This is a genomic window from Psychrobacillus sp. Z16_25, assembly GCF_056856695.1.
Genome location: NZ_JBXEOV010000017.1, coordinates 1 through 52698 on the forward strand (window position 1 = coordinate 1; position 52698 = coordinate 52698).

The window sequence follows — 52698 nt, forward strand, 5'->3', positions numbered from 1 at the left end:
ATCAACTGTCCCTAAAAGCCCGATTGGTTCAACTAATGATTGGTGGGGATGAAAGAAAACCCCACCAATCAAAGTTTCACTTTATCCCGCATTAAGGGACAGTAAGACTCCCACTTCAAGATGGCAAAAGAAACGAGACAGCTAAATGGGAGATCAACTGTCCCTAAAAGCCTGATTGGTTCAACTAATGATTGGTGGGGGATGAAAGAAAACCCCCACCAATCAAAGTTTCACTTTATTTATTAAGTTTGACTTGGTGTATACGTATGTATACAATTATAAGAAGATTACTATATTAATAAGGATGGAGTGAAAGATATATGTTCGTTCAAATGCGTAAATGGGTTGTAACAGAAGGAAATGCAGATAAAATAATTGAGCGCTTTAAAAAGAAGTCTGGTGATGGTCCATCCTTACTTGAACAACGAGAAGGCTTTGTGGGTCGTGAAATTCTTGTGAAGAATGTCCGCCGTGGAGAAGAAGAGGTTATCATGATGGTGCGATGGGAGTCTGAGGAAGCATGGAAGGCTTGGGAAAAGAGCCCAGAGCATATCGCTGGCCACAAGAACAAAATTAAAGAGCACGGTGGAAAACCACCTCAACCAGAATATGTTATTTCTGTGGAAAGTGGCAAATACACAGTAGTAGAATAAGCAAGTATATAAAAGATAGAGGCCGGGATAAATAAAATGAGAAGCAGTTATGATTCTATATTACGATTAGAATTATAACTGCTTTCTTTTTTTGAACCTCAGGTTCTTCGCTACGTCGGACGCTTTCCCGGAGGCCAACAGGATGTTGGTCAGGAAAACGTTGTCACACGACGTGACGTTCTTAGTTTTCCCTCCACTAGGCAAGACAGCACCCAACGCTTACGCGTACGGCTGTGCTGTCTTGCCTACCACCCTGCTCCCGCAGGAGTCGCCGACGCTGCTCTGAACCAATAGAGTTACTTACTAAAAATAAAGTTTTGATTAACAATTCCCAAAAGGATATAGTTCATTAAGAAGGGCTAGGGTTATATCCCGACCTCTTTTCCTTTTTTATAGGGCTTCTACCTATTCGAATTTAGTACTAGTATTACAATAGTGATTTTGTATATGCTAGTGGAAGAGGTGACTAATATGTCCAACAAGTATTATTCCATAGGGGAAATGGCCAGGTTGATGAACGTTTCGATTCAAACACTACGTTATTATGATCAAATCAATTTGTTCAAACCAATATATAAGGATCCGGTAACCAATTACCGTTATTATGATGAATCTCAATTTTACTATTTGGATTTAATAAAGGCACTCAAATATGTAGGGACACCATTAGAAACGATTAAGCAAATGCAGCATTCTTCGCTGGAAGAATTGGTAGAGTTCCTATCAGAGCAAGAAAAAGCCATTGAATCTGGCATTCAACGACTTCAAGAAGTCCAATACACACTTCTAAAAACAAAAAAACAGATGGAGGAGCAGCTTGCTATATCCGTTTTTGATGAGGTTTATATAAAGGAAGAGGAGGAGGCTCGATTACTTTATATTCAAGTAGAAAATGCAACTCCAGATTTTATTCCGAACGAATATTACAGTGAGCTGATGAAAACGATAGAGAATGAAAATAGTTTGACGACAGGTAGGTATGGGAGTACATTTTCCTTTCAATCATATAACTCTATAAAAGAAATTTCTTATGAACGCATATTTACCCCCATTTTAACCAATCGCTATCTACAGCATTTGTCAGATGATATGGGAGTGTTGAAATACCAGTCAGGACGTTATGTATGTATTTCTTTTATCTTTTCGGTAGATGCTTATTTAGAACAGTTTCAGAAATTGTATACGTATATACAAGAGCAACAATTAACAGTAGAACCAGAAGTATATGAGTTTTTTATGCCAATGCATTATTCTCCACGTCATGAAAATCAGTACATAATTGAACTAAAGGTAAAAATAAAAAGCTAATTAAGTTGACCCTATAGTTACTATAGGGTTTATCTTGTTAAAGGAGATGATTCCGTAATCATCATGGAAAGAATGGAGCAAACACGATGCAAAAAATAAAAGAAAATCTTACATTATCTATATTGTTAGGAAACTTATTTATAGCCTTTTTGGGTATAGGGCTTGTGATACCTATATTGCCAACGATTATGAACGAATTAAATATAAATGGGAAGGTTGTTGGTTATTTAACGGCTTCCTTTGCGTTGGCACAGCTGATTGTTTCCCCATTTGCGGGAAAAGCGGCTGACCGGTATGGTCGGAAAATAATGATTGTGCTTGGATTGTTTATCTTTGCTTTCTCGGAGTTTTTATTTGGAATTGGAAAAACAATTGAAGTTTTATTTATCTCCCGTATATTAGGAGGTATTAGTGGGGCATTTATTATGCCTGCTGTTACTGCCTTTATTGCTGATATTACGACGCATCGTACTAGACCAAAGGCACTTGGCTATATGTCAGCAGCTATTAGTACAGGATTTATTATCGGACCAGGAATTGGTGGTTTTCTGGCAGAAATAGGAACAAGGGTACCATTTTACTCTGCGGCAGTACTTGGAACAGTAGCAGCAGTGCTGTCCATTATATTATTAAAGGAACCAACTCGTCAGATACAAGAAGAGCATATAGGTTTACCAAAAACAAAAGGAATCAGGAAAATATTTATTCCTATATTCTTGATTGCCTTTATCGTCATATTCATTTCCTCGTTTGGACTTGCTGCATTTGAATCATTCTTTAGCTTATATGTAGATCATAAGTTTGCTTTTACCCCTTCTGATATTGCTATCGCCATTACTGGAGGTGCAATCGTTGGGGCAATTGCACAGGTCCTTCTATTTGACCGATTAACGCAAAGGCTTGGAGAAATAGTATTGATTCGTTATTCTCTTCTCCTTTCGGCTATTTTAGTTTTTATGCTAACGGTTGTAAATTCATATTGGACCGTATTACTAGTAACTTTTGTTGTCTTTGTAGGATTTGATTTAATTCGTCCTGCTGCTACAAATTATTTATCTAAAATAGCTGGGAATGATCAGGGCTTTGTTGGGGGGATGAACTCGATGTTTACCTCTCTTGCAAATGTAATCGGCCCGGTTTTAGGTGGAGTATTGTTTGATGTGGATATTGACTATCCTTATTACTTTGCTGCTATTACGTTGGTTCTTTGCTTGGTGGTAGCGTTATTTTGGAAGATGCCAAAGAATTTGGCATAAGCGCTTGTTTGGGAAGCACCTGATTCTCTGCAAACCTTTATCCTTTATATGGTAATATAGAGGGGGACGGTGAAGGGAGAGAGCTTCAATGAGTGTGAACGGATTATTATTTGGAGCGGTTGGAGGAATTCTTACGTTTATTGTTGCGGGAGAAGCTACACCGCTTATAGTGACAAATGTGCTGTTAGGTTTCATTGCAGGAAAGTTAACTGATAAAAAATAGCCGGGGACAAAACAATAGAACAGCACTTGCGATTTTATATTTTTGATGAAATCGTAAGTGCTTTCTTACTTTTAAAATGTGTGGTTCTTCACAGCGTCGGATGCTTTCCGCGGGCACGGCTCGAGCCTGTAGTCTCTCCCTCGTGCGTTCCCGCAGGAGTCACCGGCGCTGTTCCGAACCATTGGTGCTAACTTCTAATAAATAAATCTTGATAAGAATCTTGTAAAAAGAATGTATAACAAATCAGAAAAAAAATGTTTTGTACCATTCTCTTTCATTTAAGAATTCAGTTCTGTCCCTGCCTCATTTTGCCTCTTGGCTGTCAGAGCAGAACAGGAGCTAGTTATTTATCTCTTAGCTCCAGCGTGCGATGTAAGAATACAGAAAAGTGCTCGCGGCTTACTGGTCTATTTGGCATGAAGTTGCCGTTATCTCCAGTAGTAATCCCGTGTGATGCAAGAATTTGGATATATTCATAGGAACCGTGAGTTGAGCCAACGTCCTTCCACTCAGGAGCATCTCCTTCTAGCTTTAAATCAAATGCTTTTACTAAAATTTTCGCTAGCTGTGCGCGAGTTAAATTTTGTGAGAGATTCATCTTGCCATTGCTACCATCCACGACTCCGGCTTCATAAAACGACTGGATTAGCAGATAATCGGTACTAAAATGCTTTACATCTTGAAAGGAAACCATCTCTCGTATTTTAGACAATGGTAATTCATCATATCGAGAAAGCATGGTGAATACCTGTCTACGTGTGATGGCCTCTGTCGGTAAAAACGTACCGTCAGTATAACCATTAATAATGCCTTTTGTGGATAGGCTCATGATTTCTTCATAATAGCGGTGGTGAGAAGGAATATCCTTATAGGTGACTTCCGTGAACATCACTTGATAATTTACTTCATCTGTCTTAGCGTGTAATGTACTTGGTTCGAACAAGTAGTTACCCGGCTGCAAGAAAACAGTAACGGTTAGTAATCCTTTTTGTTCATCGTAAGTAATACGATTGTAGACTTGTTCTTCATTCCCATCTTTGTCTATGGAGAATAATATCCCCGACATCAACTGTGGAGAGTCTGTATAAACAGTAATTTTTATCTTTTGTTCCCGCTCTAAGCTAAAGAAGTATTCATCATTGCGAGATAAAAAGCCTCTTATTTCCTGCCCCTCTAGAAGTGATGTTCCGAAAATGCTATTTTTAAAGGTTTCAGGATGCGTGATTTCCTCTGTCTGTATAGTGAATTCATAATACGGATTGTAGGACATAGTACTACGGCTGACCTTGGCATAATAATTCCCAGGTAGCAGCATTTCTATATCATTCTTAGACCATGTTTGAGAGGTCATGGTAGATAAATAGATTCTGCCCTCTTCATCAAAGACCTCTACATATAAACGACCATTGAGGTCGGGATATGAGTTAGGCATAAAAGCATCTGTGGCAAGTGTCACCTTGCTTGGCTTGTCAATTGTAAACGAATAAAAGTCCTCAGAATCAGAGGCACTTCCAATATTTTTAACCTTTTCGTTAAGCGTAAGTGGGTTTGCTTGAGCTCTTGAATCATTTGGTTCTAAATCGATAGATGATTTCAATGGTAAGATAGAGTAGATGGCATTATACGCTTCTTCATCGGGACCATCCAGACGAATATAGTATGTACCAGCTCGTAGCTGGAGCTGTTCCGTCGTTTGATTTATATTTCCATCTTTTCCGTAGTTCGCAAGGATACAATGGTGCGACCATGGGTTGAACCATTATCCTCTATAATCGATAGTAATATTTCGCCTTTGGCTGGGTCATCAAAGGTGAAGTTGACATACGAATCCTTTTCTAATTGAATGCGATAGTAGTTGTATGAATAGTCGGGTACTTTCTCCAAGCGAGTTTCCGGGGACCAAACCGGTGCCTCTTTCATAAAATTCTCAAAATATGTTGCTTGTGCACTCGTATTGCAACCTAAAAGGAGCATGAGGGCAAATGTACTTACTGCTAGCCATTTCTTCAATTGACAATCCCTCCAAATAAACACATGAATTTTATTATAACTGGGACAACTTCATTACTAAATCTATCCTTCTCCCTGTTTAATTGGGGAGAACTGCCTTTTTTGAAATAAACAGAAAAATGAACCTTTTTCGGTTGTTTGACGTATAAGAGGAAGGATATTCTAAAGGGAAGTGGTGGTTATATGAACGATGTAGGGGAATTGACACCTTACAGTTTTGGAGAATCTTTTATTCAAGAAAAGTTTGCATCTATCTACTCGCAAGCTACGCAAGAATTTCAAGCGTTGATAACCTTAGATCAATTTGAGCAAATGGCAAAGGAATTTAATAAAGGCGTAAAAGGATATAGGCTAGAAATGAGTACGACTGTGCAACATTTAACACAATTTGTTTGGCTAGATACCAAGCGTAAAAAGGGGATAGCAGTCTCTTTTGACGATCAAGATGTGATACATAGCATTTATTTGAGACCATTTGTGAGCTTTCCAAAAAGCGATAAAGCCTATACGAAGAATACTTACCAAATGCCTGTTGCAGAAGGTTGGCTTGTTTTTTGGGGAGGCACGAACGAATTTATTAACTACCATTACATCTATGAGCAGCAAAGGTACGCTTACGACTTGGTGCTACAAGAGGATTGGCAATCCTTTAAGGGGACGGGAGAGCAAAATGAAGACTACTATGCCTTTGGAAAGGATATTGTCGCTCCTCTGGAAGGAAGGGTAGTAAAGGTTCAGGATGGGGTAGAGGATAATGTTCCTGGAGTGATGAATGAGGCAATCCCTGAGGGGAACTGCGTGGTTATTGAACATAAGCATGAAGAATATTCGATGCTAGCACATATGAAGAAGGGCTCCATTTTAGTGAAAGAAGGAGATATGGTGCTGCAGGGACAAGTAATTGGGCAGTGTGGGAACTCAGGTAATTCCTCCGAGGCCCATTTACATTTCCAAGTGACAGACTCGCTCGATTTCTATTCTGGTAGATCCATTAGAATCCGTTTGAAGGGGAATGAGCCGATCCAAGGAGAGACTGTATCTCACACACGTAGTCAAAAAGAGGATGATAAATTTGATCGAATTGATACGGCATTCACCCTAGGGGATATTTTTGTTAGTATAGGTCGATTATTCGCTCAGTTTTTTAAATAAAATATGAACCACCTACTTAGCTTAAGTGGGTGGTTATTTTTGTGATTAAAATTTAATGAGAAACACTTTTGATTCTTTAATAGGATAAAACATAAGTGCTCTCTATTTTTTGAGACTGAGGTTCTCCGCTGCGTCGGGCGCTTTCCACGGGCCAACAGGATGTTGGTCAGGAAAACATTGTCACACGATGTGACGTTCCTAGTTTTCCATCCTTAAAATGAGCCATAGCCGAACGCTGTCGCGTGCCGTTGCTATGTCTCACCTGTCTCCCTACCCCTGTAGGAGTCGCCGACGCTACTACGAACCAATAGAGCTTCTTACTATACATAAACTTTCATCAATAAATTTCAAAAAGGAAATATTCCATTAAAGAATAGGTTTTGACTCTTATCCTTACTGTGCAAAAATATTTGAAAATTTACACTTGCCAAGTTTCTTGGTTTTGTGTATATTGCGTATATAGTATATATACACTAATAACAAAAAGAGGTTTTTGCATGCAAATAATTATTTCGAATAACTCAAAAGAGCCGATTTACGAGCAGATAACCAACCAGGTGAAAAAGCTAATCCTAACTGGTGAATTGCAGGAGGGAGAATCACTTCCATCCATGCGTCAGCTTGCAAAGGACTTAAATATTAGTCTCATTACCACAAAACGTGCTTATGAGGAGCTCGAAAAAAATGGTTTTATCTATTCTGTTGTTGGGAAGGGCTCCTTTGTTTCCGAACAAAACATGGAAATGATGAAGGAAAGAAAAATGAAGGTCATGGAGGAAACGCTATTACATGCCATTCACAATAGTAAAGAGCTGGGGATGAGTCTGGAAGAGCTAAAGGAATTACTGACCTTACTCTATGAGGAGGATGAATAATGGAGAATGTAATTGAATGTCAAAACGTTCGTAAAACATTTAAGGGGTTTGAACTAAAGGATTTATCTTTAACGGTAAAAAAGGGGTATGTAAACGGCTTTATTGGAGGAAATGGAGCAGGTAAATCGACGACTATTAAACTGATTATGAATCTGTTGAAGCCGGATAGTGGGTCTGTTTCTGTTTTTGGTCTGAACTACAAGGAACATGAGAAGGAGATTAAGGAACGAATCGGCTTTGTCTATGACGATAATATTTACTACGATAATCTTACCTTACAAGAAATGAAGAGAATTATAAGCATGTCCTATAGAAACTGGGATGAAAAAGTTTTTAAGCATTATGTGGAATACTTTGAGTTACCACTGAAAAAAGCAATCAAGCACTTCTCAAAGGGAATGAAAATGAAGGTATCTCTCGCTTTTGCATTATCTCATCATGCTGAACTAATCATTATGGATGAACCAACATCGGGTCTTGATCCCATTTTTCGAAGAGAGCTGTTAGATATTTTACATGAGTTAATGCAGGATGAGAATAAAACCATTTTCTTCTCCACTCATATTACGACAGACTTAGATCGCATTGCGGACTATATTACTTTCATTCATGACGGAAAGCTTATTTTTACAAAGGAGTTTTATAAAATAGAAGAAGAGTATGCGATAGTAAAGGGGACGCTTGATTTATTAGATCGGGAAGTGGAACGTGAATTTATTGCAGTTAAGAAGACCAATAGTGGATTTGAAGCATTAACCAATAATAAAAACCACGTAGCTGGCATATTTGGTGAAACGGTAGTGATCGAAAAGCCATCGCTCGAGGATATTATGTATTATACCAAACAAGGGGGACTTTCTTATGCTTAGACTCTTGTGGAAAGATATCTTAACACAAAAAAGGACTTTCCTGATCCTTATTGCTATTCTAGTTGCCTTTTTACTTCTAAACGATGGTATTTCGTTTATGTGGCTAGGAATTTGGTTCAGTATTGTCGTTGCCATGAATACGTTTAGTATAGATGAGAAAGCCAGCATTCAAACTTTACTCAACTCCTTACCTTATACAAGGAGGGAAATTGTCAGTTCGAAATATATTGGTGCTTTGGTCTTTACCGTATTCTCTGTATGCTTCATCTATGTAGGTGACTATTTAATTAATGGGAGCAAAGAGTTATTTGTATGGAAGGAAATGCTGCTGATAGTAGGAATCGTTTTACTTGCTGTTTCATTTATGTTTCCTTTTTCATTTAAATTTAAATCCCAGTATCTGTTAATCGGAGTAATGGTTTTATTTGTAGTCTATATGGTTTTTGCGAATATCTTTGCCCTTAATGATAAAATAAGGGAGTTTGTTGGACATGTCCTAGCTCTTTCCGATACACAATTATTTCTTTATGCTTCGGGTATCATTTTAGTTATCTACTTTGTATCTTGGTTGCTTTCTATACGTATTTATATGAGAAAGGCATTTTAAATCATTGGCACTCCTTTGTGGGGTGTTTTTTTATTTGTTACAAATATTGGTTATGGAACGTCTACTATTTTATAAAGGGGGTTAGCTTCGATGAGGAAGTTCCTTATAGGATTGATGATAGTCGTTTGTGTGGCGTGGATATTTATCTATGAACCATTTCGCGGAGAACCTCCTACACCAAAGGTAACTGTTGGAGAAGAGAAAATTCCTACAACGAAAGGCTCCTATTGCTGGGATGGAATCTTGATTGTTAGATGTGCAGATATGGCATTCACAGGAACAATTGATATGGCTAGAAACCATGAACCGACAACTGTATCACCAGGAGCGAACATAGAAATACAATTTTCTAGAGAGCCAATTGATGGCCTGATTGAAGTGGAGAAATGGATAGGTGAGAAAACTCACGAAGCTGTAGAACTAAAGGATGACATGATAAAAGCACCTTCCGAGGAAGGTGTCTACGTTTATCGTATAATGGCCGATTGGAAGCGAGGCGACGGGGAAGATGTGTTTTCTATTAAGGTGAAATAGTGGCTAGGAATATTCTGTAAGTAGATCATTTTCCGATTCATAAAAGCCTAAGGATGTTGCCCCTTCTGTGAAAAAATTCATTCTTGAGAACGCAGAATCATTTGAACGTCAAAACCAGCCCCGTTAGATGGAAAGGGGCTGGTTTATAGCTGCTGCTCTTTTTACATTTTCCTTCAGGTACCCAGGGAGCTCTGGGTGGGCAAGTATCTCGGAAGTGGTCATCCAGATTACATCATCGACCTCGTCTACGGCTTTTGCATACGGTTCACCCGATTGATACTGACAAAGGAATACGATATCAATTACATGGATACCAGAATCAGTTATAAAGGAGGAGCTGTTCACATATTGTAGCTCTGCTACCTCTATTCCAACTTCTTCAAAAATTTCTCTATGTAATGTTCTTTCTAGAATATCAGAAGAGAACCCTTCAAGCTCACATTTTCCTCCTACCAGGGATAGTCCGCCACCAGCGTGCTCTTCCTTTTCGCTCCTGCGAATCAATAGCCACTTGCCTGTCTTATAAATAGCACCTTCTACATTTACCACAAACATACGAATCACCCTATCTAAATTTTATCTCTCTATTATATAATAAAAATATGAAAAATTAGAAAATATTAGTCGGGAGGTATGGTGTGAAAGGGAAAAAATGTGCATTACTTTTTATTGGGCTGGTACTCTCCGGCTGCGGTAAATCGGTCGCTGTCTCGCATAGTCATGCCACAGCATTTACTGAAAATGAAGAAGATATAGTTGATAAGCACGGTGAAGTAGCCAACTTTGAAAGAATGGAAGAATTTTTATCAAATATCGAATGGCAATCGGAGGATCATATTCGAATTGTACACTATACAGTAGAGGGAGACCCTATTATACAAGAGGTAGATTTTAATGGGGAAATATATACTTATGTATATGACAATACACATGACAATTTTGGCTCTCCAAATGTGACGACAAGCACCTGTACAGAGCTAGAAACAAAAGAAGAATCGGGAGTGACTAATTATGTGCTGCTTGGATGTGATTTAGAATATGATCCATTGCTATTAAATATCCCAGATTAAAATGGAAGGTGATTTACATGATGAATAAAGCAATAAATGGTGGACTTCACTGGAAGCTACGAATACCGCTGATCTTATTTATTTTTGGCGTTACCGCTGGGCTTTATCAGTCTTTTCCAGGCTTATTTTTGTTTGAGAATAGTTTCTTCATAAGCGTCCAATATATTGGGGTCAATGCTTTACTTATTTGGTTCCTTGAGGTGACAGAGATAAACGAAAAGCGCGTACACTTTTCTATCGGGCTTCTATTCATTCTCGCAGCGTTTTTCATCGATTTTCTGCTTGTTTAAACATGTACAAAAGCCTCCTTCAAACAAAGGAAGCTTTTTTTATGGAAAGCCTAGTCACGCAAGCTCTTTTCCTCTAACAATTCAATAATCCTATCTAATTTTTTCTCCAAATTCGCCTCGCTAATGCTTTCAGCTCGACGATAGCTTGTATTGATTAATATTTTTCGAATAAATAAAGTGAAGGACACCACTGTTAATAAACCCACTATAAATATAACTAGAAAAAATACTTCGGCCATTTAACTACTCCTCCTCATATTATATAAATTTTACTATTTATTAATAATGGTTCCAACATGTTTCCTTTCTGCTTTATTAGTCAATCTATATAGAGAGAGGTTTTAGAAGGAGAGATAACATGGCTCATAGTCACGACCATACCCATGGTTCCAATAAAAGAGTGTTACTTGTTTCCTTTACTATTATCACGTCGTTTATGCTCGTAGAGGCAATCGGAGGGTTTCTTACAAATGGCCTGGCACTTCTTTCAGATGCAGGGCATATGCTTAGTGATTCCATTTCTTTATTGATTGCGCTGCTTGCGTTTAAGCTTGGTGAGAGGTCAGCAAGTGCTAGTAAGACCTATGGCTATAGAAGGTTCGAAATACTGGCAGCTGCTTTGAATGGTATCACCCTTCTTGCAATTGCCGTTTTTATTTTTTACGAAGCAATCAAGCGCTTTGCCAATCCTCCTGAGGTCGCTACTACAGGAATGCTAATCATTAGTATTGTCGGCTTACTAGTGAACGTGTTGGTGGCTTGGATTATGATGAGGGGCGGAGATACGGAAGATAATCTAAACATGAGAGGTGCCTTTCTTCATGTATTAAGCGACATGCTTGGTTCGGTAGGAGCGATAACGGCTGCACTACTCATTATTTTCTTTGGCTGGGGCTGGGCGGATCCGTTAGCTAGCGTAGTAGTGGCGGTGCTTGTTTTAAGAAGTGGCTTTAACGTGACAAAGGATTCATTACATGTACTCATGGAAGGTACTCCCAGTAATATAAATCTAAAGGAGATTGTACACGCAATAGAAGGAGCGGAAGGAGTTATTTCCGTTCATGACTTACACGTTTGGACTATCACGAGTGGATTGAATGCACTATCTTGTCATGCCGTAGTAAGCGGAAGGATGACCATTGAAGAAGGCGAGCGAATCCTCCAGGGGATAGAACATACTTTAGCCCATAAAGGCATTCATCATATGACGATTCAGCTTGAAACCGAGAGCCATCCGCATGAGAATTCTTTGCTTTGTAAGCAGAAAAATGAAGTATCACATCATCATGAAAGGCATTCCTAAATGGGGATGCCCTTTTCTTGGTAAACGATTTTTACGACATTATCGCTCAAGTTTACGACATAGCTAGTGATTTTTACGACATTTGCTCTTCTTTTTACAACATCTTCAGAGTGGCAAAGCGTTATTACGACATTTACGCTTAAAATTACGACATAACGGTTAATTTTTACGACATCTAATCTGGTTTTTACGACATTCTCCCAAAGTATAATTAGTCAACTGCACTCCTAAATAGAACTTTAACTGATTCAACTAATTCTGATTGCGTTTCCTTCTTCTTAAAAGTAATTCTTCTATTGCTCCCGTTCCAAATAACACCCCGATGATGATGGCTATACACCCCAAAATCTGAAACAATGTAATTTGTTCTTTTAATATTAGTGTAGTGCCTATTATTCCGAAAATGGTATTAAAGTTCCCAAATATAGCTGTTTCTGCAGCTCCGATTTGAGAAATAGCGAAATTATAAATCATGTGACCGATGGCGGTTGCTAATAATGCAGAACCAAACAGTAGGGCATACATCTCAAACGGTGCATCTAAAAATTCAAGGAAATTCATTGGCTCTATCACTAACCCCATGAACAACAAGACAAAGGAGCCAAATAAAAGCATATAGCCTGTTAACAGCATGCTGTCAAAGTTTTGGGAAACCTTACGAATCACTAGAAAGCTTAAGGCTTGTGTCGTAATAGAAATGAAGACCATGAGATCACCAGAAGAAAATGAGGTGTTGACGTTCCCACCATTCATTACAGCCATTGTAACGCCAAAGGTCCCTAATAGAAACCCAAAGAACGAGAGTGGATTAAACCGGTTGAACCCAAAGACTAAAGCCAAAATAGCAGTAATAAGTGGACTAAAGCCTAGAATTACACCACCATTAATAGCACTCGTTTTCGATAGGCCGATGGATAATAACCAGTGATGGAGCACTACTCCCAGGAGACTTGCCAATCCAATCCATTTCCACTCTGACCCTTTAGGAAGTCTTAAACGATGAAAAAAGCCTAAAATGATGAGCACGCTAATACCGGCCAAGAAAATTCGAATACCTGTCATAGGAAGGGGGCTGAAATAAGTAACGAGCAATTTTAAGGCCACTAAGTTTAGCCCCCAAAACATCATAACCATTAGCAGCAAACTATAAATCCTAATTTTAGTCATACGATACCTCTTTTTTAGGTTGTTGTATTGCAAAGGCTTCGGTTAATTCGTAGAATATTCATTATATAAAAAGTACTCTAAAATTATAGTGTATACAAGAAAAAGAGATTGAGAGGATATTTTATGGTAGAGAGTATTGTGTTAAGACCTATTAAGATAGATGACTTTACAAAAGTGCTAAAGTGGAGCATGAATGAAGAATTTTGTTTGTTAAATGAATGGGAGTTAAATCGGGAAGAGAGAGAGCTTTACGAATGGTGGAAAAAATGCTGCGATATACAACATTCATCCTCCTTCCGTCGAATGGGGATAGAGGTTGCGGGACGACTGATTGGATATGCAGATATAGCGGAGATAAAAGGTAACACTGCAGAGGTCGGTATTGCAATAGGGGATAGCACGCTTTGGGGGAAGGGCATCGGTACAAGAGTACTAAAAAAGCTAATGCAATACGGAAAAGAGGCATTAGCGATCGAGGAATTTTACGCAGAAACCAAAACATCTAATCTTCGATCTAGAAAGATGTTAGAGAAGTTAGGGTTTTCTCAAACCGATATTAAGGAAGATATTTATTATTTTAAAATAATTTATACCGATGAGTAATTACTGATGAATACTTCTTATTTATAAAGAAGCATTTTTTTATTTTATCAATATAAAACAAATAAACAGGTATCAAAAGAATGTGTCCAAATTGTGAAGTAAGGAAAATGAGTAGTAAAATAATGCTTACATCCGTAAAAGTTATTTTGATATACTAAACAAACCGATTGGTATGTGGGGGTGTACTACGGAAACGGATACTACGTTAGTAAATATAAATAGTAACGAGTCTTCTTCCCATCTATGGATGATGAAAGAAAATGATAATAAGCATTAAGGGAGTTTTAAATAAGTGAATAAAACAATTAAGACAGGACCTATAATGGCTGCTCTTCTAGTTGCAGGCTTTGTAGGTTTATTTAGTGAAACGGCTTTAAATATTGCGTTAGCAGAACTAAGCAATATTTTTAGTGTCGATCCAACAACGGTTCAATGGCTTGCAACAGGTTATTTCTTAACACTCGGCATTTTAGTGCCTGTTACAGGAATATTGATGCAAAAGTTTACAACGCGCCAAATGTTTATGGCGTCTTTATTTTTCTCTATTATCGGAACAGTTTTAGCAGCTGTAGCACCATCGTTCGCAATACTCTTGACTGCTCGAGTAATTCAAGCGGCAGGTTTAGCAATTATCCTTCCATTAACGCAAAATGTTATCTTCACAATCTTCCCCCCAAACAAACGTGGGGGAGCTATGGGTATAATGGGGTTGGTTATCCTAGCAGGGCCAGCATTTGGGCCAACTTTAGCGGGGATGATTCTAGATACACTATCATGGCATTGGATTTTCTGGGTAACCATTCCGTTCCTACTATTCTCTCTAATATTCGGATATATTTACATACCGAATGTAAATGAAATACGTAACGTATCAATAGATGTCTTTTCTGTTATCTTGTCTACTATTGGCTTTGGTGGCGTCGTGTACGGAGTAAGTGTAGGCGGAGAATTCGGTTGGACAAGCGGCACTGTGCTTGGCTGTATTATTGTAGGTATTCTCGCGTTAATTTTGTTTGCATTCCGTCAAACAAAGATGGAAAATCCTATGTTAAATTTAAAAGCATTCAAGTACCCGTTATTCGTGCTTGGTTTGGTCATGAATATGATCACCTTCTTGAACATGTTATCTATGCTTGTTGTGTTACCGATGTATATGCAGATGGCACTTATCGTATCAGCGTTTGTGACAGGGCTAATCATGCTGCCAGGTAGCTTGTTGAACTGTATATTTGCGCCTATTATCGGAAAAATGTTCGATAAGTACGGACCGCGGGCAGTGATAACTCCTGGAACAATCCTAGTTGTAATCGGTTATGCCTTGTATGCAATGTATGGCACTGATACAGCTCTATGGATCATGGTTGTTACTCATATCATTATGATGCTTGGTATAGGGATGGTTTTAGCATCTGTCCAAACAAATACATTGAATGCACTTCCAAGACAACTCTATCCCGATGGTATTGCGATTACACAAACGTCTCAACAGGTATCTGGAGCGATTGGTATCGCGGTGATGATTTCCATCTTCTCTGCTAAACAAAATAGTTATCTCAATGATGTGGCAAATGATCTTCCTGCTTCAGCAGCGAGTGGATCATCTCTCGTATTCACAATAAGCTTGGTTTTAGCTGTCATCAATGTGATTTTATCTTTATTTATGAAAAAGCCTCAACAATAAGCAAGAGACGATTGTCATTTGGCAATCGTCTTTTTTTGATGGAGAGAAAATAAAATATAATTGGATATTTATGTTAAAATAAATGGTAGATAAAGTGGATTGTTTTTTTCGAAGAAGCTCGGTAAAAAGCAATTCGCACAAAATTATGCACTTGACTAGTCATCGCTCGAAACTGTGGTGTTATCGATCGGAAATGAGGTGTTATCTATCGATAAAGTGTGTGTATTAATCGATAATCTCTATCTATCAATCGATAAATACTTTCAAGAAAGCAATCGAGCGAAACGAGGGAGTCATCGATCGGAACCGAGGTGTCATCGATCGATAAAGCGAGTGAATCAATTGATAATCCATGTCTATCAATCGATAAAGTTTTTATGAGCAAGGTATCGCTCGAACCAGCGGTGTTATTGCTCGGTAAATTCTATCAAGATGGATAAGGAGCTAGCTATGTTAAATGTTATAGAAATTTTGATTGGGATCACGGTTGTGACATTGGTATCCTATTCATTGATAAATACAAAATACTCCCAGTCATAAATATAGAAATAGCGGAGTTTTTTTCGTTATTTGGTTATTTGGTTATTCGTTTATAAAAGATAATCCTAAAAATAAAGGTACAGATGTATCCTTGCTGTTTACAACTGGCTCTATATTTATAACGACGATTGCTAAAATTTTTTTAATGAATGGAGGTGATAAGAGTGGAATTTATCGCTGGCGCTGCAATTTTAATAGTATTGGTAATTAGCACTAACACTATAGAAAAATCTTTAAAGAAAATGGAAAGGCAGAATGAAGAAATAATAAAAATTTTAGAGGATATTAAAAATAAGTAAAATTTCTTTTGGGGTAAGGGGGATTTAATGAACACAAGAGTGATGGCATATTTACATATTGCAAGCTTCAATGATTTTCCGGTTCATAAGGTCACAGAGCTACTTGGTATACAACCAACTGAGACAAGAATTAAAGGGCAATTAGGTAATAACCAGTTCCCGCACCGTTATACAAGCTGGAAATATAGCTCTGGCTATCAGGAAACTTTAGAGGTCGATAAGGTTCTTATGGAAGTGCTAGAACCCTTTGAAAATAAAGTACAAGAAATCCTTGCAGTAAAAGAAAAATATCAAGTGGATACAGTTATTCAATTGGTTATAGAAATATATAATGGTCGAACTCCTGGTTTAGTAATTGATCCAAGAGTGAGTAAATTTGGTGGAGATATTGATTTATATGCTTTTCCGTACGTAGAGCCTGACGAGCCTGAAATAATCGAAGGATATTTTGAAAAGTAAAAGCAGCCTCTTGGAAGGCTGCTTGTCAAAAGTGGAAATCGTCTTCTGTGATAATGATATCTTTGGGGTCGTATGGCTCGATATGAACAAACGCGATAGCATGGTTGTTCATTTTCTGGACATTTTGTTCGATCATTTCAGCGATATCATGCGAGCGGCGAACACTTAGGTTAGGGTTTACAGCAATCGTAATATCGATGAGCATTAAGCTGCCATGCTGTCTCCCTTTAATTTCGCGAATTTCACGAACTTGGGGGATTGTTTTTATTTCTTTATTGACCTTGTTTAATACCTCTATATCAAATCCGTCGGTCAATAAATAGACAGCTTCCTTAAAGATTTCAATAGCTGTTTTTATAATAAGAATCCCAATAACAAATGCTGTAATTGTATCGATTATGGGGAAACCAAAGATAGACGCTGTAATTCCGATTGCAGTTCCTATACTGACAAGTGCATCGGAGCGGTTGTCATAAGCAGCAGCCTTAACAGCTGTACTTTTAATCTCTTCAGCAAGCTTTAAGTTATACTTATAAACTGCAAACATTACAATTGCACTAAATAATGCAATAAAGATGGTTAGCACGCTAGGATCCTCAGTTGTTCTGTTAAACAAGTTTTTCCCTGCTGAAATCAATACTTCTATCCCCACATAAATCATGACAAAGGAAGCGATGAGAGAGGCAATGGTTTCTGCTCGGAGATGTCCATACTGATGGTTATGATCGGGAGGACGTTGAGATATACGTAATCCAATCAACACAGCAACAGATGCGATGATATCGGTGGTGTTGTTCAAGCCATCTGCTAATAGGGCTTGGGAACCGCCAAAGTAACCAACTGTTAGTTTTAAGGCACTCAGAAAAATATAAGCTCCAATAGATAGGTAGGCTCCTTTTTCCCCGGCTCGTAAGTTTGTATATAGCTCCAAAATGTTTCCTCCTACCAAAAGTCCTCTAAACATGAAAGAGGCTACACTACCTGGAAGTAGTGTAACCTCTTTATATTCAATTTAAGCGTCTGTTAAGTATAGCATAAATTTAATTTAAAGAGGAATGAGATTCTATTTAAATTAACTATTCAGTAAATAGTAGTATAATTTTGTAAAGGAAAAGAAAAGGGGTGACGACCATACTAAAGCAAGCGAGTCGTTCAGAAGCTGTGGATGCAGCATCACTAGCATTACTGCTATGGCCAAGCCATACGCTAGAAGAATTTAAAGAAGAGATGGAGCAATTAATAGATTCAACTGGATCGGCCGTTTTTCTAGTATATGCTGGTGAGGAGGCAATTGGCTTTGCACAATGTCAATTACGACGGGATTATGTAGAAGGAACGGATACAAGCCCGGTTGGTTATTTAGAAGGACTGTATGTAAAGGAGAGCTACCGCAAGCAAGGCTATGCAAAGTTATTGATAGCGCATGCTGAACAATGGGCTAGAAATAAGGGATGTCAGGAATTCGCAAGTGATTGTGAGCTAGCTAATGAAGAAAGCTTAGCAATGCACCTTCGCTTAGGCTTTACCGAGGCAAATCGAATCATCTGCTTTACCAAAAAGCTCTAGTGGAGAGTTAATGGAAGTAGCATGGCAGATTGATTTTTTGGTTTTGAAGTGGGAGAACCGAGATGGAAAAGTTCATTAATCAACATTTAGCTTTAGAAGTAAACGCTAATTGGTTCGGAACAGCATCGGTGACTCCTGCGGGAACAGCGCGAGGGAGAGTTAAGGAAGGAAAACTAAAAGCGTCATATCATGTGACAACGTTTTCCTGACCAACATCCTGTTGGCCCGCGGAAAGCGTCCGACGCAGCGGAGAATCCTGAGGTTTAAAAAAAGAAAGCACCTATGATTCATTATCATAAGTGCTTCTCATTCAATTTGTGTCCCACTCGCTTTTCTTCACCGTTAGTATTAAAAGAAATAGCTAATAAGCAAGCCGATGGATAAGAAGAATCCAAAGAAGGTGTTTGTGAGTGCTGTGCTTTTCATTGCTAACCCTGTTACAGGGGGATTGTTTTCCCCTTTTTGAAAGTTTTTGATAGCAGCTACTGGCTTAGGAAGGCTCAGTAGAACTACAAGAGACCAAAATGGAATCTGTCCAAGCATAACGAGGATCACAATCCAGGCATAGGCAAAGATAAATGCCCCGGCTAGTCCGAGGATCGCATTTTTACGTCCAAGAAGAATCGGCAGGGTTTTACGCCCTCCTTTAATGTCCTCCTCGATATCTCGAATATTATTAGACATATTGATTGCCCCCACTAAAACAGTCATTGGAACTGCAAGTAAGATACTAGAAGGACTGATTTCTCCAGTCTGAATGAAGTAAGCAATTAGAACAAAAGCAGCTCCCATTGCAACTCCAGAGAACAGCTCTCCAAATGGAGTATAGGCAATTGGTAGAGGACCTCCTGTATATAGAAACCCGATTGCCATCCCTATAAAACCTACTAATATAAGCCACCAGCTAGTAGATGCACAGATATAAAGACCGATGATAGCTGCTACTACATAGAGCAGGAGAGCAACTGTTAGAAAGTTTTTAGGCTTTAAGCCATGACGAACAATTCCTCCCCCAATCCCTACGGACTCTACTGTATCTAAACCACGCTTGAAATCGTAGTATTCATTAAATAGATTTGTCGCAATTTGTAAGCAAAGACATGCTAAAAGCATTGCGATAAACATTACCCAATTAAGCTCCACATCAAATAATGCGATGACAGTCCCTAAAATAACCGGTACAAACGTTGCCGTTAATGTATGGGGACGAGTCATTTTCCACATCAGCTGTGCAGAAGTTAGTTCTTCTTTTTCCCGTACCATCTTTCATTTCCTCTCTATATAATGCTTTTTTTTGACTTAAATTCTCTACCAAACAAGTATAATTCTATCGGCATAGTAAAACAACTCCTCGCTTGGCCGATTGTCTCAAGATTAAGAGAATAGGGAAGTATTCATTAATTCTCCTTTGAACCTCTTTCTCTCTTATTCGTCTATTATTTGGAGAGAGGTGGGTTGAAATGAAAAAACTATTAGCCCTATTACTTATCACCTTTGTCCTTGTCGCTTGTAATAAGGAAGACTCTTCAGCGAAGCTTGAAATTATCAACGATTCTTCTGTTCCTCTTCAATCGATCATCCTTCATTATTATGAAGATGGACGACCGCTATCTACAGGAGGGGCTATGAATGCTGACCAATCCTTAATGGAAAAAGGAGATTCCTTTGTATTTGAGATCCTTCCTGACAGTGACCCGACTGACAAGCAAATTACTGTAGAGGTCATGGCTGAAAGAAAAGGGGAAGCTAGCATTTCGCTAGGGACTATTGATATTTCTGGTTATGAAAAAGGGGAGCGAATTACTTATAGGATTGTAGGGGATTCTTTCCAAAATTTAGAGGTTACGAAAGATAAATAGCAAACAGGCGGCTGAAATTGTATCTTCAGCCGCCCTTTTCTGTATAGAATGCAATCTTATCTTTTATTCCCAACAGGAATTTTCGCCTTTCGATAGCTATCCCATACTTCAACTGCGTAAGTCACAATAGTAGAGATAATGATAATCGCCCAGATAACGTTAAGCGAGGTAGAGATAGATTGGGATGAGAGTTCCATTACATCTGCAAGGTATGGGACAAGCTCGCTATTCAATAGATCTGGAGTGCCGGCAATAAAGAGTAGTACAACCGTGCTAATTAGATGAATTGCTGTATTCATCCAGAAAAGGGTCATGGTCCACTTTCCAACTCTCCATTTGTAGATAAGGAAAGCAAGCTCTATCAAGATAATAAAAGTAATAGCCGGCAAATAGGATAGGAGAGTTTCCTGGTTAAATATTGGCTGGGCAAACGTGAGACCTTGACCTTCTACTGAATGATAAATTCCAATGATTTTGTCTGCATAAAAGTAAGCTAGAGTAAAAATGGCTAACCAAGCTATGGTGAAGAAAATCTCAAATTTCGTTATCATTTTCTTTGGTGGAATGATGACGATGTCTTTTAAACTTTCAGGGCTCCAAGTAGTACCGATGGCTGTTAAGTTCTCCTTATCATGCGCTGTTCGATCAATGACGAAGAATACTGCAGTTATCCAAAAGAAAGTGTGGATTAAGGCTAGGATGATATCCACTACTGTATCGCCTAATGCAGAGAGGATGCTCATCAGCACGTCGCTTCCTTGGAAGGCAAATACTGCTTCGATAATATTGATAATGGTAACAACCATGATTACAATAGGATTTACTATTTTTAGAATGTGGATATAGGGATCATATACATGAGGACCAATTAAATACATTGGCTTGCCACGGTAGCTTGCTGCTAATGTGGCAGGGTTACCTAGCTTTCCTAGTGCTCCTTTTATTTCTTCCTCTGATGGATTCTCCGAAAGCATATCTTCAATTGATGATCTAAGCTCCAAACCAATATCTTCTCGATTTTTTTGTGGTAGCCGCCTGGTTACCTCATACACGTAAGTATCAACTAGGTTCATCGTGTTCCTCTCCTTTTAGTAACGACTTTAACTCAAGTGTCATTTTGCTCCATTCCTCTTTTAGTTGCTCAAAGACTTCTTTGCCATTTTCGCTTAATACATAATATTTTCTAGGTCTGCTCTCTGTTATATCCCAGCTGCTCGTCACGAGTTCTTGTTTTTCTAGCCGCCTCAAAAGTGGGTATAAGGTGCTTTGTTCCATTACTACTCCTGCTTCCTCGAGTCTTTGTACTAATGAGTATCCATACTGCGGGGTATCCAGTTGGCTTAAAACAGCTAGTGTCAGCGTTCCTCTACGTAGCTCGGTCTTATATGATTCGAGCGAAGATGTCATTTGGTCATCACCTCTTTTTTCTATGCTGTATATCATACACTATTTGTATTAGGATGATACCATGTTTGTCACAATAATGGGATTTTTTATAAAAATATAAATTTAATTAGGAAAACCAAAAATAATCCGTAAAAGAAAGAGGATTTTATGCTCTCACTTTTACGATTTTTAGCGTAAGAATATTTCGTTAAATGTTCATTTGTTATATTCAATATAAATTTTTAGAATAAAAGAGAGGAAAGCGTCAAACAAGATATAACCTTGGAATGTCTCAATAGGAGGGAATAGAAAATGGGTAGATTACAAGATAAAGTGGCAATCATTACAGGAAGTGGAGCAGGTATCGGAAAAGCTATTGCTACTGCATATGCGGAAGAAGGAGCGAAAGTTGTTATTGCCGACTTCAATGAGGAGGCTTTAAAGTCAACGGTAGATGAATTAAAGACCGCTGGACATACAGCTTTAGGAATTAAGGTGAATGTTTCAAATGAAGTAGATGTTCAACATATGGTTTCTGCTGCTATTTCGGAGTTTGGTCGTGTAGATATACTGGTCAACAATGCCGGTGTAGGTGATAACATGCAGGCTGCCGCTAATGTACAAGATGAAGTGTGGAATCGCGTGATGAATATTAATGTTACTGGTGTTATGCGTTGTATTCGTGCGATCTTACCTCACTTTGAACAAAATGGAGCAGGAACTATTGTAAATATGGCATCTCTTGCAGGGGTAATGGGTGGCCGTGGCGGTCTGACTTATACGGCTGCAAAGCATGCTGTAGTGGGAATGACGAAAAATGTTGCTTCTCATTATGGCCCGCTTGGTATTCGCTCTAATGCAATAGCTCCAGGTCAAATACAAACTGGCTTTACTGCTTCTATGGATAATATCGATCAATTTGGTATGCAACAGGCGATCCGTGGTGTATCTCTCATGCCGAGAGCGGGACAAGTATCCGATGTGTCTAATATAGCGGTTTTCCTAGCATCCGAGGAATCTAGCTTAATCAACGGTATCGTGGTAACGGCGGATGCAGGCTGGAGCGCATACTAAATCTTTACGGAAATAGATTACATAATAGATGGAAACGTTCCTTGATAGAACGTTTCCATTTTTCCGTTGTTATTTCTTTTGCATAAAAATTGCCCATAAGAAATCTTCTCCAAAAAGCTCCTGAGAAGAAGTCTTTTTCATCTTACGAAATTGTAGGATTTCAAAATCTCTTTCAAATATCCTTCTTAATCGTTTCTCTGTGTATCCAATACCCCGCTTCAAGCTCTGATCCTTGTATATTTCCTTATCTGATGTAGGTAGAGCTCCTTCAGGAGTAAAGCAGACAAGTCCGAATCGACCATCCTTTTTTAGAGTCCTCTTCAAAATTTCTACATAGGAAATTCTTCTATGAGGAGTCAGATGATGAAACAAACCACTATCGTAAATGAAATTATACTTTTCTGGCTCTAACTCTATATCAAAAAGAGAGGCGCATTGAAAGTTAATGGTTGCTTCATTCTCCCGAGCACGCTCCATTGCCCACTTGATAGCATTCTGCGACAAATCAATGGCATCCACCTCACAACCCTGCTTAGCCATGTAAATCGCATTTCTACCGGGTCCACAACCTAATTCGAGCGCATTTGAAGGCTTAAATCCCTTGTTAAAGTAACCGACTAGATTCTCATCTGGTCCTTCGTTTTTAAAAAATGGAATATCCTTTTCACGGTCATTATAAAAGTCCTCCCAAAATTTCTTTGGCTCTCTAAAAACCTCGTCTAATACTGTAAATAAATCTTGAACCTGTAATATTTCCTTATCCAACATTCCATCCCCCTATCTGTTTATATTTTACAAGAGAGAGGGCTAATCGTTGTTACACAGTCGTTAAAAGGAGTTTACATATTTAAATAGAAAGAGGACACGATTGCTGATGATTTCCTCTGTACATTCAAAAATTGACCTTTCATACTAGTTAATTCCTCTGGAAATAGGTAAGTCTGCAATATTAGATAAGAAGCGTAAAATGGAAAATTTCAAGGTTTAAAAGGATACAATTTTCCATAATCGAATTCGTTCTGTAACAATTGAAATATATTTGTAATATTTAACGTGCTAGAAGGAAACTGTATATATTTGGAGAACAATATAGCTATCAATGTCTGTGAAAAGAGAGATGATCATGAACCAATCTGAAATGACGATAATATTACAGAATTATTTTATTCAACCTAAAGAGATAACCTTTATTAGAAATGAGGAAAGAATTCTAGCGAGAATAGAAGATATAAATAGTGTTACCTACTATATAAAAGGCGAGAAGGGAAGAAGAGAGTATGTAGAAAAATGTTGTGAGTATGCGGAATATCTAAGAAAAGAAGATTTTCCAACTGTCTTCTATCAAAAAGGCAAAGAAGACTCCTATACTTATTTATACAACTCTAAAATTTTCACATTGGAAAAAGCGATGAAAGGGATGGATGTTGAGATACTTACGGATAAACATCTTAAATCAATTGCCCTATTGCTTGGGGAACAGCACCATTTATCTATAAAATCTAACATACATATTAACCAGGCTACCTCTTGGAGTCTTTTCGGCGGGAATGCTACGGATGAGATTGGTGACTATGATGAAAATGAATTGTCGTTTTGGCAGATGAGAGAGGCTTGTCAGCAAGAATCTTTATTTCCACGAATTGAAGAGTTTTATAGCCAGAGGAGAGCAAGATTAAAGAAGGAGTGGGCTACCTTACCAGGTGGCCCAGTGCAAGGAGATTTTTGTTATTATAATATGATTTTTTCAGATTCTTCTCTGACTGGATGCTACGATTACAATTTAGCTGGAGATGAAGTATACATAAACGAGCTGGTCGCAGTAGCAATCTATCATTGCTGTCATGTTCCCTATGTGGGAGAAAAATCCGAAATCGAGCGTTTTTGGTCCTTCATTCGCTATTATGAGCAGGGACGTAGCTTAGAAAAAGCTGAGAGAGACGTCATCGGTGATTTGTTTGCAATAATTCGTGCTTTCCGTTACGACAGGGTAGAAGAAGGATTAGCACTTAAGGGGGAACAGAGGACACGGTTTTTAGAGGAAACGCTTGAAATTCTGGAATCAAATATTATATTGCCTTCTATATAGGCAATAAAGGGTTCATTTAGTGAGGCTGTTACAAATCCAGCTCCTTATTGATAAGTTCTATTCTTTTTGGAGTATAATTAAAATTTATTTTTAGTAAGTAACTCGATTGGTTCGGAGCAGGGTGGTAGGTTAGCCAGCACAGCCATGCACGTTAGCGATGAGTGCGGGCTTACCGGGGGGAAAACTAAGAACGTCACGTCGTGTGACAACGTTTTCCTGACCAACATCCTGTTGGCCTCCACTCCAAGCGTCCGACGATGCGGAGAACCTGAGTCTCAAAAAACAAGAAAACACTTACGACTCTATAGAATCATAAGTGCCTCTCATTAAATTTGTACCAGTCTCTATAAATTAATTTTTTATGTCGCATCTATCATCTGTGCAAATGCCGGACTCTGCAGATGGTTGAAGCTGTTCAAGTGGGGAAGGACGGTTTTCCTCTTCCCATACTTTTTCAAGCGATTTGACGAAGGTATCTAGTGGTTGTGCTCCCGAAATAGCATATTTTCTATTTAATACGAAGAAAGGGACTCCTTGAATGCCAAGCTGCTGTGCCTCTTGCTGATCCATTAGCACCTCATCCAAGAAAGCATCACTTTGTAAGACTTCTTTTGATTGGCTTCTGTCTAACCCTACCTCTTCTGCTAAATCTAATAACACTTCCCTGTCACCTAAATATTTTGATTCAGTGAAATGAGCACTTAGCAGTTTTTCAGTTAAAGTGGCAGCTTTCTCTTGTGTCTCAGCAAATTTAACTAGTCTATGGGCATCTCTTGTGTTTGTTTGCTTCATATTATCAAAATTATACCCTAATCCAACCGTGGCAGCGTTAGCAATCATTTGTTTATTCATTGCTTGTGCTTGTTCAACGGACACATTCATTTTCTTTGCTAGCATCTCATCAAGTGAAATATTCGGGTCACTTGGTAGATGAGGCTGCAATTCGAACGCTTTAAAGGAAACCTCTACTTGATCCTTATGCTCGAATCCTTCTAGTGCCTGCTCTAGTCTTCTTTTGCCGATATAACAAAAGGGGCAAATGTAATCAGACCAAACTTCAATTTTCATACATAGTCACCTTCCTTACGTTTCATTTCGTATTTTTCCAGACGTTTTAACTATATCATAAGTTTTCCAATTCGATTCTTCATAAGCTTGTGGAACTTTAAATGAGTAGATTAAAAAGTAATGCAAATTAGCTTTTTATTGTTGAGATAATTTGGGTTGTTAAGTCAATTGTTGAAGGTTTCTTTCCTTGTTATGCAGAATACAGTAAGAAAGACATAAGGAAAAATTTGATGAAGGGAGAAGGGGGGATAAAAGATGAACATAGAATACATATTATCGGAGCTTGGATATTCCGGTAATTTTTCATACACAGAAATACCAGGCGGAAAAGATAGTACGGTGTTTAAATTTGTAAACGATGATGGGGAAATACTGGCTTTACGAATCATCTCTAGTGACCGATTGCATCAATTCAAGCGAGAGAAAAAGCTTATGGAGCTTGCTAGAGAAAAAGGGATTCCAACACCAAGGGTCTATTCTGTAAAAGCGGTAGGAGAATATGCCGCAATGGTTATGGATTGGGTTCCTGGAAAGACAGTGTTAAGTGCATTACAGGAAAATCCAGCGTGCGCTTCTGTTTTGGGGTTTAATTTTGGAAGGATGCAGGCTCTTATTAATCAAATAACGCTTCCAGATGAATGGCGAGAGGAAAATTGGCTAACTCCTGTTGTAGAAGAGGAGGAAATTTTGAAAGCTGTATCTCCTTCTGGAGATCAACTTCTTCACTTGGATTATCATCCCCTTAATGTGATGACGGACGGAGTAAATATCGTTGGAATTATTGATTGGATGAATGCGGCAAGAGGAGATTATAGATTCGATTTTTCTAGAACATATTCAATATTAGAGTTAGAGGGATTAAAGGTTTTCCAAGATGATATAGAGGTGCTTCAGACTTTCCGAAAAGGCTGGCGGGAAGGATATGAAAGCATCCTGGGCACAATGGAAAATATGTCGATATTCCATGCATGGGCGGGGAAAAGGATGCAAAGGGATATGGCTAATAGAATTCTTCCTAACGATTACATACGTATTGAACAATGGATACAAAGCTGGCTTCATTAGCTAAGAAAACCTTCTTCTTTCACGCAGTTTAACCCGGTCTTATAAGGGAAAACTCTATATAAAGAAAGGAGAGGTTTTTTTATGAGCAAAACTGTTGCGGAGGTCATATTAGACCAGCTATCTCTTTATGGTGTTAAAAGAGTGTACGGGGTGACGGGAGATACGATTATTGGTTTGCTGGATGCAATGGCAAAGCAAGACGAAATTGAATTTATACCAGTGAAACATGAGTCAGTGGCAGCTTTCATGGCATCTGCAGAGGCGAAATTGACTGGAAAACTTGCGGTATGCACCGCTACCATGGGGCCAGGTGCTACGAACTTATTAAATGGTCTGGGAGATGCCTATTCCGACAGAGCACCTGTACTTGTCATCACTGGGCAAGCTGCAACCGATAAAATAGGAACTGATTATCAGCAGTACGTGGATCAACAAGCCTTATTTCAACCTTTTGTTGAGTTTTCTACCAATTTGGCCAGCCCTAATGCTATTGGAGAGCTGCTAAGAAAGGCAGCATTGACCTCTATGGAGCAAAGAGGCGTTACTCATATTTCCGTTCCTAAGGATTTATTTCAACAAGAAACCACTTCAAAGGCAAAGCCATATCCAACTATGTTAAAGGGTGTTGGATCGTTTGGAAAAGAGGATATGCAAGAGGTTATTGCTGTGATGAATAAGGCGAAAAAACCAATAATCCTAGCTGGTGCTGGAGCAGAAGGTGCAACAGAGGCTATAGATAAGCTTTCCAAGAAGTGGGGAGCAGGCATCCTATTCAGCTTTGGAGGAAAAGGTATTTTTAAAGCTTCTACCGAGCATTTATTGCAAGGTATCGGGGAGGGAGGTAACCCTCATGCGAAGGAATTATTTCGGGAAGCAGATGTAGTGCTTGTTGCAGGAGCTACCTGGTGGCCAGATGGATATGTGCCGGAAAATGCCGATATTATATTAATAGACTTGCATTTAGAAAATGCAAACAAGCGCATCCCAGCGGATATTGGCATAAAAGGAGACACACAGGAGGTTATCCCGCTTTTATTGGAAGGAATATCAGGAAATCAAGAGAGCTATGACTGGGTTACCCAGATAAAAGCGGTAAAATCAAAGTGGGCCATTCAAAACGAGCAAGAAGGAAAAATAGGTGGCTCACCAGTTCATCCTTCGAGAATCGCTAGAGCTCTAGAAAATACAGTAGCAGATGATGCAATCCTAGCTATTGATACAGGGGATGTAACCGTTTGGATGAACAGAAACTTCCGTCAAACCAATCAAAAGGTACTGGTATCTGGCTACTGGCGTTCCATGGGGTTTGGATTGCCTGCAGCTTTAGCAGCCAAGTTGGCGGCTCCTGAAAAACAAGTGGTGGCTGTCGTGGGAGATGGAGGTCTTCAGATGACCTTGGCCGATTTAACTACTGCGACACAGCTCAATTTGGATATTACGGTAGTTGTATTCAACAATCGTGCGCTTCAAATGGAAAGTGATAAAATTCAGGCTGCAGGGGTAAAGGAATTAGGAACACAGCTTATAAATCCTGATTTTGTGAAAGTAGCGGAGGCTTGTGGCTGGAAAGGCTACCGAATTACAGAGGATAGAGGGATGGAAAAAATATTGGAGGAAGCATTAGAGTGCCAAGGTCCAACACTTGTGGATATTGATACGGAACAAGCCTTTTTCCCAGAAACCGAATAAACAAAAAATCCACATCCGCTTGTGAAGGATGTGGTTTTTTGTTTAAAACATTGGAAACACATAGGATATCAGGAACCAAAGAAGCCCGAAGAAAATAATTAGGTACGCTGCATACTTGATAAAAGTAGCACCAACCAGACCATTATCTGTATGCTCCTCGCGCCGAACTTCTACTTTTCTTTCTTCCTCCATGGCTTTTGCTCCTCTCGTCTTCCATTTATTCTAAATTAGGGTAGGTAGGTTATAGATTTAATACCCTGGGAGAGTTGAAATAAACATATAGAACAAAGAAAAAGGGTGCGGATACCTAAATATGTCTATATAACGTAGAAAATGAATACTCACCATTTAATTTCAAAGGCTCTGTGACGGTCAGCCAGTAAAAGCAATATCCATATCCAGTTGGCTAGTATATTTCTCTCATATTTCCTTTCCATCTAAGAGTACTTCTATATTAAAATGGAGAGGATGAATTGGAGGGATAAAACATGACAGTTACATTACCGAATTGTCCAAAATGTGGATCAGAATATACGTATGAGGACGGATTCATGCTCGTTTGTCCAGAGTGTGCGCATGAATGGTCACCGAATGAGGAGCAGGAAGTTGATGAAGATATCCTTGTGGTGAAGGATGCAAACGGTAATCTTCTACAAGATGGTGATACTGTTTCTATTATTAAAGATCTTAAGGTAAAAGGAAGCTCTTCTGTTCTAAAAATAGGGACAAGAGTGAAAGGAATTCGCTTAGTTGACGGAGACCACAATATTGATTGTAAAATCGATGGATTTGGAGCTATGAAGCTTAAATCGGAATTTGTGAAAAAAATCTAATAGAAAAAAGCAGAAGCTGGTTCTGGATGCTTCTGCTTTTTTCATTCATAAGTCTGAAATTATATATAATCCTCCTTGAGACTGAGCCGTAAAATCCCATCTCACTCTATAGTAGTGGTAAGGGAGGGAATATTGTGAAGATTAAACAAGTAGAGCTATACATAAGTCGTTATAATGAAACGGTTTATTTTTACGAGCATGTTCTTGGATTCCGCTTAAAACTTTGGACAGAAGAGATGGCCGATTTTCAAATTGGTGACAGTATTTTAAGGCTGATAAAGGATAAGGAAGAAAATCACTACTACTATCATTTTGCTTTTAACATTCCTGCAAATAAATTTAAGGAAGCAAAGAAATGGCTGAAGGAGAAGGTGATTTTACTTACAGAGGATGGAGAGGATGAAATAGAGTTTGACGGTAGAACGCAAGCGACCTCTTGTTACTTTGAGGATCCTTCAGGAAATATTGTTGAGCTCATTGCTCGTAAAGAGGTGGCTCCCAACTCAGATAAGCAGGAATTTACAGTGAAAAATATCCTCTCTATCAGTGAAATCAGCTTTTCCACAGAGAACATAGGAGCAGCCTATAAGCAAATGCAAGCGTTGGGCCTCGCGGTTAGTAATGATAATGATGTCCATCTGCACACATATCTAAATTTTGTGGGAGATCGGGAGGATAATGCTTTTATTTTACTTGGGCCCGTAGGGAGACGATGGTTGTTCTCGGAGAAGCGAGCTATAGCCTCCCCGGTAGTTATCGAGACAAATTACGGTAAGCTTTTTCATAAATGAAAAACACCTCTCTGCAATTAAATCAGAGAGGTGTTTTTTCTTGTTTATCCTTTTGGGAGAAAAACTTTTTCCCCTTTGCTAAACTTTCAAAAGCATCTGTATTAATCATGGTTCTTCCAAGGGTAAGTAATGTGATGAACATGACCCCTGTACCCACAGTTAGATAAATCATCGTAAATACCTTGCCGAAATCAGTTACAGGAGATAAGTTTGTTTCCACACCTGTCGGGATGAGGCTAACCACACAAAAATAAATGGCATCTAGTACCTCCCAGCCCTCTTTCTTTGTGTAGAAGAGAGTTCCCGAAAGGATAATAAAAAACAGCGTTGTAAATAACGAAAGGAAAATAGGCTCCTTAAAGGCCTTGAAAAACGCTTCGATAAAACGTTTTACGGTCAAAATAAAAGAAAGCATGCTGTTTCCACCTTACTATAAATGTTGCTCAAAACAGTATAACAAAGTGGGATGTGAAAAACAGTTACAAATTTTCAAACAAACGGATTATAAAAGCTTCGGTTTATTTTAGAAAAAGTCATCCTGATTTTGATAAAATCTTTGTAGTTACTTTTTGTATGTTTATTTCTGAATGAATACCAGTAATCACATCGTATGTTTCTGCAAAAGAGCGCTGATTTAGTGCAATACCGATATTATCCAATGAATTGATGTAGAGTAGTGGTTCGCCTATATCAGCTGCAGCGAAGGAACGACCATACGTTACATTTCCTTCGAACACGGCATGACCGTTATTTTGAATGGAAACATAGAAGCTATCTCCGTATTCAACCCCAAGCTCTTTGAATTGTAATCGACCTATATTCGTCCAAAGATTACCAAAGGGATGGTCAATAACATCGATAACCCCTTGTACGGTCCCATCCTCAATAAAGGATTCCTTTAAAGGTAACTCCACGATTGTATTGGTTGATGAAGCAGGCCCCACTTGGTTATAGTCAATGACTCCCGATGCCAGGCGAGCACCAGTATAGGCGAATATATCTCGGCCATGAAAAGTGTGAGATTCCCCTGAATTCGGAAGGCGATTAACCGATTCATCAATTACTCGAACCTCCTTAATTCCGATAAATCTTTTCACATGAGTAAGCGTTCCATTGTCCGGAGTCACGATATACTGATCCTTCGCTGTTTTCACCACGACACTTCTTCTGTCTGATCCAACGCCTGGATCTACGATTGAAACAAACACTGTATTTTCTGGCCAATAATTAATTGTTTGCCATAATCGATACGAGGCCTCCCAAATATCAAAGGTAGGAATTTGATGAGTTAAATCAAAAATAGGCAGTCCACGTTCCACTGTATTAGCTACCCCATGCATCGCGCTAACCGCTCCATCACTTATTCCAAAATCTGACTGAAACACTAACAATCCTTTTGACATATCAAACACTCCTAAGCTGTTTTTATTTTCAATTGAGGAGAATCAGCATGTAAAAAATCCCGCCCTCCTCAATCATTCATCATTGATTGAAAAGGACGAGATATATCTCGTGTTACCACCTTTTTTCACTGCTTACTCACATAAGCAGCCTCAGCAAGTGTAGAATTTCTGACATGAATTCTAGACTCGTGGTATGGATAACGGGTACCAAATCCCGCGTCCGCCTAAGGTGCACTTGCACGTTCGATGGAGTGCTCAGAGGCCATTGTTCAAATGGAGTATTTTCTGCTTCTTTTCAGCTGCCGAAGCTCTCTTGAAGAAATTCAACCATTTTACTTTTTCTCTTCATCGCATTAACTTATTATAGAGAATTTACACTCAATTCAGAACACTGTCAATACATTTTAATGAATTTTTCATCAATTAGAACCTTACTATATTTATTTATGCTTAATTGTGAAAGCAATTGCTCGGAAAAAGGGAGCTACTGCTCGAAACAGGCGCAGTACTGCGCGGAAAAGAGGAGCTATCGTTCGGTAATGTGTATCTATCGCGCGGTTAATATTTGGAGAGGCAGCTATTGCTCGAAAAAAGGGAGTTACTGCTCGAAAGAGGGGTAGTACTGCGCGGAAAAGAGGAGCTATCGCTCGGTAATGAGTACCTATCGCGCGGTTGATTTTTGGAGAGAAAGATATCGAGCGATGGCCTGTGCCTATCGCTCGATACTTTGGATTGCTCCTACAAATGAAGGGCTTCCCATTCCTCACGTAGAATACCCATTCTTATAGAATCATAGTAATGACCGTTGTAATAACGGACTTTTCTTATTCTTGCTTCTTGGGTCATTCCAAGCTTTTCGCCAACGCGAATCATACGCTCGTTACCAGACCAGGTTGTATATCCTACTCGAACCAGAGGCAGCGTTTGGAATAAATGATTCATCCAAAGTTTTAAGGTCCTTGTCCCCAAGCCATTTCCCCAGCTCGGTGCTTCGTGAAAGACGATGCCCATTTCTAGCCAATTAGAAGGCTCATGCTCCCAATAATAAGAGACGATGCCACATACAATGCCGCTTACTTCGATTGCCCAGAAGCTTTCACTATTTACATAGCAATCTGCTTTTTCCATAAACGTTTCATATGGAACTTGCTTATACTCATAGTAAGGTGCATCCCATTTTTTCCATTCAGGAGACTCTTCCTTGTGAATGAGCTCCCAAAGTCTTGGAAGATCCTCAGTCTTTACTTGGCGTATAATTAGTTCTTTGTCTTGATACAAGTTATTTTCCTCTTTTCAGTCGTTTAGTTTTTCATTTATTGATTGAAAAGAGCTGCTGTTTGCAGAGATTACTTTTCAATCACCTTTGTTTTGTTTTTCATCTGTAGACACTTCCTTTCTAAAATATTAGCTTTATTATAAAGTATTATTGGAAATATTCGCAAAAATTTTAAGAAAAACTACTTCTTTCTTATATAGTTTATGAGAAAATAAAATAATCTGAATCCTCTTGGTGGACGTAGGAATAAAGTAAAAGTGTAAGGGGGCAAGAACCATGAAGAAAACCACCATTTATTTGATAAGACATTGTAAGGCAGAGGGGCAAGAGCCTGATGCAGCGCTTACGGAACAAGGTAAGCAGGATGCAAAAGAACTTGTTCAAATGCTTAGTGATACAAAGGTAGATCATATCCTTGCTAGTCCCTATAAGAGAGCGGTCGATACCATTAGGCCGTTAGCGGAGAAGTTGAACCTTGAAATACAGAGGATAGAAGGACTAAAGGAGCGAGTGCTGAGTGATCAGCCGATGGATGATTGGTTGGTAAAACTAGAGCAAAGCTTCACAGACAAGGATTTAGCGTTTGAAGGTGGAGAGTCGAGTAGAGAAGCTCTATCGAGGATTTTGAATGTTATTGAGGAGATGGTGAATAACGAAGAAATGAACCAAGTTGTCCTAGTTTCTCATGGGAATCTGCTGTCATTATTAATTAATCATTACAATTCGGCATTTGGATTTCAGGAGTGGGCGAAAATGAGGAATCCTGATTTCTTTATTTTAGAATTGGAGGGGAATAATGCTCGAATTACTCATCATCGTGAAGTAAATAAAAATCCTGTCCTCTAAATTGGACAGGATTTTTGCTTACGACTCTTTTGTGTTTGAAGGAATTCGAACGTTATTTAATCTTTCTTGTTCTTGCTCAGCGATTATTTCATTATCCTCCGCGTTGTCACGAGTAACCTTTTGGGTCAGGATAGCACCTACTGCTACTAAAATCATCACCGCAATATAATATCCCTTTTCGTTTAGCTGTAGATTGTCTGCATTATACAGACCGATACTGAACATCAAAACCCCTGCGAAAAACGTAAAGTAAGCTAGCACTGTGAAAGCCATCGTATTACGACGTCTATATCTCTTCAATCGAGTCCTCCCCTTCCTTATATTACTATTCTATGAATATTATTATAATAGATGACGCATGAAAAATGTTGCAAAAATTTACTTGTTTTTTCATTTTTAGAGGAATTATATCACAAAAGGTAGAAATTTGTATAAATGAAACTTACAGAAACGGAGATATAGAAATGACTATACACCTGATGGAAACAGCTGAAATAAATGCGTTAAAGTCAAGACTCCAGACCATACAGTCACTAAAAGGAAACCCAATGAAAGTGAATATCTTAAAAAGAGGGGATATGTATGGCTTTCAAGCAAAAAATATCCCTGGACCTGCGTTCAATACAATAAGGGGAATAAACGAAGAAGATCTTCCTCAATTAGATGAGCTTTTCTCTCATTACGAAGAACAAGGAATTTCCTTTCGTATAGAAGTGTCTCCTGTTAACGGGTCGGAGAAAGTATTTCGGAAGCTAAGTGAAAAAGGCTTCTATCAATCTGGCTTTCATTGCTCTTTTATAGGAGATATAAATAATGTTCTGTTAAAGGAGTATCCTGCAGACACAGTCATCAAAAGATTGAAGGAGGATGAGTTTCCCCTCTTTGCAAATATCTATGTTACATCTTTTGGTTTGCCGGCATTCATTACAGAAGGGGTTCGACAAAATAATGAGGTTCTCTATCATGTGCCGGGATGGGAATTTTACCTTGCCTATTATCGTGGAGAGCCGGAGGGGATCTCAGCTTTATACATAGAAAAAGAAGTTGCAATGCTTTCTGCGGCAGCTACTCTTCCTGAATATAGAGGTCTTGGGATTCAGACGGCTCTCATTGGTGAAAGGGCCCAATCTGCGAAGCAAAAGGGAGCAAGATATATTGCATCGGAGGCTGCCTTTGGAAGTGACAGTTATCGCAACATGCTTAGAGCTGGGTTACAGCTGGGCTATACGAAATCATTATGGACGAAGCTTTAGGAGGACCAAAATGGAATTAACAACCGTTGTTAGAAATGCGCTAGGAATAGTTGGATTTCCTTTTACGTTCATGAATTTAGCTATCCAACGACAAGGCAAAGTCGCACCCCCAGGCAGAATAATACAAACCTCCACTTCGGCCTTGCATGTAATAGAAATAGGCGAGGGACCGGTCACTGTCATTTTGGAAGCTGGTCTCGGTTCCTTTTCAATTGATTGGTATGCTGTTCAGCCTGAGCTCAAAAATGCAAAGGTTGTGGCCTATGACCGAGGTGGTTACGGGTGGAGCACAACGCATAGAAAGACAATGACAATAGAGGATACAGTCAGAGATCTAAAGGAGCTCGTGGAATGTCTGCAATTAGAGCCGCCATTTGTATTGGTGGGTCATTCATTTGGAGGTCTTTCCATGAGGTTATTTGCGGCTAGATATCCTGCGTTAGTTGCGGGGTTAGTACTGATAGATTCTGTCCATGAGAATCAATATAGGAAAGAAAAATATAACCATTCATACAAACGTCTAGTTACGTTTGGCTATATAACATCGTTAATAGGAATTCCAAGATGGATCAATCAAAGAGTGGGAAGAAAGTTTTTACATAAGGACTTAGAAAAGCATCTCACCTATACAGGCTTTCACCTTACGTCTTATCAATCGTTGTATCGGGAGTATCGTGATACTATACATGCTGTGCCTTTGCTAGAGAATACTCAGTTACATAAAGAGCTACCTGTCGTTGTAGTGAGCTCGAATAACCCATCTAGTCAATGGGAAAGACAGCAAGCATTGTTAGCCGGGTTAACGCTAAATACAGAATGGATACAGACAGAGCATGGTCATTCTATCCATTTGGAAAACCCGCAGTTAGTCATTGATGTAGTTCAAAACTTAATAACAGAATCTTCCGCAATAAAAGGACATGTTCTTTCTTAAGTTTTTTACGTCATTCCATTAAATTGCAGAATGAAGAAATCGATATTGAGAACGAAACCACGTCTGGTTTGAATAGAGCAGCATAGCACATGGCTGTTTCTAATGAATTCTTAGAAACGAAGCAACTAAGCGCATGTGAAATAAACTATTCTCGGAGCTAGATTAACTAAAGACAAAAAGACTCTTTTATCCCGCATTAAGGGACAGTAAGACTCCCATTTCAAGATGGCAAAAGAAAGAGACAGCTAAGTGGGAGATCAACTGTCCCTAAAAGCCCGATTGGTTCAACTAATGATTGGTGGGGGATGAAAGAAAACCCCCACCAATCAAAGTTTCACTTTATTAAAAGGAATATCTCTTCCTTCCACGAATAATGATAAGATATATTATTTAATTGGGGGAGTTCTATGTTAACAGAGATAGAAATTGAGCAGCTTTACTCGACAGTTGAGCATATGGAGGAGTTGTCCGAGCTATTAATACAGGTAGTAGAAGATGGGGCATCCATTGGTTTTTTACCACCGATAGCATTAGCAGAAGCAATGGATTATTGGGAAGAGGTAATCAATCCAGATGTTCTTTTATTAGTGGCTAAGAAGAATAATCGAATTGTTGGGAGTATACAGCTGCACTTATGCTCCAAGCCGAATGGGTTACACCGAGCAGAAATCTCGAAGCTAATGACACATCCTCATTATAGGAGAATCGGGATTGGTCGCCTCCTCATGGAGACGGCAGAAGAGATGGCAACTGCAAGAGGGCGATCGCTGATTGTATTAGATACTCGAGAGGGAGACCCTTCTAACCTCCTTTATACATCGTTAGAATATGAGAAGGCAGGGGCAATCCCTTTCTATGCAAAGTCTGCAGACGGAAATTTAGATTCTACTATCTTTTATTACAAAATGATAGGTAAATAGAAGTGATTGGCCTGTGGAAATTTAATAGTAGATATAAAGTCATGCACATCTTCTGGGAGATGTGTTTTTTTATTTGGCATAAGTGCCTATAGAATCATTTGTAACGAAAAATATGAGAGGGAATAGCGGTGTATAGGGTATTTTGAATTACATATTCAGTCAAAAAGAAGAAAAACAACAATCTATTTGTAGAAAGATTAGAAGTTTAGTAGAAAAGATTGCCCGCAAAAAATGCAGTCTTATACTAAGATTAATCTCCTGATTCAAAAGTTCCGTGGGTATATCGGGAGGATTGATAATAATAAACTTTATGACTATAGGGAGGGAATGTGTTACTGAAAATGAATAAATCCTCTTACTCTTCTGGGTAAAATGAATGGACAAAACGAGAAAGGAGTCTAGGTTTGATTGAGAAAAGTATTAACTATATTGTTGATTCTATTAATAGTAGGATCAGGCACAATTTATGCATCTGAAAGCAAATTTTCACATCCTATTTTAGAGTGGTATGATCGGTCCTTTAATAAGGATTCTGAGAGATTACTGGAAGTTACTGACTCCGGGTTATTTAAATTCTCGAATAATGCGAAGCTGCTTGTAACAATTACTACTGAAGAAATAGATAAAAATCTATCAGAAATTTTATTAAAACAGGTAAAGAAGTCGGTTTCTACGATAAATGACTACCAAGAAGATAGCAACAATCTAATAGAAGAGACAGTGACCACATTAAGCAAAGAAGAATTAGAAGATGAGCTTGATAGTGCGGCTGTTGAAGAGGAATTAGAAGAGGATATTGAAAATATCTTAAAAGAAGTTTTAAACAACAATTAGTATCGCTAATGTTTTTCTTTCGTTTCATTAATGCTAAAGGGGTTATTTTATGCTGAAAACAGTTAAGGGTAAAGTCATAGCAGGAATAGCAGTTGTGTTCTTGTTTGTAGGTGGGGGAGTAGCTTTTGGAGCGACTAATGCTGGAGGCAATCTGCAAACATGGTATAACACAAAATTTATTAAGTCTTCTTTACTTATGACAGCGAATACTGCCAGTTATATAAACGGTAAAAAAGATATTCTAACTAATGAATATGCAAGTATCAAAACGAAAGCTGAAGAAACTATTAAAGCTACAAAAGAAAGGGAAAGCTTAGCAAAAGCAGATGCTATTAATGCTGCTAAAGAAGAGCATGTTAAAACATTAAACGGTAAGTCAAGCCAGATTGAAACGTACATGGATGGTCAGTTCAAATTCATTGAAGAGGCAGCTCAACTTGCTATCAAGGAAACTGGAGAAGAAGTGTTAGATTTGTCATATAGTGATTTGCTATTATTTACTGGTTTGGCAGGTGAAACTGCAAATGAAACTATGGAAAAAGAGCTTAAAGATGCTCAGGGTAAAGCCGTTGCTGATCTGGAAATTGCAATTAAAGAAGCAAAGTTATTGCTCCAAGGGCAATTAGATGTCAAAGCGGCCGATTCTACTGAAACAATAAAAAGTATGATTGATAATAAAACTTTAGAATTGGAAAATTTAATTTCCAGAAAGAAAGACGAGTTATTAGAAGAACAAAAAATCATTATTAGTGAAAGGGCTATTGAAATAGAAAATGAGGCTAAGGCGGTGCTTGACTCAGTAATTAAAGAAATAAACAAATGATGAAATAGAGAAAAGGATATCACAAAATCCTTTATTCTCTAAAATGGAGGACATCATGCTAAGTAGAATAGATAAATACAAAAAAACAGGAAGAAGAAAGCTACTAATAGTAGTATGTTCATTGCTATTTTGTTTTGCATTGGTGGGGAGTATTGGGAATGCAAACGCTAATGAAGATATAACAAGCATCTTAACTAATTGGTTTACAAATAAAAAATCACAATCTATTCAACAAATAGAAGTGGCCATAAATGATGAAAAAAATCTATTGGTTGCTGATCTAAAAAATACATTGACTTCTGAAATGAAAGTAGTAAATGAAGAGTTAGAGAGTTACACCCAACAAGAAATTTCTATTAGAGTCGATAATTTGCGAGCACATGCAGAAGAGTTGAAAAATAAATTAAAGTCGGACAAAAATGCTCAAGAGTTAATTGTACAAGAAAATCTTGATGCCATTGTAGAGAATGCTATTGCTTTAATGAATGGTCAAGTGGCTGAGCTATCATTACAACCTATTCATACAATAGAGGGACCTTCGGAAGAAACAAATAATGGTGAGTCTGTTCAACCAGATGAAGTGATAACAAACCCAGTAGATTCTTCAAGTTCCCCTAATAATTCAGAGGAAACTGTTACGCCTAATATAGTTCCTTGATTTGACAATGTTTTAAATGATGTCGATGTTCCTAGGTGAAAATATTCACGTGTTACAAAAATGGTGCAATATTTGTAAAAATATAAAATAAAAATCAAAAAACATCAGAGGAGAATGAACAATGAAAATCGTAAAAACAGTTAAAGGGAAAGTATTAATTGGAGCAACGGCAATCGCATTATTTACAGGAACAGGAGTAGCGTTCGGGGCTTCGGATGCAGGAACGAGATTAGAAAATTGGTTTAAGATCCAAGTTGGTTTGTCAAAAGAAAGTACAATTACTAGTGTAAATGGATATATTGATGAGAAAAAACCGGAATTGCTAGCTGAATATAACGAGAAAAAAGTTGCGGGTGGGGAGAAAATTACCAACCTTGGTAAAACATCTACAACTGATGTAAATAACAAAATTGATAAAAGTGTGAAGGAGCATAAAGATGCAATTGCGAAAAAGAAAGCTGAGCTAAATACTTATGCTTCCAATGAATTTAGTAAACTACTGGATTCAGAAAAGAAAAGACTGCGCGACTTATCTAACCAAGTAGCTGCAGCAGCTCAAACGGATACAGATAATTTTACTGGTGAAAAAGGAAGAAAAGCGCTAGAGGATTTAGAAACAGAAATTGGAGCAAAAGCAGAGCAAGCGGCAGCTGATTTAGAAACTGCAATCGCTAATGCAAAGACAGAATTAGGAAATAATTTGGATACGGTTGAAGAGACTACTTTAGTAGAGCTTAAGAAGATAGTAGATAAACATATTGCTGATTTACGTATTTGGACGACGAATATGATTAACTTCTCTGTACAAGAGCAAACCGATCTGATTGAAGACAAGGCGAAGGAATTAGAGGCTGCAGCAATGGATGACATTCGAGAAATAGTAGAAGGAATCTAAATTGTCTCTAAAATTACTCGGAATAAATAAAGTGTATATAAAAGAAGCTTTCCGTCTAGGAAGGCTTCTTTTTACTTTATGAAGTAATTTTTTTTACTTTTTAAAATAAAATCACTTGCATTTGAGCGTAATTAATATTACTATTTAAAGTAACAGGAAGGAGTGGGAGAAAATAGAAGATATTCGTTTAAATGTAGCATTACTTCGTAGAAAGGTACCGAATCTGACTACGGCGGCAAAATCGATTGGCATTCGACCGGCTACAGTATCCAATTTATGTACAGGGAAAATTGATTTGGGGAAAGCTGAGGTACGCACGCTTGTGGGTTTGGCGTCTTTGGCAAATTGTTCGTTGGACGAATTAGTGATAAGAGGGGAGAAGGTTCATATGATTCAAACGGGGATTAAAGCTCTAGACTTCTTTGCTCCATTAGTAAAGGAAGGGACAACTGGCTTGATCGCACGTCCGGGAATGGGGCAGCTAGTTATTTTAGCGGAGCTTTTACACAATTTGAAAGGCAGTAATTACAAGACAGTGTTTTTATTACCAAAGGGAGAAAGTAAGGAATTAGATGGGACAGTTGAGCTTGCAGACATAACAAGTTCCTCTATAGAAGAAACACTTGAGAAGTTCAAGGGGTTAACAAGTGATATTATTTTTATTACTGATCGTAGCTATGTTGTTTCTGGAGAGTTGTTTGACTTACAGGAAAAGCTGTTTAAAGAAAACCTTCCACCGATAACGACTATTCTTTTAGATTTATCAGGAGAGGTAGTAGACGAGGATATCCCTTATGGTCCTCTAGAAACAGTGTGGCAGCTGGATGCAGAGCTTGCAGCACGTCATTTCTATCCGGCGCTTCATCCACTTTACTCAACATCTTCTCTACTTGAAGGGGTCGATTTGGACCAGCGCCATTTTGCCTTGAGACAGCGTGCTTTGAAGCTATTAAGACGATATCGTGAGCTACGTGCGATGGTAACGGTACATGGTATGGAGAAAATCCCGACAGTTGAAATGGAAACCTATAAAAGGGGTTCTCGTTTAGAGGCTTATTTTACTCAACCTTTTGCTGTTGCAGAAGAGTTTACCAAGCAACCTGGGAAAAAGGTTACTTTATCTGAGACCTTGGATGACGTGGAAGCCATTTTAGATGGCAAAGCAGATGATATGGAAATCAAAGAGCTGACGTTTATAGGAAGCTTAGCTTAAAACTTAAAATATATAATACCATGAACTTAGTGTTCATGGTTTTTTGTTGTTCACTCTCCTGTTTGTTTGTCGGGAAACCCAGGAATATTTTTTATTTCCTCCTTTAACGTTTAAGTGATTCTTATCGGGGAAAACTAGATAATAATTTAGTTGATGGGTAGGAGGTTGCTATGACTACTGTTAAGAGAGTCCTTGATAGGGAAAGTCAGCGAAGATATGCCAAGCAAAATTTGTGGACAGGAGTATTGTTTGGGCTCGGAATAGTCGCATTTATAGACGAGGTGGTCTTTCACCAACTATTGCACTGGCATCATTTTTATGACAAGTCCACAAAGGATATAGGATTAGTCTCAGATGGGATTTTTCATGCTTTTAGCTTTTTTGCCACTATTGGCTCCGCTTTTTTACTAGCTGACTTACATCGAAAGCATGGATTTTGGGTAAAACGTTGGTTAGCAGGAATATTTTTAGGCTCAGGAATTTTTCAACTATATGATGGGACTATTCAGCATAAGCTTATGGGCTTACACCAGATACGATATGGTGTAGATATACTTCCTTATGATATTGTTTGGAACGTGATTGCAGTTCTATTGATTCTAGTGGGAGTAGTGCTTATTTTTCAGACGAGGAAAGATTTATGAATCAGCACTTGCATCAAGAGGTACTTGGTCAATCCTTTGAGGTTGCACAATATTTACTTGCAGTCCCATTTGTTTTATTCCTTTACCTTTACTTGCTTGCAGTTGTTTTATCGAACCGCCATAAGAAAAAATGGCCGTATTATCGCACTGTCTTTTGGGGGATCGGTACTTTACTTGCGCTTCTCAGTGTAATTGGACCATTGGCAGATAAGGGGCACACTGATTTCCGATTTCATATGCTTGGTCATTTACTTTTAGGAATGCTTGCTCCTTTCTTGATGGCCTTGGGAGCGCCAATGACGCTCTTTCTCAGAAGTCTGCCTGTACAGTCTGCACGTAAGGTTACCAAGTTATTGCATCGTAAGTTTTTTGGCTGTTATCAGCATCCATTCGTTGCAGCCGTACTTAATATTGGGGCGCTTTGGTTATTGTATACCACCAGCTTATATGAATTAATGCACCAGTATGCGTGGATATATTTTGTCGTTCATATACACGTCTTCCTAGCCGGGTATTTGTTTACGATTTCCCTTATTTATATTGATCCTACGTCTCATCGAAAAGGATATCTATATCGCACAATTATTTTTGTTATGGCTCTTGCAGGTCATAAAATACTTTCCAAATACATTTATGCTAATCCACCATTTGGAGTATCTAAAGAAGAGGCGGAAGCAGGAGCGATGCTGATGTATTATGGTGGAGATGCGATAGAAGTATGCTTAATCACTCTTTTGTTTTTTCATTGGTATAAGGCTACAAAACCAAAAACAAACTATTTACAAGCCGAAACTACTTAAAGAAAGGCAGTGAGGGTTATGTATGTAAAAACTTTTTTGATGAAATTTATCATGACTTTTGCTCTTATGTTGATTGTATTAGGTTGGTACTATGATGTCGGTTTACTTAATGTACTTATTACTGCGATAGCGGTGACGGTCCTCGGGTATATTGGAGATATCTTTCTTTTGCCAAGAATCGGGAATGCGCTTGCTACGTTGGGGGACTTTATTTTAGGGGGCCTGATTGTCTACGGTGTGGGAACGTTACTATATGATGAAATACCAGTTGGCACAGCAGCCTTTGTTATTTCCATCATATTGATTGTAGGAGAAATGTTTTTACATCAATATATAGAAAACAGAGTTTTTGAGCCCCAGACAACTGATCCGAGGGATAAGAAAGGGTATTATGAGCGAGTTGCGTTATATAACGAATATGCTGAGTATAAACAAAAAATGAATAAATAAGATGTATAATCCCTCCCCTTTTAGCCATTCTAATATTGGTTAATCAAGAAGGGAGGGTATACTGATGGATAACAAAAACAACCGTAACGAAAATGATTTCAACCGCAACGAGCGCAATCGTAACAACAATAACAACAATAACAACAACAATAACAATAACAACAATAACCTAGAGTTTGGTGACGATTTCAACTTCGAAAACCTAAACGAATTGGATAATAACAACCGTAATAACAATAACCGCAACAATAACAATGACAACAACAACCGTAATAACAACAAAAGATAATAACAATTAGTATACAAGGGCAATCTTACTATAAGGTAAGATTGCTCTTGTTTAATTTAGCCTGCAAGACGGGTAAAGGAGAGGAAAGGGGTGAGGCTGATGAAAAGTGATATGAGTAATGAACTGAGTATTAAAAAGGCTTATGCAACCTTCATGTTTCCTTTTGCTTTTCAAGAAAAAAGACGAAAAAGATTAATGGAAACCTTGACTGATAATGGATTCACGTATTTTAAATTAGAGAGAGAAGAGCTACAGGACAAGTATTATGGTAAGAATGTAAAGATTATACACGAGGAGCTAGACCAATATTTTTTGCCTTATATAGAAGATAAGCTATTTCCTACGACCACTGCGAATAGAGGGTTTTTACGCTATTCAAAACAGTTTAGCGATCAGTATAGTTGGCAATTAAGGGGAGATACGATGGATTTCCATCTTAATAGCTTAGATATTACTCTCTGTCCATTTGGTATAGGGGTCGTTACCTTAAGAGTGGAGTTAGTGGATGACGTGGAATATACGTTGTCTGAGGTCCTGAATTTTATTTCTCATTTTAGAGTGATGGAGCCAAAACTTACAGAAGAAAAAGGTGTGCGAATTTTTTCAGAAGGAAAAGAGATAAAAACGACCAATGCGTTAATTATGGAGCACCTATGTCCTTCCGTTAAGCCCTTTATCGTAAGCTCCAATAAGTTGGCTGGTTACTATGGCGGTCTTCCTTTCTTTGAGGACGAAAGAATGCTTTCTTCTGCGTTTCTTATAGCTGATGAGCAAGAAGAAATAACAAATGAACAGTTGTATAGAATTTCTAGATTGGATGGTAAGGATATAGAAGGGAAACCCTTAATTTCGAGTAATAACAAAGAATATATTGATCAATATGTGCAGAAGAATACTTATGATCGCTGGGCGCCTCTTACATATCTGATATTTTCTGAAAACACCCAGATGACTGTTACAATAAAACCCAGAGAGCTGCTTGATAAGGAAATTGCCGCTTTTATGAGCACCGATTATTACAATCTGTTACTTCATTATTATTACAAGGTTATGCTGCTACGCTTGTCCTTTGAATATAGCGAAATTACATGGGTGAAGGATAAGGAATATGTAAAAGAACTCATGGAGCGTATATCGAAGTTTTATTCGAGATATTTCTTTGGATTAATCTCTTCTAGATCAGAAGGAAAAGAAATAACGAATTTCTTAAGAAACAGCTTTCAATTAGAAGCATTGTTTAATGAAGTCTCTAATACACTTAATGACTTATATCGAGGTCAGGCTAACCAAATAGATGCAAGACAAAATGCCTTGTTATTTATGCTCACCATTTATACGGTCGTTTCGGGTATTTATGGAATGAATCTAGTAATTGAGGATTGGGAGGATTTTACAGATTGGTCAAAGGTTCCGGGATATTCATTCTTTGAATGGGTAGCACTTTTAACAGCTCTAAGCGGAATAGGGATTGCTATAACAATCCTCGTTATGTATGGATGGAATGGTGTGCGTGATAAGTATAGAAAGTGGAAGAGAACGAATGAAATGTAAATATGGTTAAAAGAGTAGGCAAATAGGTATTCTTGTCTGCTTTTTTATTTTGAATATCATAATTATAATTATTTGACTGTTCTTTATTTAGATAAAGAGTTATAATTCCGAAATAGAAATAAATAAGAACGGAGCAACAGCACGTGAATCAAGAAAATACCTCTAAGTCTATCATCATTCCATTAGTAATATCCATCGTTGCCATTTCCTTTGCTGCTATTTTTGTAAAATGGTCTAATGCGCCAGCTACTATTTTAAGTATGTATCGAATGATTCTTGCTAGCTTATTGCTTGTTCCGGTAGTTTGGCTCAAGAGAGCTGAGTTTAAAAAGATTAGTAAGCGTGAGTGGGGGCTATTGTTTTTTTCGGGTATGTTTTTAGCTCTACATTTTGCCCTTTGGTTCGGATCACTAAAGCTTACCACTGTTGCAAGCTCTACGATTATTTTAGCCTTACAGCCTATTGTTGCTTTAATAGGTGGGGTGCTGTTATTTAAAGAACGTACCACTAGACAAGCCTTATTGACAATGGGCATAGCAGTCTTAGGAGCGATGATGGTAGGGTGGGGAGACTTTGGTCTAAGTAAAAATGCCATCTTAGGCGATATCCTATCCTTTTTAAGTGTTATCGCTGTGGTCGGCTATTTATTGATAGGTCAGAGTGCGGTAAAGAAGGTATCCCATTGGATTTATAGCTTTTGTGTTTTTGGCTTCGCATCCATTGCTTTAATTTTTTATAATATTGCTACTTCTGTACCTTTGGTTGGCTATGACTCAAAGGAATGGGGAATATTCTTATTGCTTGCGGTGGTACCAACTATTTCTCATTTAATAAACAATTGGCTCTTAAATTATGTGAATGCCACCACAATCTCTATGAGCATTCTTGGAGAGCCTGTGGGAGCGACCATTTTAGCGGCTATTATTCTTGGAGAGAGGATAGTAGCTTCTCAAATGGCGGGAGGACTAATAGTTTTAGTAGGTGTGTTCTTATTCCTCATGCAGCAAATCAGAGGACAGAGAAGAGTTAGTGGATAGTAAGGGGGATTCACCGTGGATATAGGAGCAATGGGAAAGCTGATTTTATCAATGGCTATCTTTGGGTCTATTGGTCTTTTTACAACGAAGACAGGAATCCCTGCTGCAGAGCTGGTATTTGTTCGATGTATTTGTGCGACACTTTTTCTTGGTATACTCTGGCTGTTAACTAGACAATACAAGGTAGAAGTTTGGGAGAAACGGGAAATTTTGCAAACGATGATCTGTGGTATATTTCTTGTTCTTAACTGGGTATTTCTTTTCAAAGCATTTGAAGTGACATCTATTACTGTAGCCATTACTATCTATAACCTAGCTCCAATTTTCGTGCTGATTTTAGGAACGTTCTTTTTGAAGGAGCGAATGACTACTTCTTCACTCCTTGCTGTTCTCGTCTGTTTTGTAGGTAGTGTCTTGATCGTCGGGTTAAAAAGCTTAGAATCAATGACGGACTTTTTGAATTCGGGATTTTTATGGGCATTACTTTCTGCGTTTTGTTATGCCATGACTATGCTGCTTGGAAAAGGAATTAATACACTGAGTGCTTATGCTACTACTTTTATACAGACGATAGTTGGAATAATTATTCTCTTGCCTTTTATACAGTTTGACGTTTTCCAAGGACTAACAACGTCTAATTGGCTGTATATATTAGGTACAGGACTTATACATACAGGTTTTGTCTATTATCTGTTCTTTGACAGCATCAGAAAGCTATCAACTGCGGTTATTTCCGCCTTGGTGTTTGTAGATCCGGTGGTAGCCATATTGCTAGATGTTTTTTTGTTAGACTTTCATCCTACCTTGTTACAGGTAGCGGGTATACTATTCATCTTCAGCGGAATCGTGTACACCTTATACTTGCCAAAGAAAAGCCTTGAGACATAACCATCTCAAGGCTTTTTTCATCTAGTTTTGAAGGCTTTTTCTTCGAATAGGTATGAGAATGAATGTTGCGATTAAGACAAGCAAAGCAATTCCTACTGCGGAGTAGAATAGTCCGCCATATCCATTCTGAGCAGCAGTAACTGTAACTTGTTGGAGACTGTCTAAAATAGCTTGCTTCAACCCGGGATCTTGAATTTGACTTATTACCTCTGACATTGCTTCCTGAGAAAAATCATTTCCTTCCGCTGAAATACTAGTAGTAATATTCTCTAATTCTTTCAAACCTTCTTGGCTAATGCCGGAATTTTGTATGTTGTTTTGTAAAATACCAGTAAAATCGTTTTTAAAAAGGGTAGGTAGCTCGTTAAATCCACGTGCGATAAATCCTGCATAAATAGTAGGGGCAATTGTCATTCCGATTTGTCTAGTCAGCGAGAGGGTTGCCAGTGCAGTCCCCTTATCAGTCAATAGTTTTTCTGTTGCTAAAATATTTAATGGGGCACCTAAGATAATTCCCATTCCTAAACCAGCAATACTGGAAGAAACAACAAATTGCCATTTTACTTCAATCCAGGTTGGGAATAAAAGAAAGCCAATTGCAGAAATCAATCCAGACATGAATACGGCTAATATTGGACCTTTTTTGTCTACGAGTATGCCTCCAGCAGCAGCCCCGACACCAGCTGCTAGTGCTAATGGTGTCATCCAATATCCTGCATTTTCTTGTGCGATGCCTAGTACTTGTTCAGAAAATGCAGGTACGAAAATCATACCTGCTAGCAATGCCCCAGAGAAAGCACCGATAAGCAAGGTAAGTAAAAAAGTGGGCTGTTTTAGTAAGAGGATAGGAAGAATAGGGTCTCCACCACGTTTTTCAATTCTTCCCTCATATATTAATAAAAGAATAAATATTGCAATACCGCCAACTATAAACCCGTATACATTAGGTTGTAGTAGGCTCTCTAAGAATTGAACACCTTCAATGTTGGTTAACCCATACATAATACCAAGAATAGCGAAGGATAAAAGAATGGTTCCTAGTAAGTCTAGCTTCCCTGGTGTAGGATCTGCAGTTTCTTCTAGCTTTAAAAATCCTAAAATGATTAAGGTGATTGCGATGGGAACGTTTATGAGAAATAAAAAGTGCCAGCTTCCAGTTAAGTCTAGTAAGATACTTCCGATGTTCGGCCCTAACACAGCTGCGATTCCATTCATACCGCCTAGCATCCCAAGAGCCTTTCCTTGTTTTTCTGGAGGTAGTGTACTAAGGACATGGGAGCTGCCAATGATAAAAATACCTCCCCCACCAAGCGCTTGTATAAACCTTGCGATTAGGTAAAAGGTGAAATTTGGACTCAATGCTACAAGTAAAGATCCAAGGCCAAAGATGGCAATCTCAATAATAAATAATTTCTTTCGTCCGTATCGGTCAGAAAGCTTACCGATGATTGGAACACTAATAGCCAGACCGAGCGTATAAAGTGTTACTCCCCAAGCACCCCAATTTGGTGATACTTCAAATGAATCGTTGATCGTTGTAAGAGCCGCACTAATAATGCCGTTATCAAGTGCAGCCATAAATACGCCAATAGAAAACAAAACAATAGCCCATGACTGGGAGGATCGTTTTTTTGCCACCCGTTACCCCTCCTTTTATTTGGATAAAAATGTAATTAAGTTCATTCAAGTATAGCATTAATAAATATACGTCTATTAGAGAGGAATTTCCTCCTTTTTTCCGCTATGATAAGAGAAGTACAAACAAAGGAGCAAGAAGATGAAGTCTTTTTTTTATACACAGCCATTATCAATAGAGTTAACCCCACGCACATCTGTTTATGACGAAGAGGGGAATGAAGTGTTTAGGTTTCAACGCTACTATTCAAATAAACTAAAAAAAATAATAGATCGTACAATGGATTACAGATATTTTTTGGATTATCGCGTCTATGATTTGAATGATCAACTACTATTTGTATGTAAAAAAATATCTCGTAAAGGGAGAGTTTACTATATAGCGAGAGACATCCAAACAATGGAAGACTATATGATTTCTTATGATAAATGGAAGGAGCTAGTTTCAGACCTTCTGATTACCGGAAAAGATTTTCAAATAGTGATTGATAAAGAAATGGAGAGCAGTTGGTCTCGATTTATTTATAAAGATAAGGAAATTGCTAGGTGGAAAGCAGATGTAGCAGAGGAATTTATGGTTCACCTAGAGATAGAAGAAGACTCGCCTATTAAAAATCCTGCTTTCTTTTTAGCGATTAGCCAGTGTGTATTATTTATAGGAGCATAAGGAGCAATGGCACTTTCGTGAAGGCTGATTAATTTACAATATTCAATTATATGGTATTATATCCATATACATCGTGTGCGATGTATTTGCGGAGGGAAGAGTTTGTATGAGTAAATCGGTTAAATTAGAGCACCAACTATGCTTCGAGGTTTACAAGGCATCTAGTAATTTTGCGAAGCTATACGCAAAAACATTAGAGCCCTATCAGCTGACCTTTCCACAATATTTAGTGTTATTAGCTTTATGGGAAAAAGATGATTTGTTAGTGAAAGAGTTAGGAGAGCGTCTCGAACTTGGCATAGGTACACTTAATCCGATTATTAACCGGTTAATGGAAAGAGGATGGGTGAACAAGAGGCAGTCTGAAAAGGATAAACGGGCTTTTCTAATTTCTTTAACAGAAAAGGCAAAAAGAGCGGAACAACCAATCGCAGAATCTGTTCTTCAAAAAATAACAAGCTGTAACTTTCTAGGGCTGGATTCGGTGTTGCTGATGTCCCAACTAAAAGAGTTAAATGCTTTCTTGACTAATGTAGAGGGGTGATAGAATGAGTATTTATGAGGTTAAGGTAAAAAAGTCGGATGGCACGGAATATGATTTGAGTGAGTATAAGGGTAAGGCAATGCTGATTGTGAATACTGCCACTAAATGTGGGCTTAGTGATCAGTTTGACGGACTTGAAGATCTTTTTAAAAAGTATCAAGAAAACGGGTTGGTCGTGCTAGGTTTTCCTTCTAACCAGTTTAAGCAAGAACTTAGCAATGCAGAAGAAGCTGAGCAGGCATGTCGGATGAGCTATGGTGTTACATTCCCAATGCATGAAATCGTGAAAATTAACGGAAAAGAAGCACATCCATTGTTTGACTATCTAACTAGTAATACCAAGGGAGTCTTGTCTAATAGTATCAAATGGAACTTTACGAAGTTTTTAATTGATAAGAACGGCAATGTTGTCCGTCGCTTTGGACCTACAGAAAAGCCAGAGAGTCTGGAAGAAGATATAAAGCGTGTATTGTCTGAATAGAGTGGAAGGGCTTGGAGAAATCCAAGTCTTTTTTTATCCCGCATTAAGGGACAGTAAGACTCCCACTTCAAGATGGCAAAAGAAACGAGACAGCTAAGTGGGAGATCAACTGTCCCTAAAAGCCCGATTGGTTCAACTAATGATTGGTGGGGGATGAAAGAAAATCCCCACCAATCAAAGTTTCACTTTATAGGCTCTATGCTTACGGAGTTTATTAATCGACATATATGGCTACTAGGAAACACGATTGGTTCAAGTGGCGTACACAACTCCTATGTTTAAGGAAGAGGGATAGGAGGAATAAAGAACAAAAAGAGGAATGGGGAAGAGATATGGAGAAACTGACAGAAAAGGAACAAGTCCTTCTAGTATATTATGTTTATAACTTTTTAGAGAAAAAGGATAAAAATGAGGAAGAGCTCACGTCTGCACTGCACCAAGGAGTAAAAGAACGGTTACAGGAAGTACAAAAAGAGTTAGTGCAGGATGGATTTCTGAAGGAGCAGGAACAGGAAATCACAACCGAAGGAAGTCTTCATATAGACAGCATTTTGCACATTCAGTCCTATGCAACGGAGCGGAACAAGCTAGCATATATTAAAGACAGTCTACAAATAAATGAAATGGAATTTACTATAGAACCTATTAGAGACTATATCTATAAAAATATTGAAATGGATAAACCGTCCATACATTAAAGCACGTTGGTATCTTCCAACGTGCTATTTTTTATACAGTTAGTTTTCTTTGAGTAAGTTATATTTAACTTTTATGAAAAATGCCTCCAAAATTAGTTGAACCATAAAAAATAAAAGTGCTGAAAATACTCCGACAACTAGGAATAAAATAATTCCCTCATCCAGTATGCTAGAACTTGCTTGTATAGCTACAATTAGAAAGTAATAAAGCAAACCAGCAATTCCTCCACTAATAGCATAGCTTAATAACAAAAATAATTTATTCTTAATCTTTCTTTCTGCTACTATAGAAAACAATAATCCCACAGTCAAAAACATAGGTGCAGCAAGTATGAAATATAGAGTATAAGCGCCCATAAACGTCATATAAGAAGAATTAAGTTCTTGCTCACTTTTCGGAGTATAACCTATAAAACTTAAAATCAGACATAAGATTAATGCGCTTACTACTGCTATCATCATTTTCTTAAGTATAACGTTTAATATTTTTCTTTCCTCCTTTACGTCATGGATCAATTTAGTTTCATTGATTGTTCCATCATAAACTCCCTTCCTGTTTGCTGTTTCTTCTACAAACTATGAAAGATAGTTTTTTTCATCGTCTAGCTCCTGCGCTTGAGAGCCCATTACTGGCCTTTCTGCTCAATATTACAGACACTTAGTAAATTACCATCCGGATCCTTGAAACCGAAGCCTCCCAATCCCTCTTCGTTCACGTTGAACGATCCCACTTCGACCTGATTTTTTTTTAGCCAATGGTAAAAGTCCTTTAGGGTGGGGGTGTAAAAATCAATTACACTATGTGTCACACCTGAATACGTATTAAAGAAGGATACAGAGGTCGGTTCTTTTGTTTCAACCAAGTAAATAGTAGGCACTCCTCGTTGTCCAAACGAAAGCATGGCCGCTTTTTCTCCTTTAAATTCTAAATGCACACCAACAACGCTCATGTAAAAGTCGATAGATTTCTCTAAATTACTGACAGGAAGCTCAATAGTTGCTATACGTGATATAAAGTGAGACAAGGTTTTCCCTCCTAATATTCTTTTATAGGTATTAATTCTTCCTTATTCTGTTAAAATCCTTCTTGTTAAAATATAATGAAAATTGATACAATTTATCCATTGGGAGGGGCAGAGAATGGAGAGTTGGAACGACGTATATACCTGTCAGTAATGTCGAAAAAGCCTGCAACTGGTACGAAGAGAACTTGGGAGCAATTGTCAATTATAAGGACAGTGAAAAAGCGATATTGAACATGGCTAATCAAAGTTTTTTTCTAGTGCATGCAAAACAAGGGGAGTCCTCTAATTTTATAGATATGAAAGGAGACAGGCATTTTACAATTACCTTTGAAGTGGATGGAGAAGATCGGCTTAAAAGTTTAAGGTCAACATATCTTCAACAAGGCATGAGAGTCGGAGAAATCGAAAGCAGGGGACATGCTGGGAAGAATTTTGTTTTTGAGGATCTAGATGGGAACATGTTTGATGTATGGAGTGAACTAAGTCCGATTTTCAAGGAAAAATATTTTATCCCGCATTAAGGGACAGTAAGACTCCCACTTTCAAGATGGCAAAAGAAATGAGACAGCTAAGTGGGAGATCAACTGTCCCTAAAAGCCCGATTGGTTCAACTAATGA

At 38.3% G+C, this 52698-nt stretch carries 66 protein-coding genes and 1 other annotated feature; of the genes, 47 read left to right on the top strand and 19 right to left on the bottom strand.

Features of this window, described 5'->3' with window-relative positions; genetic code table 11:
• Positions 1 to 320 precede the first annotated feature (320 nt).
• From AC1VU3_RS14540 to AC1VU3_RS14555, 4 genes are all read left to right on the top strand, one after another.
• Positions 321 to 653: an antibiotic biosynthesis monooxygenase family protein gene (locus AC1VU3_RS14540; protein WP_480390401.1), complete on the top strand. Its 333-nt coding sequence runs from the start codon at positions 321 to 323 to the stop codon at positions 651 to 653.
• A gap of 471 nt (positions 654 to 1124) precedes the next feature.
• Complete coding sequence (locus AC1VU3_RS14545) at positions 1125 to 1961, top strand: MerR family transcriptional regulator (RefSeq protein WP_480390400.1); 837 nt, start codon at positions 1125 to 1127, stop codon at positions 1959 to 1961.
• 86 nt (positions 1962 to 2047) lie between these two features.
• Positions 2048 to 3217, top strand: coding sequence for a multidrug efflux MFS transporter NorA (gene norA, locus AC1VU3_RS14550; protein WP_480390399.1), 1170 nt, complete (start codon positions 2048 to 2050; stop codon positions 3215 to 3217).
• An 88-nt stretch (positions 3218 to 3305) separates the two neighbouring features.
• The gene (locus tag AC1VU3_RS14555; protein WP_480390398.1) at positions 3306 to 3440 is read left to right on the top strand and encodes a hypothetical protein; all 135 of its coding nucleotides are present in this window, start codon (positions 3306 to 3308) and stop codon (positions 3438 to 3440) included.
• A gap of 343 nt (positions 3441 to 3783) precedes the next feature.
• Here AC1VU3_RS14555 and AC1VU3_RS14560 read toward each other — a convergent pair whose 3' ends face one another.
• Both AC1VU3_RS14560 and AC1VU3_RS14565 read right to left on the bottom strand, forming a co-directional pair.
• Complete coding sequence (locus tag AC1VU3_RS14560) at positions 3784 to 5037, bottom strand: S-layer homology domain-containing protein (protein WP_482983856.1); 1254 nt, start codon at positions 5035 to 5037, stop codon at positions 3784 to 3786.
• A gap of 101 nt (positions 5038 to 5138) precedes the next feature.
• The gene (locus AC1VU3_RS14565) at positions 5139 to 5450 is read right to left on the bottom strand and encodes a hypothetical protein (protein WP_482983857.1); all 312 of its coding nucleotides are present in this window, start codon (positions 5448 to 5450) and stop codon (positions 5139 to 5141) included.
• A 183-nt stretch (positions 5451 to 5633) separates the two neighbouring features.
• Between AC1VU3_RS14565 and AC1VU3_RS14570 the strand changes: the two genes are divergently transcribed.
• From AC1VU3_RS14570 to AC1VU3_RS14590, 5 genes are all read left to right on the top strand, one after another.
• Complete coding sequence (locus AC1VU3_RS14570) at positions 5634 to 6602, top strand: M23 family metallopeptidase (protein WP_482983858.1); 969 nt, start codon at positions 5634 to 5636, stop codon at positions 6600 to 6602.
• Between the two features lie 497 nt (positions 6603 to 7099).
• Positions 7100 to 7477, top strand: coding sequence for a GntR family transcriptional regulator (locus AC1VU3_RS14575; RefSeq protein WP_482983859.1), 378 nt, complete (start codon positions 7100 to 7102; stop codon positions 7475 to 7477).
• Positions 7477 to 8346, top strand: a complete 870-nt coding sequence (locus AC1VU3_RS14580; RefSeq protein ID WP_482983860.1) for an ABC transporter ATP-binding protein — start codon at positions 7477 to 7479, stop codon at positions 8344 to 8346. Before AC1VU3_RS14575 ends, AC1VU3_RS14580 begins: the two co-directional genes overlap by 1 nt.
• A complete protein-coding gene (locus AC1VU3_RS14585) occupies positions 8339 to 8953 on the top strand; it encodes an ABC-2 transporter permease (protein ID WP_482983861.1) in 615 nt (204 codons plus the stop codon). The genes AC1VU3_RS14580 and AC1VU3_RS14585 overlap by 8 nt, the downstream gene beginning before the upstream one ends.
• Positions 8954 to 9043: 90 nt before the next feature.
• Entirely contained in the window at positions 9044 to 9487 is a 444-nt protein-coding gene (locus AC1VU3_RS14590) for a hypothetical protein (RefSeq protein WP_482983862.1), read from the top strand.
• Positions 9488 to 9610: 123 nt separating this feature from the next.
• Here the strand turns inward: AC1VU3_RS14590 and AC1VU3_RS14595 are convergent, their stop codons facing one another.
• Positions 9611 to 10042, bottom strand: a complete 432-nt coding sequence (locus AC1VU3_RS14595; protein ID WP_480390391.1) for an NUDIX hydrolase — start codon at positions 10040 to 10042, stop codon at positions 9611 to 9613.
• Between the two features lie 83 nt (positions 10043 to 10125).
• Between AC1VU3_RS14595 and AC1VU3_RS14600 the strand changes: the two genes are divergently transcribed.
• On the top strand, positions 10126 to 10557 hold the full coding sequence (locus AC1VU3_RS14600) for a DUF4362 domain-containing protein (RefSeq protein WP_480390390.1): 432 nt from the start codon (positions 10126 to 10128) through the stop codon (positions 10555 to 10557).
• Positions 10558 to 10577: 20 nt separating this feature from the next.
• Positions 10578 to 10847, top strand: coding sequence for a hypothetical protein (locus AC1VU3_RS14605; RefSeq protein ID WP_480390389.1), 270 nt, complete (start codon positions 10578 to 10580; stop codon positions 10845 to 10847).
• Positions 10848 to 10897: 50 nt separating this feature from the next.
• On the opposite strand, the gene AC1VU3_RS14610 is transcribed toward AC1VU3_RS14605, so the two are convergent.
• Entirely contained in the window at positions 10898 to 11086 is a 189-nt protein-coding gene (locus tag AC1VU3_RS14610) for a DUF4083 family protein (RefSeq protein WP_480390388.1), read from the bottom strand.
• 119 nt (positions 11087 to 11205) lie between these two features.
• On the opposite strand from AC1VU3_RS14610, the gene AC1VU3_RS14615 reads away from it, so the two are divergent.
• Positions 11206 to 12150: a cation diffusion facilitator family transporter gene (locus tag AC1VU3_RS14615; protein ID WP_482983863.1), complete on the top strand. Its 945-nt coding sequence runs from the start codon at positions 11206 to 11208 to the stop codon at positions 12148 to 12150.
• A gap of 252 nt (positions 12151 to 12402) precedes the next feature.
• Here the strand turns inward: AC1VU3_RS14615 and AC1VU3_RS14620 are convergent, their stop codons facing one another.
• Positions 12403 to 13317, bottom strand: a complete 915-nt coding sequence (locus tag AC1VU3_RS14620; protein WP_480390386.1) for a DMT family transporter — start codon at positions 13315 to 13317, stop codon at positions 12403 to 12405.
• A gap of 123 nt (positions 13318 to 13440) precedes the next feature.
• Between AC1VU3_RS14620 and AC1VU3_RS14625 the strand changes: the two genes are divergently transcribed.
• The 4 genes from AC1VU3_RS14625 (at position 13441) to AC1VU3_RS14640 (ending at position 16899) form a co-directional block, all read left to right on the top strand.
• The gene (locus AC1VU3_RS14625; protein WP_480390385.1) at positions 13441 to 13920 is read left to right on the top strand and encodes a GNAT family N-acetyltransferase; all 480 of its coding nucleotides are present in this window, start codon (positions 13441 to 13443) and stop codon (positions 13918 to 13920) included.
• A gap of 322 nt (positions 13921 to 14242) precedes the next feature.
• A complete protein-coding gene (locus tag AC1VU3_RS14630) occupies positions 14243 to 15601 on the top strand; it encodes a DHA2 family efflux MFS transporter permease subunit (protein ID WP_482983893.1) in 1359 nt (452 codons plus the stop codon).
• 704 nt (positions 15602 to 16305) lie between these two features.
• The gene (locus tag AC1VU3_RS14635; protein WP_480390384.1) at positions 16306 to 16440 is read left to right on the top strand and encodes a hypothetical protein; all 135 of its coding nucleotides are present in this window, start codon (positions 16306 to 16308) and stop codon (positions 16438 to 16440) included.
• Positions 16441 to 16467: 27 nt separating this feature from the next.
• Positions 16468 to 16899 (top strand): DUF4279 domain-containing protein, encoded by a 432-nt coding sequence (locus AC1VU3_RS14640; RefSeq protein WP_480390383.1) that lies wholly within the window; start codon positions 16468 to 16470, stop codon positions 16897 to 16899.
• Positions 16900 to 16924: 25 nt separating this feature from the next.
• Here AC1VU3_RS14640 and AC1VU3_RS14645 read toward each other — a convergent pair whose 3' ends face one another.
• Positions 16925 to 17830 carry a cation diffusion facilitator family transporter gene (locus AC1VU3_RS14645; protein WP_480390382.1) on the bottom strand — a complete coding sequence of 302 codons (906 nt, stop codon included), beginning with the start codon at positions 17828 to 17830 and terminating at the stop codon, positions 16925 to 16927.
• A gap of 200 nt (positions 17831 to 18030) precedes the next feature.
• Here AC1VU3_RS14645 and aac(6') point away from each other — a divergent pair, with 200 nt between their 5' ends.
• Both aac(6') and AC1VU3_RS14655 read left to right on the top strand, forming a co-directional pair.
• Positions 18031 to 18465, top strand: a complete 435-nt coding sequence (gene aac(6'), locus AC1VU3_RS14650) for an aminoglycoside 6'-N-acetyltransferase (RefSeq protein ID WP_480390413.1) — start codon at positions 18031 to 18033, stop codon at positions 18463 to 18465.
• Between the two features lie 62 nt (positions 18466 to 18527).
• Positions 18528 to 18674, top strand: a complete 147-nt coding sequence (locus AC1VU3_RS14655; RefSeq protein WP_480390381.1) for a hypothetical protein — start codon at positions 18528 to 18530, stop codon at positions 18672 to 18674.
• Between the two features lie 139 nt (positions 18675 to 18813).
• Here AC1VU3_RS14655 and AC1VU3_RS14660 read toward each other — a convergent pair whose 3' ends face one another.
• Positions 18814 to 19728, bottom strand: a complete 915-nt coding sequence (locus AC1VU3_RS14660; protein WP_482983864.1) for a 1,4-dihydroxy-2-naphthoate polyprenyltransferase — start codon at positions 19726 to 19728, stop codon at positions 18814 to 18816.
• A gap of 197 nt (positions 19729 to 19925) precedes the next feature.
• On the opposite strand from AC1VU3_RS14660, the gene AC1VU3_RS14665 reads away from it, so the two are divergent.
• A complete protein-coding gene (locus AC1VU3_RS14665) occupies positions 19926 to 20324 on the top strand; it encodes a putative periplasmic lipoprotein (RefSeq protein ID WP_480390379.1) in 399 nt (132 codons plus the stop codon).
• A gap of 56 nt (positions 20325 to 20380) precedes the next feature.
• Here AC1VU3_RS14665 and AC1VU3_RS14670 read toward each other — a convergent pair whose 3' ends face one another.
• On the bottom strand, positions 20381 to 21397 hold the full coding sequence (locus AC1VU3_RS14670) for a hypothetical protein (RefSeq protein WP_482983865.1): 1017 nt from the start codon (positions 21395 to 21397) through the stop codon (positions 20381 to 20383).
• Positions 21384 to 21731 (bottom strand): PadR family transcriptional regulator, encoded by a 348-nt coding sequence (locus AC1VU3_RS14675; RefSeq protein WP_482983866.1) that lies wholly within the window; start codon positions 21729 to 21731, stop codon positions 21384 to 21386. The genes AC1VU3_RS14670 and AC1VU3_RS14675 overlap by 14 nt, the downstream gene beginning before the upstream one ends.
• A 291-nt stretch (positions 21732 to 22022) precedes the next feature.
• Here AC1VU3_RS14675 and AC1VU3_RS14680 point away from each other — a divergent pair, with 291 nt between their 5' ends.
• Entirely contained in the window at positions 22023 to 22784 is a 762-nt protein-coding gene (locus AC1VU3_RS14680) for a glucose 1-dehydrogenase (RefSeq protein WP_482983867.1), read from the top strand.
• A 69-nt stretch (positions 22785 to 22853) separates the two neighbouring features.
• Here the strand turns inward: AC1VU3_RS14680 and AC1VU3_RS14685 are convergent, their stop codons facing one another.
• A complete protein-coding gene (locus AC1VU3_RS14685; protein ID WP_482983868.1) occupies positions 22854 to 23549 on the bottom strand; it encodes a class I SAM-dependent methyltransferase in 696 nt (231 codons plus the stop codon).
• Positions 23550 to 23907: 358 nt separating this feature from the next.
• On the opposite strand from AC1VU3_RS14685, the gene AC1VU3_RS14690 reads away from it, so the two are divergent.
• Positions 23908 to 24870, top strand: coding sequence for a protein kinase family protein (locus tag AC1VU3_RS14690; RefSeq protein WP_482983869.1), 963 nt, complete (start codon positions 23908 to 23910; stop codon positions 24868 to 24870).
• Positions 24871 to 25221: 351 nt separating this feature from the next.
• On the opposite strand, the gene AC1VU3_RS14695 is transcribed toward AC1VU3_RS14690, so the two are convergent.
• Positions 25222 to 25938, bottom strand: a complete 717-nt coding sequence (locus AC1VU3_RS14695) for a DsbA family oxidoreductase (protein ID WP_482983870.1) — start codon at positions 25936 to 25938, stop codon at positions 25222 to 25224.
• A gap of 255 nt (positions 25939 to 26193) precedes the next feature.
• On the opposite strand from AC1VU3_RS14695, the gene AC1VU3_RS14700 reads away from it, so the two are divergent.
• Positions 26194 to 27003: a phosphotransferase family protein gene (locus tag AC1VU3_RS14700; RefSeq protein WP_482983871.1), complete on the top strand. Its 810-nt coding sequence runs from the start codon at positions 26194 to 26196 to the stop codon at positions 27001 to 27003.
• A gap of 81 nt (positions 27004 to 27084) precedes the next feature.
• Positions 27085 to 28692 carry a thiamine pyrophosphate-binding protein gene (locus tag AC1VU3_RS14705; RefSeq protein WP_482983872.1) on the top strand — a complete coding sequence of 536 codons (1608 nt, stop codon included), beginning with the start codon at positions 27085 to 27087 and terminating at the stop codon, positions 28690 to 28692.
• Between the two features lie 42 nt (positions 28693 to 28734).
• Here the strand turns inward: AC1VU3_RS14705 and AC1VU3_RS14710 are convergent, their stop codons facing one another.
• Positions 28735 to 28884, bottom strand: a complete 150-nt coding sequence (locus AC1VU3_RS14710) for a hypothetical protein (RefSeq protein WP_480390369.1) — start codon at positions 28882 to 28884, stop codon at positions 28735 to 28737.
• Between the two features lie 296 nt (positions 28885 to 29180).
• Between AC1VU3_RS14710 and AC1VU3_RS14715 the strand changes: the two genes are divergently transcribed.
• A complete protein-coding gene (locus tag AC1VU3_RS14715) occupies positions 29181 to 29525 on the top strand; it encodes a zinc ribbon domain-containing protein YjdM (protein WP_480390368.1) in 345 nt (114 codons plus the stop codon).
• Between the two features lie 134 nt (positions 29526 to 29659).
• Entirely contained in the window at positions 29660 to 30316 is a 657-nt protein-coding gene (locus AC1VU3_RS14720) for a VOC family protein (RefSeq protein WP_482983873.1), read from the top strand.
• A gap of 22 nt (positions 30317 to 30338) precedes the next feature.
• Here the strand turns inward: AC1VU3_RS14720 and AC1VU3_RS14725 are convergent, their stop codons facing one another.
• From AC1VU3_RS14725 to AC1VU3_RS14735, 3 genes are all read right to left on the bottom strand, one after another.
• The gene (locus AC1VU3_RS14725) at positions 30339 to 30731 is read right to left on the bottom strand and encodes a potassium channel family protein (protein ID WP_480390366.1); all 393 of its coding nucleotides are present in this window, start codon (positions 30729 to 30731) and stop codon (positions 30339 to 30341) included.
• A 118-nt stretch (positions 30732 to 30849) separates the two neighbouring features.
• Positions 30850 to 31719 (bottom strand): SAM hydrolase/SAM-dependent halogenase family protein, encoded by an 870-nt coding sequence (locus tag AC1VU3_RS14730; RefSeq protein ID WP_482983874.1) that lies wholly within the window; start codon positions 31717 to 31719, stop codon positions 30850 to 30852.
• Between the two features lie 88 nt (positions 31720 to 31807).
• Positions 31808 to 32077, bottom strand: a binding site (T-box leader).
• A gap of 380 nt (positions 32078 to 32457) precedes the next feature.
• Positions 32458 to 32997 (bottom strand): GNAT family N-acetyltransferase, encoded by a 540-nt coding sequence (locus tag AC1VU3_RS14735; protein ID WP_482983875.1) that lies wholly within the window; start codon positions 32995 to 32997, stop codon positions 32458 to 32460.
• A 274-nt stretch (positions 32998 to 33271) separates the two neighbouring features.
• On the opposite strand from AC1VU3_RS14735, the gene AC1VU3_RS14740 reads away from it, so the two are divergent.
• Positions 33272 to 33841: a histidine phosphatase family protein gene (locus AC1VU3_RS14740; protein ID WP_482983876.1), complete on the top strand. Its 570-nt coding sequence runs from the start codon at positions 33272 to 33274 to the stop codon at positions 33839 to 33841.
• Between the two features lie 18 nt (positions 33842 to 33859).
• On the opposite strand, the gene AC1VU3_RS14745 is transcribed toward AC1VU3_RS14740, so the two are convergent.
• Positions 33860 to 34141 (bottom strand): YiaA/YiaB family inner membrane protein, encoded by a 282-nt coding sequence (locus AC1VU3_RS14745; protein ID WP_480390362.1) that lies wholly within the window; start codon positions 34139 to 34141, stop codon positions 33860 to 33862.
• 164 nt (positions 34142 to 34305) lie between these two features.
• Here AC1VU3_RS14745 and AC1VU3_RS14750 point away from each other — a divergent pair, with 164 nt between their 5' ends.
• The 15 genes from AC1VU3_RS14750 to AC1VU3_RS14820 all read left to right on the top strand — a co-directional run bounded on the left by AC1VU3_RS14750 (position 34306) and on the right by AC1VU3_RS14820 (position 47030).
• Positions 34306 to 35094 carry a GNAT family N-acetyltransferase gene (locus AC1VU3_RS14750; RefSeq protein ID WP_482983877.1) on the top strand — a complete coding sequence of 263 codons (789 nt, stop codon included), beginning with the start codon at positions 34306 to 34308 and terminating at the stop codon, positions 35092 to 35094.
• Positions 35095 to 35104: 10 nt separating this feature from the next.
• Positions 35105 to 36028 carry an alpha/beta fold hydrolase gene (locus AC1VU3_RS14755; RefSeq protein ID WP_482983878.1) on the top strand — a complete coding sequence of 308 codons (924 nt, stop codon included), beginning with the start codon at positions 35105 to 35107 and terminating at the stop codon, positions 36026 to 36028.
• A gap of 407 nt (positions 36029 to 36435) precedes the next feature.
• The gene (locus AC1VU3_RS14760; RefSeq protein ID WP_482983879.1) at positions 36436 to 36948 is read left to right on the top strand and encodes a GNAT family N-acetyltransferase; all 513 of its coding nucleotides are present in this window, start codon (positions 36436 to 36438) and stop codon (positions 36946 to 36948) included.
• 408 nt (positions 36949 to 37356) lie between these two features.
• Positions 37357 to 37782, top strand: coding sequence for a hypothetical protein (locus tag AC1VU3_RS14765; RefSeq protein ID WP_482983880.1), 426 nt, complete (start codon positions 37357 to 37359; stop codon positions 37780 to 37782).
• Positions 37783 to 37831: 49 nt separating this feature from the next.
• Complete coding sequence (locus tag AC1VU3_RS14770; protein ID WP_482983881.1) at positions 37832 to 38605, top strand: hypothetical protein; 774 nt, start codon at positions 37832 to 37834, stop codon at positions 38603 to 38605.
• Between the two features lie 55 nt (positions 38606 to 38660).
• Entirely contained in the window at positions 38661 to 39263 is a 603-nt protein-coding gene (locus AC1VU3_RS14775; protein WP_482983882.1) for a hypothetical protein, read from the top strand.
• 121 nt (positions 39264 to 39384) lie between these two features.
• A complete protein-coding gene (locus tag AC1VU3_RS14780; RefSeq protein ID WP_480390355.1) occupies positions 39385 to 40158 on the top strand; it encodes a hypothetical protein in 774 nt (257 codons plus the stop codon).
• 388 nt (positions 40159 to 40546) lie between these two features.
• A complete protein-coding gene (locus tag AC1VU3_RS14785) occupies positions 40547 to 41371 on the top strand; it encodes a P-loop NTPase family protein (protein ID WP_482983883.1) in 825 nt (274 codons plus the stop codon).
• Between the two features lie 170 nt (positions 41372 to 41541).
• Positions 41542 to 42015, top strand: coding sequence for a DUF2243 domain-containing protein (locus tag AC1VU3_RS14790; RefSeq protein ID WP_480390353.1), 474 nt, complete (start codon positions 41542 to 41544; stop codon positions 42013 to 42015).
• Positions 42012 to 42815, top strand: coding sequence for a cytochrome c oxidase assembly protein (locus AC1VU3_RS14795; protein WP_482983884.1), 804 nt, complete (start codon positions 42012 to 42014; stop codon positions 42813 to 42815). Before AC1VU3_RS14790 ends, AC1VU3_RS14795 begins: the two co-directional genes overlap by 4 nt.
• An 18-nt stretch (positions 42816 to 42833) precedes the next feature.
• Positions 42834 to 43265, top strand: a complete 432-nt coding sequence (locus AC1VU3_RS14800; protein WP_482983885.1) for a DUF2512 family protein — start codon at positions 42834 to 42836, stop codon at positions 43263 to 43265.
• A gap of 64 nt (positions 43266 to 43329) precedes the next feature.
• Positions 43330 to 43554, top strand: coding sequence for a hypothetical protein (locus tag AC1VU3_RS14805; protein WP_480390350.1), 225 nt, complete (start codon positions 43330 to 43332; stop codon positions 43552 to 43554).
• 99 nt (positions 43555 to 43653) lie between these two features.
• Positions 43654 to 45105 (top strand): hypothetical protein, encoded by a 1452-nt coding sequence (locus tag AC1VU3_RS14810; protein ID WP_482983886.1) that lies wholly within the window; start codon positions 43654 to 43656, stop codon positions 45103 to 45105.
• Between the two features lie 143 nt (positions 45106 to 45248).
• On the top strand, positions 45249 to 46142 hold the full coding sequence (locus AC1VU3_RS14815) for a DMT family transporter (protein WP_482983887.1): 894 nt from the start codon (positions 45249 to 45251) through the stop codon (positions 46140 to 46142).
• 30 nt (positions 46143 to 46172) lie between these two features.
• On the top strand, positions 46173 to 47030 hold the full coding sequence (locus tag AC1VU3_RS14820; protein ID WP_482983894.1) for a DMT family transporter: 858 nt from the start codon (positions 46173 to 46175) through the stop codon (positions 47028 to 47030).
• Positions 47031 to 47051: 21 nt separating this feature from the next.
• Here the strand turns inward: AC1VU3_RS14820 and AC1VU3_RS14825 are convergent, their stop codons facing one another.
• On the bottom strand, positions 47052 to 48608 hold the full coding sequence (locus tag AC1VU3_RS14825) for an MFS transporter (protein ID WP_482983895.1): 1557 nt from the start codon (positions 48606 to 48608) through the stop codon (positions 47052 to 47054).
• Between the two features lie 199 nt (positions 48609 to 48807).
• On the opposite strand from AC1VU3_RS14825, the gene AC1VU3_RS14830 reads away from it, so the two are divergent.
• From AC1VU3_RS14830 to AC1VU3_RS14850, 5 genes are all read left to right on the top strand, one after another.
• Positions 48808 to 49332 carry a tubby C-terminal domain-like protein gene (locus AC1VU3_RS14830; protein ID WP_480390346.1) on the top strand — a complete coding sequence of 175 codons (525 nt, stop codon included), beginning with the start codon at positions 48808 to 48810 and terminating at the stop codon, positions 49330 to 49332.
• A 106-nt stretch (positions 49333 to 49438) separates the two neighbouring features.
• Positions 49439 to 49876 carry a MarR family winged helix-turn-helix transcriptional regulator gene (locus tag AC1VU3_RS14835; protein WP_482983888.1) on the top strand — a complete coding sequence of 146 codons (438 nt, stop codon included), beginning with the start codon at positions 49439 to 49441 and terminating at the stop codon, positions 49874 to 49876.
• A 4-nt stretch (positions 49877 to 49880) separates the two neighbouring features.
• Entirely contained in the window at positions 49881 to 50357 is a 477-nt protein-coding gene (locus AC1VU3_RS14840; RefSeq protein WP_482983889.1) for a glutathione peroxidase, read from the top strand.
• Positions 50358 to 50429: 72 nt separating this feature from the next.
• Positions 50430 to 50639, top strand: coding sequence for a hypothetical protein (locus AC1VU3_RS14845; protein WP_482983890.1), 210 nt, complete (start codon positions 50430 to 50432; stop codon positions 50637 to 50639).
• 50 nt (positions 50640 to 50689) lie between these two features.
• On the top strand, positions 50690 to 51055 hold the full coding sequence (locus AC1VU3_RS14850) for a hypothetical protein (RefSeq protein ID WP_482983891.1): 366 nt from the start codon (positions 50690 to 50692) through the stop codon (positions 51053 to 51055).
• A gap of 39 nt (positions 51056 to 51094) precedes the next feature.
• Here AC1VU3_RS14850 and AC1VU3_RS14855 read toward each other — a convergent pair whose 3' ends face one another.
• Positions 51095 to 51517 carry a hypothetical protein gene (locus AC1VU3_RS14855; protein ID WP_482983892.1) on the bottom strand — a complete coding sequence of 141 codons (423 nt, stop codon included), beginning with the start codon at positions 51515 to 51517 and terminating at the stop codon, positions 51095 to 51097.
• Positions 51518 to 51681: 164 nt separating this feature from the next.
• Positions 51682 to 52080, bottom strand: coding sequence for a VOC family protein (locus AC1VU3_RS14860; protein ID WP_480390341.1), 399 nt, complete (start codon positions 52078 to 52080; stop codon positions 51682 to 51684).
• Between the two features lie 98 nt (positions 52081 to 52178).
• On the opposite strand from AC1VU3_RS14860, the gene AC1VU3_RS14865 reads away from it, so the two are divergent.
• A complete protein-coding gene (locus AC1VU3_RS14865) occupies positions 52179 to 52601 on the top strand; it encodes a VOC family protein (protein ID WP_482983896.1) in 423 nt (140 codons plus the stop codon).
• Positions 52602 to 52698 lie beyond the last annotated feature (97 nt).

Excerpts from the sequence above, each read along its gene's own strand:
- AC1VU3_RS14640 (WP_480390383.1), top strand. The coding sequence starts at position 16,468 with ATGAACACAAGAGTGATGGCATATTTACATATTGCAAGCTTCAATGAT.
- AC1VU3_RS14805 (WP_480390350.1), top strand. The coding sequence starts at position 43,330 with ATGGATAACAAAAACAACCGTAACGAAAATGATTTCAACCGCAACGAG.
- AC1VU3_RS14580 (WP_482983860.1), top strand. The coding sequence starts at position 7,477 with ATGGAGAATGTAATTGAATGTCAAAACGTTCGTAAAACATTTAAGGGG.
- AC1VU3_RS14785 (WP_482983883.1), top strand. The coding sequence starts at position 40,547 with ATGATTCAAACGGGGATTAAAGCTCTAGACTTCTTTGCTCCATTAGTA.
- AC1VU3_RS14575 (WP_482983859.1), top strand. The coding sequence starts at position 7,100 with ATGCAAATAATTATTTCGAATAACTCAAAAGAGCCGATTTACGAGCAG.
- AC1VU3_RS14835 (WP_482983888.1), top strand. The coding sequence starts at position 49,439 with ATGAGTAAATCGGTTAAATTAGAGCACCAACTATGCTTCGAGGTTTAC.
- AC1VU3_RS14665 (WP_480390379.1), top strand. The coding sequence starts at position 19,926 with ATGAAAAAACTATTAGCCCTATTACTTATCACCTTTGTCCTTGTCGCT.
- AC1VU3_RS14545 (WP_480390400.1), top strand. The coding sequence starts at position 1,125 with ATGTCCAACAAGTATTATTCCATAGGGGAAATGGCCAGGTTGATGAAC.
- AC1VU3_RS14845 (WP_482983890.1), top strand. The coding sequence starts at position 50,430 with ATGGCAAAAGAAACGAGACAGCTAAGTGGGAGATCAACTGTCCCTAAA.
- AC1VU3_RS14710 (WP_480390369.1), bottom strand. The coding sequence starts at position 28,884 with ATGGAGGAAGAAAGAAAAGTAGAAGTTCGGCGCGAGGAGCATACAGAT.
- AC1VU3_RS14680 (WP_482983867.1), top strand. The coding sequence starts at position 22,023 with ATGGGTAGATTACAAGATAAAGTGGCAATCATTACAGGAAGTGGAGCA.
- AC1VU3_RS14850 (WP_482983891.1), top strand. The coding sequence starts at position 50,690 with ATGGAGAAACTGACAGAAAAGGAACAAGTCCTTCTAGTATATTATGTT.
- AC1VU3_RS14705 (WP_482983872.1), top strand. The coding sequence starts at position 27,085 with ATGAGCAAAACTGTTGCGGAGGTCATATTAGACCAGCTATCTCTTTAT.
- norA (WP_480390399.1), top strand. The coding sequence starts at position 2,048 with ATGCAAAAAATAAAAGAAAATCTTACATTATCTATATTGTTAGGAAAC.
- AC1VU3_RS14820 (WP_482983894.1), top strand. The coding sequence starts at position 46,173 with ATGGGAAAGCTGATTTTATCAATGGCTATCTTTGGGTCTATTGGTCTT.
- AC1VU3_RS14810 (WP_482983886.1), top strand. The coding sequence starts at position 43,654 with ATGAAAAGTGATATGAGTAATGAACTGAGTATTAAAAAGGCTTATGCA.
- AC1VU3_RS14605 (WP_480390389.1), top strand. The coding sequence starts at position 10,578 with ATGAATAAAGCAATAAATGGTGGACTTCACTGGAAGCTACGAATACCG.
- AC1VU3_RS14855 (WP_482983892.1), bottom strand. The coding sequence starts at position 51,517 with ATGATGATAGCAGTAGTAAGCGCATTAATCTTATGTCTGATTTTAAGT.
- AC1VU3_RS14770 (WP_482983881.1), top strand. The coding sequence starts at position 37,832 with ATGCTGAAAACAGTTAAGGGTAAAGTCATAGCAGGAATAGCAGTTGTG.
- AC1VU3_RS14800 (WP_482983885.1), top strand. The coding sequence starts at position 42,834 with ATGTATGTAAAAACTTTTTTGATGAAATTTATCATGACTTTTGCTCTT.
- AC1VU3_RS14740 (WP_482983876.1), top strand. The coding sequence starts at position 33,272 with ATGAAGAAAACCACCATTTATTTGATAAGACATTGTAAGGCAGAGGGG.
- AC1VU3_RS14750 (WP_482983877.1), top strand. The coding sequence starts at position 34,306 with ATGACTATACACCTGATGGAAACAGCTGAAATAAATGCGTTAAAGTCA.
- AC1VU3_RS14760 (WP_482983879.1), top strand. The coding sequence starts at position 36,436 with ATGTTAACAGAGATAGAAATTGAGCAGCTTTACTCGACAGTTGAGCAT.
- AC1VU3_RS14585 (WP_482983861.1), top strand. The coding sequence starts at position 8,339 with ATGCTTAGACTCTTGTGGAAAGATATCTTAACACAAAAAAGGACTTTC.
- AC1VU3_RS14655 (WP_480390381.1), top strand. The coding sequence starts at position 18,528 with ATGGAAAAGTTCATTAATCAACATTTAGCTTTAGAAGTAAACGCTAAT.
- AC1VU3_RS14825 (WP_482983895.1), bottom strand. The coding sequence starts at position 48,608 with ATGGCTGCACTTGATAACGGCATTATTAGTGCGGCTCTTACAACGATC.
- AC1VU3_RS14570 (WP_482983858.1), top strand. The coding sequence starts at position 5,634 with ATGAACGATGTAGGGGAATTGACACCTTACAGTTTTGGAGAATCTTTT.
- AC1VU3_RS14700 (WP_482983871.1), top strand. The coding sequence starts at position 26,194 with ATGAACATAGAATACATATTATCGGAGCTTGGATATTCCGGTAATTTT.
- AC1VU3_RS14615 (WP_482983863.1), top strand. The coding sequence starts at position 11,206 with ATGGCTCATAGTCACGACCATACCCATGGTTCCAATAAAAGAGTGTTA.
- AC1VU3_RS14690 (WP_482983869.1), top strand. The coding sequence starts at position 23,908 with ATGAACCAATCTGAAATGACGATAATATTACAGAATTATTTTATTCAA.
- AC1VU3_RS14620 (WP_480390386.1), bottom strand. The coding sequence starts at position 13,317 with ATGACTAAAATTAGGATTTATAGTTTGCTGCTAATGGTTATGATGTTT.
- AC1VU3_RS14670 (WP_482983865.1), bottom strand. The coding sequence starts at position 21,397 with ATGAACCTAGTTGATACTTACGTGTATGAGGTAACCAGGCGGCTACCA.
- AC1VU3_RS14660 (WP_482983864.1), bottom strand. The coding sequence starts at position 19,728 with ATGGTACGGGAAAAAGAAGAACTAACTTCTGCACAGCTGATGTGGAAA.
- AC1VU3_RS14630 (WP_482983893.1), top strand. The coding sequence starts at position 14,243 with ATGGCTGCTCTTCTAGTTGCAGGCTTTGTAGGTTTATTTAGTGAAACG.
- AC1VU3_RS14730 (WP_482983874.1), bottom strand. The coding sequence starts at position 31,719 with ATGTCAAAAGGATTGTTAGTGTTTCAGTCAGATTTTGGAATAAGTGAT.
- AC1VU3_RS14625 (WP_480390385.1), top strand. The coding sequence starts at position 13,441 with ATGGTAGAGAGTATTGTGTTAAGACCTATTAAGATAGATGACTTTACA.
- AC1VU3_RS14725 (WP_480390366.1), bottom strand. The coding sequence starts at position 30,731 with ATGCTTTCTTTTATTTTGACCGTAAAACGTTTTATCGAAGCGTTTTTC.
- AC1VU3_RS14790 (WP_480390353.1), top strand. The coding sequence starts at position 41,542 with ATGACTACTGTTAAGAGAGTCCTTGATAGGGAAAGTCAGCGAAGATAT.
- AC1VU3_RS14595 (WP_480390391.1), bottom strand. The coding sequence starts at position 10,042 with ATGTTTGTGGTAAATGTAGAAGGTGCTATTTATAAGACAGGCAAGTGG.
- AC1VU3_RS14715 (WP_480390368.1), top strand. The coding sequence starts at position 29,181 with ATGACAGTTACATTACCGAATTGTCCAAAATGTGGATCAGAATATACG.
- AC1VU3_RS14555 (WP_480390398.1), top strand. The coding sequence starts at position 3,306 with ATGAGTGTGAACGGATTATTATTTGGAGCGGTTGGAGGAATTCTTACG.
- AC1VU3_RS14675 (WP_482983866.1), bottom strand. The coding sequence starts at position 21,731 with ATGACATCTTCGCTCGAATCATATAAGACCGAGCTACGTAGAGGAACG.
- AC1VU3_RS14795 (WP_482983884.1), top strand. The coding sequence starts at position 42,012 with ATGAATCAGCACTTGCATCAAGAGGTACTTGGTCAATCCTTTGAGGTT.
- AC1VU3_RS14755 (WP_482983878.1), top strand. The coding sequence starts at position 35,105 with ATGGAATTAACAACCGTTGTTAGAAATGCGCTAGGAATAGTTGGATTT.
- AC1VU3_RS14840 (WP_482983889.1), top strand. The coding sequence starts at position 49,881 with ATGAGTATTTATGAGGTTAAGGTAAAAAAGTCGGATGGCACGGAATAT.
- AC1VU3_RS14775 (WP_482983882.1), top strand. The coding sequence starts at position 38,661 with ATGCTAAGTAGAATAGATAAATACAAAAAAACAGGAAGAAGAAAGCTA.
- AC1VU3_RS14610 (WP_480390388.1), bottom strand. The coding sequence starts at position 11,086 with ATGGCCGAAGTATTTTTTCTAGTTATATTTATAGTGGGTTTATTAACA.
- AC1VU3_RS14590 (WP_482983862.1), top strand. The coding sequence starts at position 9,044 with ATGAGGAAGTTCCTTATAGGATTGATGATAGTCGTTTGTGTGGCGTGG.
- AC1VU3_RS14830 (WP_480390346.1), top strand. The coding sequence starts at position 48,808 with ATGAAGTCTTTTTTTTATACACAGCCATTATCAATAGAGTTAACCCCA.
- AC1VU3_RS14695 (WP_482983870.1), bottom strand. The coding sequence starts at position 25,938 with ATGAAAATTGAAGTTTGGTCTGATTACATTTGCCCCTTTTGTTATATC.
- AC1VU3_RS14540 (WP_480390401.1), top strand. The coding sequence starts at position 321 with ATGTTCGTTCAAATGCGTAAATGGGTTGTAACAGAAGGAAATGCAGAT.
- AC1VU3_RS14780 (WP_480390355.1), top strand. The coding sequence starts at position 39,385 with ATGAAAATCGTAAAAACAGTTAAAGGGAAAGTATTAATTGGAGCAACG.